Origin of the sequence: Shewanella sp. SM71 (genome assembly GCF_025653905.1) — a bacterium.
In the GTDB taxonomy this organism is placed as follows: Bacteria; Pseudomonadota; Gammaproteobacteria; order Enterobacterales; family Shewanellaceae; genus Shewanella; species Shewanella oncorhynchi.
Map to the genome: position 1 here is coordinate 57,672 of NZ_JAKKRW010000016.1, position 57,671 is coordinate 115,342.

Here is a 57,671-nt window from a genome sequence, read left to right on the forward strand (position 1 = left end):
AACCGGGTCGTAATATGAAGTTATCGGCGCGATATATGTTCTAAGCCACTCAATAGTCACTACCGCTGGAGACAGTAAAATGAAGATGACACTCGATACCGAGCTCGATGTCGCGCCAGATTTAAGCTCTGAGCAACGTCAGCTAAGTGAGCTACAGGCGCAATTGCGACAACGATTTGAACAACAAGCTGATTTAATGCCAGCACAGCTCGCCAGTGAATTAGGCATTGCCGAGCTTGAAGTGGTTGCAGCGCTGCCGCCCGAACAAGTGGTGTTTGTTCCGTTAACTCAGCTCGATACCTTACTGCAAGCCTTACCCAAATGGGGAAAGTTAACCACTATTGTGATGTTATCTGGCAGCGTATTTGAATTTAAAGGGGATTTCCCCGAGGGAAAATACGCCCACGGTTATTACAACCTCTACAGCAAGGGGGACGGTTTGCATGGTCATCTCAAATTAGATGACATGAGTGGTATCGCCTTGATCAGCAGACCTTTTAGAGGCAGCGAGAGCCATTCGATTAACTTTTTCGGCAGTGAAGGTGAGGTAGTGTTCAAAGTGTATTTAGGCCGTGATAAACAAAGAGCACTGTTTCCTGAGCAAGTTCGCCAATTTAAAGCGCTCGCGACTGCCTTTGCCTCGGTGCAATCACACCTCTGAATTGAGCATTAACAAAAGTATTAAGGAAAACAGTAAATGAAACCTGAAATTACCGAACAAGAACAACGTTTAAGAGACAAACTCTTACCCGAAATCGAAGCCTTTAAACAGCAGCGCGAGACCTTGCAACTGGCCACCATTGGCACAGATGGCCAGCCGAATGCGAGCTATGCGCCCTTTGCTCTGGCTGATGATGGTTTTTATATTTTGGTGAGTGACTTAGCCCGTCACGGTCATAATTTAAAGCACTCATCTAAGATCTCTGTGATGTTAGTTGAAGACGAAACTGCGGCCAAATCGGTTTTTGCCCGCAAGCGTTTAACCTTCGATGCGATTGCCGAGGCAGTGCCCCGCGATACGCCCGCCTTCAGCAAAGGTGTTGGTGTGTTATCGGCACGTTTTGGCGAAATGTCCGATAACCTTGCGGCGTTAACCGATTTTAACTTATATAAGCTCGCGCCCCATCAGGGTCTTTACGTCAAAGGTTTTGGCCAAGCATTTAGCCTGAGCGGCGCAGAGTTGTTAGATGTGGATTGGAAGCGCGATGGCCACCACGGCACGCCAAAAACGCCGGAAAACAAGCAAGTCGCTTAAGCCGCGTCAAGCTATTGTAATAAAACAAACCCGCACTCGCTGCGGGTTTGTTTTATGCTTTTCTTTTGAGTAAAACCACACAGCCCTTGAATTCCACTGCAAGAGGTAGCATCTCACTTATATGCTTTAAGTAATGCTGCGCGGTTAACGGCTGCAGATGATCCCATTCATGCTGATGTTATATTTGAATTGCCTTACCTACCTCAAGGATGCCACCCGTGACCGAGCCGACAGCCGAACTAGCCAAATCATCTGAACCCATTAAAGCGGGGGCTGAGCCATTGCCCGAAAAGTTAATTCCAGTCATGCCTACAACAAGCGCTGATGCATCAAAGGCTAAATGGACCTCGGCGCAGCAAAGATCGGTATTGCCTTGGATTATGGGTTTTCTTAAACCCTACAAACTGAAAGTTGTCGCGGCGATTATCTGCTTGATTATAGGGTCGCTCGCTTGGTTATCATTGGGCCAAGGTGTGCGCTTGATGGTCGATGAAGGCTTTGTAAGGGACAATGCGCAGCGGCTGAATGAAATCATACTGTTAGTGCTCGGAATTACCGCCGTCAGTGGCACAGCGGTGTTTTGCCGCTTCTATTTGATGACTTGGCTTGGTGAGCGGGTCAGCGCCGATATTCGTCTCACTGTTTACAATCAACTGCTTAAACTTTCTCCCGCCTTTTACGCTAAGGTGCGCACCGGTGAAGTGATCTCCCGTTTTACCGCCGATTCTACTTTGCTACAAACTGTGGTGGGTTCGAGTCTTTCCATGGCGCTGCGCTCTAGCGTAACTGTGCTTGGTGGTTTAGTCATGATGGGTATCACTAGCGTTAAGATGACATTGCTGGTGTTGTTGGCGGTGCCCTTAGTGTTAGGGCCGGTGATCTTTTTTGGTCGCAAAGTACGTGTGTTAGCACGGGAAAGCCAAGATAGGGTTGCGGATCTCGGCGCTTATGTTGATGAAACACTTCATGAAATTCATACGGTACAAGCCTATGGGCATGAAGATCAAGACCGTAGCTTGTTCAATCGCCGCGTCGAAGATGTGATGTCTGCGGCAAGTGGCCGTATCCGTTATCGTGCCTTGCTGATCTCGACTGTGATGTTTTTAAGTATCGCCGCCATCGCTATGGTGACTTGGGTCGGTGCCCACGATGTGATGGCGGCTAAGATGACCGGCGGTGAGTTATCTGCCTTTATGTTTTATGCTGTTATGGTCGCGGGCGCAGTAGCGACCATTAGCGAAGTGATAGGCGAAATTCAGCGGGCTTCTGGCGCCGCCGAACGTTTAATCGAACTGGCTGAAACACAAGTGGATATTCCCGTTGCAACTCATCCTGTGAGTTTGCCCGCCAAGGTCAGTGGCGAGTTAATGATTGAAGGGCTCAATTTTGCCTATCCAGAGCATGATGCCTTAGTGCTAAAACAGCTCAATATGAGCATTGCTGCGGGTGAGCGGGTCGCCTTAGTGGGGCCAAGTGGCGCAGGTAAAAGTACCTTGTTCCAGTTGTTGCAACGCTTTTATGTGCCTAGCGCTGGCAGTATTCGACTGGAAGGTATTGATATTGCCAATCTTCTGCCACAGGAGTTGCGGTCGCAGTTTGCTCTAGTGCCGCAGGACTCGGTGATTTTTGCGACTAGCGTACTTGAAAACGTGCGTTATGGTCGAGTCGATGCCACCGAACAAGAAGTGATAGATGCCTGTATTGCAGCACGTGCCCACGAGTTTATTAGCGAGTTTACTGAAGGTTATCAAACCTATTTAGGCGAGCGTGGCGTGCGGCTTTCTGGTGGACAAAAACAACGTATTGCCATTGCGCGGGCGATTTTAGCCGACAGACCGATATTGCTACTCGATGAAGCGACCAGTGCCTTAGATGCGGTGAGCGAGCAGAAAGTGAAGCAAGCGCTGGATGTATTGATGGCGGGTAAAACGACTTTGATTATTGCTCACCGTCTATCGACAGTAATCAATGCCGATAGGATTTTTGTGTTTGATAAGGGTGAGATTGTTGCCTGCGGTCGCCACCAAGAGTTGATGCAATCCAATGCGTTATATCGTGAATTTGCCAGTCTGCAATTGTTAACCGAAGAGGCCAATGCCAGCGCCTTGAATGAGACCATTTAGGTAAAATAAAACCCAGTTGCTAGCTTAAACACTTAAGCTCGGTCACTGGGTCTTTTATTGTGCTTTTGTTGCTAAGCTCTGTTACTCAGCTTTGTCTTTAAGTACGGCACTTTAAGTGCGGTCTCTAAGCTTTATCTTTTAGCTCGCGGCGCAGAATTTTGCCTACGGTACTTTTAGGTAATTGCGCCATAAATTCAATGACTTTTGGCAATTTATAGGCGGTTAACTGCTCGCGGCAATAGGTTAGAATGGCCTCTTTAGCCTGTTGATGATCTTGGCTATCATCCTTAAGCACGATAAAGGCTTTAACCGCTTCGCCTGAGTGTTCATCTTTTACTCCCACCACGGCGCATTCGATCACATTAGGGTGGCTCGCTAGGACGTTTTCCACTTCGTTGGGATAGACATTAAAACCTGAGACTATGATCATATCTTTTTTACGATCAACTATTTGGTGGAAACCTTCCGCTGTTGCTATGGCAATATCCCCAGTTTTGAAGAAGCCATCTTGAGTCATAGCATTGGCGGTTTCCTGCGGATTATTCCAATATCCCCGCATGACTTGTGGGCCGCGTGCGGCTAATTCTCCGGCCGTACCTAAGGGCACTTCAATGTCGTTTTCATCTAAGAGTTTAACCTCAGTGCCAATCACAGGTTTACCAATAGTGCCTAGTTTTTGATAACCGGGTGCATTGAGTGAAATCACCGGCGAAGTTTCAGATAGCCCATAACCTTCACTGATCATGTTGCCTGTCGTCTGTTGCCAAATGTTGGCCGCCGCGGCCGTTAGTGCTGTGCCGCCCGAGATAGTGATTTTTAAATGGCTAAAGTCGAGTGCTTTAAACTCGGGTTGATGGCATAGGGCGACAAACAGAGTATTGAGTCCCGCAAATCCAGTGAAGGGATATTTGGCGAGTGTCTTAATTAAGCCGCTAATATCCCGTGGATTTGGAATTAATACCGAGCAGCCGCCACACTCGAAATACAGCACTAAGTTCACCATAAACGCATAAATATGGTAAATCGGTAGCGGTGCAACGAAGATATCTTCCCCTTCGGTGATCACGCTCGCGATGCGGGATTTTACCTGCGCCGCATTAGCGAGCATATTGCCGTGGGTCAACATGGCACCTTTAGATAATCCAGTGGTGCCGCCCGTATATTGCAACGCCGAGAGGTCGTCGAGATTTGAGATAAATCGGCTAAAGGGGAGTTCTGCGCCTTGTTTTAAAATTTGGCAAAACTCCACATTCTTCAGGCCTGTCTTAGGCTGTACGTGCGGATCGATCAAATCTAAAGGGTGGGTTGAAATGACGTATTCTATTTTGGTGCTGTCGATGACTTTGGCTAAGGTCGGTAATAGATCGGATAACACCACGATCGCTTTGGCACCAGAATCATTGAACTGATGGATGAGCTCACGTTCGGTATATAGGGGATTAGTGTTAACTAAGATAAGCCCAGCCCTGATTGCGCCGTAGGCAGCGATGACAAATTGAGTGATATTAGGCAACTGAATGGCGATGCGATCGCCCGGTTTGAGTGTGGTCTTATTTTGTAAATAGGCGGCAAAGTAACGAGAATCGCGTTCTATCTCGTTAAAACTGCTGGTTTTACCGAGACAGGCATAGGCGGGTTTATCACCGTAACGCAGGCTGGTTTTCTCGATCAGATCGACCAGTGATGAGTAGTTTAGTTTGAGTTGAGAGTCTTGATCGTATGCCATGCTGAACTACCTCAAAGATGATGTTTATTAGTTGTTATTATTTTGGAGTTAAACAGGTGTTTAGATTAGAGGGTGTTAGCACTAGAGGTCAATGCTTATCGCGAAAAACATCTTTATACCAATAACGGTATCTTTATGTAACAAATAGTATTTTTACTCTAAAGCTGAGTGCTTAACGATAGCTTAGTTATCTTAGAATCTTAGTTATCTAATGAACCACAAAACCTAAATAAGAGTTGAAGGAAAGACAATTTAAAATTTGTAACCGTTATGTTTCTAAGGATTGAGATTGAATGTGCTCAATTTACTTTGTCTATGCGCCGTTTAACGGGGGAATTTTCAGCTTTGTAGGTGTTTAAGGTTTTATTCCGATGTATGAGACGTTAAAGATCTTGTTGTCTTTGGGGATGAATTCCTGCCTTTAACCAGCGCTTGAGTTGATTCCTCAAGCGCCGGTTGGGTAGTTAATCTGATGATGACCAATGTTACGGTAACTCATATTAAGCGCTAAAAGCTTAGTGCTAAGGACTGAAGAATCCGGTTTCTTGGCTTACTTGTTGTGTTGGCTGTTTAACATCCGTCACCGAGAATTGGATCATTTTGCGCCCCGAGGGGATAGCATCCTTATCGGCTAATACAGTGACGGGATAGTCGACTTGTTCACCCGCTGCCAAGGTAATAATAGGATCGGCAATCAAGCTAAAGGGCATTTCACTGTCGACGGCGAGTTGATATTGCTTAGTATCTTGTGTCTTGTTGCGGATCTTCAGCTGATAGGTATTTTCAACTTTATTATCCGAGGTTTCACGGTACAAGCTTTGACGATCACGGATCACGTTAAGCTGGATCTCGCTGCGGCTATTTAAGTCTAACCCTATGACGATAAACATGATAATGACCGCTGCACCGTAGCCTAAGAAACGCGGCGAGCGCCAATAGGAGTAATTCACTCCCTTAAGATCATTTTCACTCATATAGCCGATAAGATTCTGCTTGTAATCGAACTTCAACATAGTCTCATTACAGGCATCGACACAGGCGCCGCAGTTAATGCACTCATATTGCAAACCGTTACGAATATCTATCCCTGTTGGGCACACTTCGACACATAAATTACAGTCAACACAGTCACCTAAAGTATGGTCATCTTGATTGTTCTCTTGTTTACGTTTGCGAGGGCCACGGGCTTCACCGCGCTGTGCATCATAGGTCACGGTTTTAGTGTTGGCATCGAACATCACAGCTTGGAAACGTGAATAGGGGCAGCAATGTAAGCACATTTGCTCGCGCATCCAGCCCGCATTGAGATAAGTACAAATGGCGAAAAACCACACCCAGCTTGTCACCCAGAAGCTGGCATTACCCGTCAAGATGTCCACATAAAGTTCGCGGGCGGGAATAAAATAACCGATAAAACCACAGCCAGTGAGCAGAGCTGTTAGACCCCAAAGTAAGTGCTTTGCACTTCTTTTACCGATTTTACTGCTAGTCCAAGGGGCTTTGTCGAGCTGCTTACGTTTATTACTGCTGCCTTCGATGCGCGTTTCTATCCACACATAGATAAAGGTCCACGCCGTTTGTGGGCAAAGGTAACCGCACCAAACACGGCCCCAAAATACGGTAATGAAAAACAGACCGAAGGCGGCGGCGATAAAAATCCATGCCAGCAAGGTAAAGTCCTGTGGCCAGAGCGTGATACCAAAGAAAAAAAACTGTTGTTGGCTGATATCTAACAGTATTGCTTGGCGGCCATCAATAGAGATAAACGGCAGGGCGAAAAACATCACGATCAATAGGCTATTCATCATGGTTCGCAGGCGCTGAAAATCACCTTTTTGCTCACGAAAATGGATATTGCCAGAGGGGAGACGACTTTTTGCTGCGGTTTCAGTAGAGAGGTTTTTAACCGGAATGTGTAGCTCTACTGAGGCAGGTTTCGCGCCCACACTCTTATTTACACTTGGAGAATTTGGGGTAACTTCACTCTTGGGCATAAAGGGTCCTAACGGCTTAAATAAGATTCGCCTCCCTATAGCAAGCACTAGGCCAAGTTTTAATTAGCTCAACATCATGATATTTATAATTATTTTGTGATTGGAACTAGATGAAGAACACGATATATCACACATTGGCGATATATCGCGTTTTTAGTGTGCTCGTTTTGAATTAGATTTCACTCGATTGACGCTGGATCCCCAGTTTTTTCATTCGCGATCTCAGTGTACTTGCGGGCACACCGAGGACATTCGCTGCGCCGAGTGGGCCGGATATGCGCCAGTTTAAGCGCTTAAGGGTTTGTTCTATATGCAGCGCTTCCGCTTCCGCTAAGGTTTGCCCTTGGGTTTGAGCTAAGGGATTATTGCTCGGCATCGCATGGATCTGCAGAATATCTCCTTGGGATAGAATGGCTTCGCGTTCGAGGATATTTTGCAGTTCGCGCACATTGCCGGGCCAAGTATAAGCCATGAGTTTTTGTAGCCCTTTTTGGCTCACTCCACGGATTTTTTTACCTAGCTTACGATTCAAGTTGTGCAGAATATGGCTGACGAGTTCGGGAATATCTTCGATTCTTGCGCGCAGTGGTGGTACTTGAATAGGGAATACATTCAAACGGTAATAGAGATCCATCCTAAATAATCCCTGTTCGACTCGCTTGAGTAAATCGTGGTGACTGGCGGCGACTAAGCGAATATCCACTTGAATGGTTTCACTGCCACCGAGACGTTCGAAGGATTGTTCTTGGATGACTCGTAGTAGTTTTGATTGGGCTTCTAAACTGAGTTCAGCGACTTCGTCGAGGAACAGTGTGCCTTGATGAGCAAGTTCGAAGCGACCTTTACGGCGGCTTGTGGCGCCAGTAAATGCCCCCTTCTCATGACCAAAGAGTTCACTTTCTAGTAAAGATGCCGAAAACGCGGCACAGTTGACACTGATCATGGGTTTATCTTTGCGGCGACTGAGCTGATGTAAGTTACGGGCAACGAGTTCTTTTCCTGTACCATTTTCACCACAAATGAGCACAGTACTGTCGGTATTGGCCACCATGTGCAATTGTTGGATCATATGGCGGATCACTGTACTGGCTCCCGAAATATCCACATCACCCGTTTTATCTGCCAACTCTGCCTGTAGATAATGATTTTCAGAGGCGAGTCGCTCCGACAGTGCTTGTACTTGGGCTAGGGCTTGGCGTAATGACTGCTCTGTTTGTTTTTGAATACTAATGTCGCGAAATATCGCGACTACGCCAATCAGTTGATTGTCACGGTAAACAGGGGTGGAACTGTAATGAACGGGGAAGCTACTGCCATCTTTACGCCAAAATACATCGTGGGTAATTTCTCGGGTGATACCATCCTTTAAGGTGTTGTAAATTGGACAATCCTCTTGAGGATAATGACTGCCATCTGCATGGCTGTGATGATGGCAGTTATGGATGTTTTTACCGAGTAGCTCTTCATTCTTCCAACCTGTCATGCGTTCAGCCGCGGGATTGATGAACACCGCATTCCCGCTTAAATCAAATCCATAAATACCTTCACCGACAGCGTTAAGCAGTAACTGATTTTCAGGCAAGAAATGCTTATCGACTGATTTTTGATTATTGACCGAAATCTTATTTGTCATCTGCGGTACTCAAGCTTGGCTGGTATTGCCCGAGTATACCTTAAGTTGCATGTCGCGATATATCGTGTCTTTGATTGAGTTAGTGAGTATTTCCCACTTTATGGTGACTTATGGTTTTACATTTTGGCGCCCTAAAGTGCATTTTACCTAACGACACACCTTAAAAAATATTCACTTATAACAAACTGATCTAAAAGAGAAATGACTAATATTCATTCAAAAATCTGATTTAATATTGGATATTGTCTTGTTTATGTTATAAAAATGTTTTCGTTATGTAAAAAATAACTTTGTATTGACCGTGGTAGCAAGGTTTTAGGGACGATAATCACATAAAGCAGGTCAGGTATTCTAAAAATAATAAGCAGTTGGGATGAATATGATGACCTCAAAGAAGCAGAAGTTTGGATTAAGTGCAGTCAGTTTGGCGATTACACTAGCTTTGTCTGGTAGCTTCATTAGCCCGCAAGCCATGGCTGAGGAAGAAGACGCTGCGGTTAAAAATGAAGGCGTGGAAAAGATTGCAGTTGTTGGTTCACGTGCGGCACCACGCTCAATCGGTGATTCCCCCGTTCCAATTGATATTATTAGTAGTGACGACTTAAAAAAGAATGGTTCCACTGACATGATTGATATGTTGGTGACCTCAGTACCTTCGTTTAACTCGCGCGCTCAACCCATCAGTGATGCGGCAACCTTAGTACGTCCCGTTAATTTACGGGGTTTGCCATCAGACAGTACGCTAGTACTAGTCAACGGTAAGCGTCGTCACCGTGCATCTGTGATTGCGTTCCAAGGTGGTGGTATTAACGATGGCGCTCAAGGTCCTGATATCTCAGTTATTCCTGGTTCTGCATTAAAGCAAGTTGAAGTGTTGCGCGACGGCGCTGCGGCGCAGTATGGGTCGGATGCGATTGCAGGAGTCATGAACTTTGTTTTAAAAGATAATTCCGAGGGTGGTTCCATCACTGTGACCCAAGGAGAATATTACGAGGGTGATGGTGCTACGACTACGGTTGAAGGTGATGTCGGTTTACCTGTGACTGAAAATGGCTTCGTCAATTTAAGCTTCCAGTATAAAAATGCTGACTCCACTAGCCGTAGTGTGCAGCGTCCTGATGCGGCTAACTTAGCCGAGCAGGGTAATACCGCGATCAATGACCCCGCTCAAGTGTGGGGTAATCCTGAGATTAATGATGACTATTCAGTGTTCATCAACTCAGGCTTAGACATTAATGCCAACATGCACGCCTATGCCTTTGGTAATCTGTCTTCCCGTGATGCCGTGGGGGGCTTCTATTATCGTTACCCACAAAATCGTAGCAATGTGTATTCCAATGATGGTGGCCAGAATTTACTTGTGGGCGCTGTAAATGGTGATCCATCAACATGTGGACTCGTACCTATCCCTAAAAATGCTGATGGAAGTGACGGCAACGTACTCGACACAGATGCATACAAGGCGATGGTTGCCGACCCAAATTGCTTTGCTATGAACCAGATATTTCCAGGTGGCTATACGCCACAGTTCACTGGCACCATTGAAGATATGTCCTTCTTCGCAGGTGTAAAAGGCGATATCGGTGAATGGAATTATGATTTCAGTGCTGGTACGGGGGCGAACAAAGCCAGTTTTGGTCTTAAAAATTCTTTGAATCCATCACTGGGATTAGATACCCCGACGGATTTCGATACGGGAGCTTATGAGCAAGTTGAAACCACAGTTAACTTAGATTTCTCGCGTTTTATTACCTTAGGAGGTATTGAAGACATTAGTTTTGCTTCTGGTTTTGAATGGCGGAATGAGTCGTTTGAGATTTCTCAAGGTGATGAAGCCTCGTGGATTGCAGGCCCTTATGCTAGCCAAGGTTTCAACATTGGTGCGCACGGTTTTAAAGGCTTTGGCCCAGAATCTGCGGGTAAAAATTCTCGCCACAATATCGGTATTTATACTGATTTAGAAGCTTATTTAAGTGATGACTGGTTACTCGGTTTAGCACTGCGCTACGAAGACTTTTCAACCTTTGGTGATACGTTAAATTACAAATTGACGTTGCAGTATTCTGCAACGGATGAATTGTCGTTCCGCGCCTCACACAGCACCGGCTTTCGTGCACCAACGGTTGGCCAAGAAAACGTGGTGAATACCCAGACATCGATCATCGATGGTGAACTGATCCAGACCTTTATTGCGCCACCAACCGATCCGCTTGCGGCATTTTACGGTGGTGAAGTATTAAAGCCTGAAGAGTCAATAAGCTATGCGTTAGGTGCAGTATATGAATACGAAAGCTTTTTCTTAACGGTCGATTATTACAACATTGGCGTAGAGGGCCGTATTGCGCAGTCGAGTAAGATTGATGTTGAAGCTAAAGATTATGATGCGCTACGTGCAGCTGGGGTTGAGTTCCCTGAGTTGATCCAAGGCGTGAGCTATTACGCCAATGACTTTGATACTACGACTCAAGGTATCGATATCGTCGCCTCCTATGATGCGGAAATCCTATCGGGTAATGCTAAATTCAGTCTTGCCTATGGTTGGACCGATACCAGCGTTGATAAGTTTGATCTTAAAACGACCGATGCGGGTAAAGTTCGTCGATTAGAAGATGGTATCCCAGCGCACCGTGCCACCTTAACTTGGGCACAGTCATGGGACAAGGTAACCCTGTCACTACGTGGTAACTATTTTGGTGAGTACTATGCGACTCACGCTGATGATACCTCTGATTGGGGCTCTGAAATGGCTGATGCTGCGGTGACCGTCGATCTTGAAATGAGCTATCAATTACTTGATGGCTTAACGCTGGCTGTGGGGGCTAATAATCTATTTGATCAAGAAGCGCAAAAGCTGAAAGAAGGGACCTTGGGTGAACTCGGTGGCGTTTATTATGAAAGTGGGCCATTCGATTACAACGGCGGTTTCTACTATGGTCGAGTGAATTACCGTTTTTAATGAGTAAGCCAATTTATAGAAGCGATTTCTAACCCACCTTTCAAGAAATTTGGCTTTTATAAATAGAAGTGAAGTAAGCAAAAAGGCTGCAATGCAGCCTTTTTTATTCGTATTTGACTCGTCCTAAATATAGTTTAGTGCTTAGTTACGATTCGTTTGCGCGGCAACTAAACCATTTAACACATCACTCATACTGAGTTTTGACGGCAAGAGAATTCCATTGGGGGCGCTTGGACCATAAATTTTATTGTAGGGCGTGCCGGGCACTCCTTCGTGGCGCATATAGGTTTCAATCGTTTTATTCGCCTCACTCCAGTTACCTTGCATCAGAATGATATTGTCGGCCATCAAGGCATTTACAATTTGCTCCCTGTGGGTGACTTCCGCTTTATTCGTTTGGCAGATGGTGCACCAATCAGAGGTGATATCGACAAAGACGGTATAGCCTTGGGCAACCAGAGGCGCGATTTTCTCTGGGGCTAAGGTGTGCCATTGTAGTTTTTGATAGGCTTGGTAATCCTCGCTTTTGTGCACAAATCCAATAATAGCACTGAGTCCTAAGGCGAAAAATCCCAGCACAAAAATCACCGTCAGCGGTATGGTTTTACCTTTTTGTCTTTGCCAAAGCAGTAATAAGATCGCACCTATTAATAGGCAAAGAATAAAAATACTGATCAGCGTTATAGTGTTCATAAAATTTCCTGATTGAGAATCGCCTTTGTGATAATAGCGATGAAGGCTTAGGTATTAAGGTTTGGCTATAAAGACTTAGGTTAGCGCTAATCTTAGCGGTTAACGGCTTAAATCAGTGTGAATTTATGGGATTATCGCGTTTTGGGTTCTCTTAAATGACTGTTCATTTATTGAAAATGGATTTATTAGCGTTAACGCCTTGATGGCGCGATGCTAGAATGGCAAGCAAGTTTAAGGCCCAGCAGTGGGCATTTTTATTCGGCGAAAGGTGTCATCAATGAGTTGGAGTACTTGGTTAGGTTTATTGGCTATTTGTTGTTTGGGGGCCATGTCGCCGGGCCCAAGTTTGACTATGGTAGTACGTCATACTTTAGGTGGTGGGCGGGGAAAGGGTATCGTCTGTGCTTGGGCACACTCGATAGGGATTGGGATCTATGCGCTGGTGACGTTACTGGGCTTAGCCGTAGTCCTTAAAAAGGCGCCATTAGTCTTTAATGGCATTGCGATTCTCGGTGCCTTATACCTTGCTTGGATGGGAGTTCAAGCGCTGCGTTCCAATGGCGGTATGCAAGCTAAATTGGCTGCAGGGGAGGCGACAGATACCTTAACTGCAGCCCGTGATGGTATTGCTATTTCTTTATTCAACCCTAAGATAATGCTATTTTTTCTTGCGTTATTCAGCCAATTTGTGATGGTCGCCGACAGCATGACGGCTAAAGCATTAATTGTTTTTACACCGTTAGTGGTCGATGGTCTTTGGTACACCTTGATAGCCTTATTGCTATCCCACTCGAGTGTGTTGCCTAAATTGAGAGAGAAAGCGGGGTTAATTGATAAGTTGTCCGGCGTAGTATTAATATTGCTGGCGATTCGTGTGGTGTACACGCTTTAGTGATCTATCTAAAATCATTGGTTTTAAATAACAAACACGCCATCAATCGATGGCGTGTTTGTTGATGGCTATGCATTTAAATCAAGGCGTGATTAGCCTTTAAACATTTGCACAGAATTATCAGCTTCTTCTGCCACACTTTCTTGGATAATGGGTGGATTGGCAATGTGGTCGTCTAAGTTGTCACTCAGCATTTCTTTGAATTCACTGCTAAACCATTCTAATGCGCTCTCTTTTTCAGCACCGAGATCCGCTGATTTAATCGCGGCTTCGAAGGCATTAAAACGTGCTGCGGCAAAACGGAGTGCTGTGCCAACTTTACCTACATCTGCTTCTTGTTGGCTTAGCTGATTGGCTAAGGCAATAAACTGATCGGCAAGTTCGTAAATGGTGGTGCTGCTCGTGTCGGTCATGGCGTTCACTCTAAAAAAGTAACAGATTAAAGTTCGATTCTAACTTAATTGGTGTAAGAAGGAATCGTCAGGCATTAACTATTGGGATCTGTGTCGGTAATGACGACTCCTGTGTGGGAGTCATAATTAATCGACAGTTTATCGTTTGTTCGATACAAATAAGTGCACTGGCCAGGATCGGTATAACTGGCTTTATAGTCGGTTTCAGTCGCATCAATATCCAAGCGCGAGACACTCGGCTGGGCATTTTGGAATAATACTTCCCATACCGATATACAGTCTTCAACATTATCGAGTGCCGGAGAGGCCTCATTGCCATGGATATAGTGTTGTGCTGGCCAACCGAAGGCGTTGAAATCTATTTGTTCGGATTGTGCCGTACCAAATACGGGTAAATCCTCTTTTGGACCTGAGCCCACTTTTACAGCCCATACGGAACGTGCCAGATTGATGGCTGATTTAAAGCCTCCGCCTGCCGCTTTAACGGTTGCAATTTGCGCATCTTGTTGCACATTGATAAATTTTGGCAGGGCCACTACGGCTAAAATACCGAGCACTATGATGACCACCACAAGTTCAATTAAGGTGAAACCCGTTTGATGTCTTTGAATTGATTTATCAGAATGTTGGATCATCATTACGTATCAGAGTGTGCGAGAATGGGCGCACTATATCACTTAATTTCGAATGTTTTAAATTGAAAGTCTTAACGTGAGACCTAGCAGGTTTAGTGGTATTACCTAGCGGCAAGTAAGGTCTGCAAACTTGCCATACCACTACAGGACTTTTAAGCTAACCCGATTATAGAATTGAGGAAGTAAAATAGTGACTCAGGTGACATGGCAAACATTTATCGATGAGCAAAGAGCTTTGCCTTATTTTCAGCAACTAAGCGTATTTGTTGACAATGAACGCAGGGCTGGGAAAGTGGTTTATCCATCTGAGGCTGATGTTTTCAATGCTTTTAGTATGACGCCCCTTGAACAAGTCAGAGTGGTTTTGATTGGCCAGGATCCCTATCACGGCCCAGATCAAGCCCATGGTTTATGTTTTTCGGTTAAATGCGGGATAAAACCACCGCCATCTTTAGCCAATATGTACAAAGAATTAGCGACGGATATTGAAGGTTTTGTTGTGCCATCCCATGGCGATTTATCCGCATGGGCGGAGCAGGGGATATTGATGCTCAATACGGTGCTGACAGTTGAGCAAGGCAAGGCGCATTCCCATGCCAAAGCCGGGTGGGAAGTCTTTACGACTGCGGTGCTGGAATTATTAAATCAGCAGACTCTGCCGATTATCTTCGTGCTTTGGGGCAGTCATGCCATCAAAAAAGGTCAAGTGATTAACGCACCGCAACATCAAGTGCTCACAGGACCACATCCTTCACCTTTATCGGCCTATCGGGGTTTCTTTGGTTGTGGGCATTTCTCTCAAGTGAATCAATTATTGCTTGAGCGGGGCGAAACGCCGATCCTTTGGCAGGTTTGATTTTAGGATTGTGGTTAAAGCAATAAAAAAGGTCTTACTGAGTAAGACCTTTATTTTTGGGGCGAAACTACATTAGTTAGTAATCAGTGGTTTCTGTCGACCGAAATCTTAGCTAGCGTTACTAAGGCTTGCTTATAGTCGCTATCGGGTAAAGCAGATAATGCCGCGATGGCTTTCTCTGATTCTTCAATTGCTTTTTGTTGGGTGTAATTTAACGCGCCGCAATGGTGCAGTGCTGCTACGATTTTATCTATGGCCTGAGTACCATCACCTTGCTCAATTGCTTGACGTATGAGCTGTTTCTCTTCGTCTGTGCCATGGGCAATGGCATAGATGAGTGGCAGAGTCGGTTTACCTTCGGCAAGGTCATCACCGATATTCTTACCTAGCTCGTCACTGTCGGCGGTATAGTCGAGTAAGTCGTCGGTAAGCTGAAAGGCGGTGCCGAGATACTTACCATAGTTGCCTAAGGCGGTTTCTTGCTCAGGCGTTGCACCTGCTAGCACGCCCGCGAGTAGCGTCGCGGCTTCAAATAACTTGGCTGTTTTGCAATAAATGACCCGCATATAGCTTTCTTCAGTGGTGTCTGGGTCATTACAATTCATCAGCTGTAAGACTTCGCCCTCGGCCAACACGTTAGTCGTATCAGCTAACACTCTGAGCACTTTCATGTTGTCAAGTTCGGTCATCATCTGGAATGAGCGGGTATAAAGGAAATCCCCGACTAGCACACTGGCACTATTGCCAAACAGTGCATTGGCGGTTTCTCGTCCGCGGCGTAACGTCGATTCATCAACGACATCATCATGGAGCAATGAGGCTGTATGGATAAACTCAATAATCGCCGCTAGCTTAAGATGTGCTTCGCCTTCGTAGCTCACCGCACGTGCGGCTAAAACCGACAGCAGAGGACGAAGACGTTTACCACCACCATTAATAATGTAAAAACCTAATTGATTAATTAGGGCGACATCTGATTCAAGCTGTTTATATATCAGCTGATTGACTGCTTGCATATCAGTGTCAGCCAGTTGACGAATAGCGTTTAAATCCATAATAGACTCTGGTTGTGGGGTCATTACGTACCCGGCCCCTGTTTAGGCTCACGTGTTATAATGAAATGAATTTTACCTAAAATTCTGACATATGACAGCACTAGCTCAACTAATGTGAGAGTTAATCCGGTCTTTTTTTATTCTTTCCTAATTAGGGCTTGCCAGAGTTAGATTCTTCGCGTAAACTCCGCGCCCATTGTCAATAAAGTTTTTGTAGCACCCTGCCTCATCCAAGAATGAGCCCGCGTGTTAGGAATTGGAGTAAAATAGCTATGTACGCTGTTTTTCAAAGTGGTGGTAAACAACACCGTGTAGCTGAAGGCCACACAGTACGTTTAGAAAAGTTAGAAGTTGCAACTGGCGAAACTATCGAGTTCGATCAAGTTCTTTTGATCGCTGATGGCGAAACAGTGCATGTTGGTGCTCCTTTAGTAGCTGGCGGTAAAGTCGTTGCTGAAGTTGTAAGTCACGGTCGTGGCGATAAAGTTACTATCGTTAAGTTCCGTCGTCGTAAGCACCACGACAAGAAAATGGGCCACCGTCAGTGGTTCACTGAAGTTAAAATTACTGCTATCAACGCATAATAGGAGTCTAACTCATGGCACATAAAAAAGCTGGCGGTTCTACTCGTAACGGCCGCGATTCAGAAAGTAAACGTCTAGGTGTTAAGCGCTTTGGCGGTGAATCAGTTCTAGCTGGTAACATTATTGTTCGTCAACGTGGTACTAAATTCCACGCTGGTGTAAACGTAGGTATTGGTCGTGACCATACTCTGTTTGCTCTGACTGACGGTAAAGTTAAATTCGAAGTTAAAGGCGCTAATAACCGTAAGTTTATTAGCATCGAAGCTTAACTTTCGAACCTAGCTTATACTGTTAAAGCCCCGCCATTGGTGGGGCTTTCTGTTTTTTGTGCTTCTATTTACGCCGTGTAGATGCCTGAGTTGGTAAATGATTACCAAGAATGAGCATTGACAGGTAAGATTGGGAGCAAAGTATCTCGAGTTTTTTGGCGACCAATGAAGTTAGACGGTATAATTGCTTCATTCAGTGGTGCCAGGAGTAAGTATGAAGTTTGTCGATGAGGCAGTAATTAGGGTCGAAGCAGGCGACGGCGGTAGCGGTTGTGTTAGCTTTAGGCGCGAAAAGTATGTACCTGATGGTGGTCCTGATGGTGGTGATGGTGGCGACGGTGGCAGTGTTTTCCTGCAAGCTGACGAAAACTTCAACACTTTGATCGAGTTCCGTTTTGAACGTTTTCACATGGCTGAACGTGGCGAAAATGGTCGTGGCCGTGATTGTACTGGTCATAGCGGTAAAGATTTGATCTTAAAAGTTCCTGTTGGTACTCGCGCGGTCGATCATGATACTGAAGAAGTCCTTGGGGATTTAACAACCCACGGTCAAAAGCTATTGGTTGCCAAAGGTGGTTTCCATGGTTTAGGTAACACCCGTTTTAAGAGCAGTACTAACCGTGCCCCACGTCAAAAGACGTTAGGGACACCCGGTGAAGTTCGTAGCCTTAAATTAGAGTTGTTACTGCTGGCTGACGTTGGTTTGCTTGGCATGCCTAACGCGGGTAAGTCGACATTCATTCGTGCGGTTTCCCGTGCAACGCCGAAAGTGGCTGATTATCCGTTTACAACACTGGTGCCTAACTTAGGTGTGGTTAATCCACGTCCTGGGCAAAGCTTTGTGATTGCGGATATTCCTGGTCTCATCGAAGGCGCTGCCGATGGTGCGGGTTTAGGTATTCGCTTCTTAAAGCATCTTGAGCGTTGCCGTATTCTGCTGCATATCATAGATATTGAGCCGATTGACGGAACCGATCCGGTTGAGTCTGCGCGCGCTATCGTAGGTGAGCTTGAGAAATATTCTCCAAAGTTGGCGAGTAAGCCGCGTTGGTTAGTCTTTAACAAAACCGATCTGCTGCTTGAAGAAGAGCTGCAAGAGAAGGTTGATCGTATCGTTAAAGAAATGGGTTGGGAAGGCGATGTTTATACTATCTCCGCCTATAACCGCGACGGTACCAGTGAGTTGGCATTAAAACTCCTCGATTACATTGCGAGTCTTCCACCTGAAGACAATGAAGTCGACCCAGATAGTGAAGTTGAGTTCAAGTGGGATAATTATCATCAAGCAAACCTTGATTCATTGAATGAAGATTATGTTGATGAAGATGATGACGACGACTTTGATGATGACGACTACGACGTAGAAGTTATTTACCAAAGATAATAGTAATCTTTGAGTTTTGAGAGTTCTGTGTACGCTGATACTCAAAATGATATTACTCGGCAAGTTGTGCGTGCTGCACAATTGCTACTGGCCTACGGCGCGGAATCTGATTTAGTTGAAGAAATCAGCCAGCGTCTAGGTCAGGCTTTAGGTCTTGCCAGCGTAGAGCTCTCTATTTCCTCCAATTCCCTCGTGTTAACCAGTTTGGTTCATGGTCGCTGTATCACAACTACTCGTCGTATTCGTGAGCATGGCATTAACATGACAGTCGTCTGTGAATTGCAACGTATCTGTTTACTCGCGGAAAAGGGGCTGTATGGCCCAAATGAAGTGCGTAAACGCTTGGCGCGGATTGAACCTAAAACCTATCCTCCAAGCTTAGTGGTATTCATGATTGGCCTGTCGTGCGCTAGCTTCTGTCATTTATTTAATGGCGATCTCACTGCATGCGTGATTACTTTTTTTGCCGCGGCAGTAGGTATGTCGGTACGTTTAGCAATTGCTAAGCGGCATTTTAATTTATTAGTCAATTTTGCCATCACAGCTTTCGTCACCAGTATGCTGGCTCAAACGGGTTATTTGTTTGAGTTAAGTGAAACTCCTAAGGCTGCAATGGCCGCGAGTGTGCTGATGTTAGTGCCGGGTTTTCCGATGATTAATGCGATTTCCGACATGGTAAAAGGGCACATGAATGTCGGTATATCACGCTGGGGTCATGCTACTTTGCTGACCGTTTCTTCTGTGATTGGCATTACGATTGCGATGCAGATCGGTGGAATTTTCCTATGATGGAATTACTGATAACGCTGCTGCACGATGCATTTTTCTCTGCCATCCCCGCCGTAGGATTTGCTATGGTATTTAATGTTCCTAAACGATTTCTTCCTTACTGCGCTTTAGCGGGAGCCATTGGCCATAGTTCCCGTACTTTAATGTTACAGTTTGGTCTGCCAATCGAGTGGGCAACCTTCGCCGCCGCGGCATTAGTAGGGATTATTACCATAGGGTTTGGTAAGCGCCACTTAGCGCCACCTTTAATGTATGCTGTCGCCGCGATTATTCCTATGATCCCAGGCACTTATGCATTTAATACTGTGATTGCCTTAGTGCAATTGACCGCTCAATCTCAAGTCAGTCCTGAACTGACGGGGCAAGTGATTAGTAATGGCCTCAAAACCGTCTTTATTCTAGGGGCGTTAGCCGTGGGTTTGGCCATGCCGAGTTTGCTGTATTTCAGGACCCGCCCCGTCATTCAATAATTCTATTTCCATAAAACAGGAGTGAGCATGCGCATTGCTATGATAGCCGCGATGGCAAACAATCGAGTCATCGGAAAAGATAATAAAATGCCATGGCATCTTCCAGAAGATCTACGTCATTTTAAAGCGATGACCCTAGGCAAGCCTGTTGTGATGGGACGTAAGACCTTTGAGTCAATCGGTAGGCCCCTTCCTGGTCGACATAACATAGTGATTTCACGCCAAACGGATCTTGTGATTGAGGGCGTGACCTGTGTGACCTCATTTGATGCAGCCAAACAAGCTGCTGGTGAATGTGAAGAGTTAGTGGTTATAGGTGGTGGCCAGCTTTATGCCGAGTTATTGCCCTGCGCCGATATCTTATATTTGACGCAAATCAATCTTGAGGTGGAAGGCGATACATTTTTCCCCCACTGGGACGATGGGACTTGGAAGGAAACTGAATCTTTGGCGAGTATAAATGCTGCTGGTTTGGAATATCGCTTTATCAATTTGGTAAAAAAATGTTAAATTGCAGATTCTGTTGTGTACCCTGTGTGTATGGGGCGTCAGTTTATCTAACGTATTGCATCATATCGGACATTTAGTTTTCACGGAAAGAGATAGCCTATTTCGTTATCCTAGATTTCGAACGAGAGCTAAAGCCAAGAGGTCAATATCATTTAGACAATAGATGCAGCCCATACAGAATTGATAATAAAACTATAAGAAAGTATTAAGGAGTATCGGATGCGTCTTATGCCTGTGGCCTTGGCTGCGTTGATTGGATTTAGTTCTATTGCTGTACCAACCTCTGCCGTTGCGGGGGAAGATCCACTCGTAGCGAGTCTTTGTGATTATGTAAAAGCTAATGACAAAAACCGCTTACGTAAAAAGTTAAAAGAAAGCCGCGTTAAGTTACGTCAGATTTACAGTGGTATCAGTTGCGATGGTGCAAGTCTATTGCGCACCGCTTACGGTGCGAGTGCGAACGATACCGGTGAGTTTGTGGCTAAGCGTTTGTCGGCGACTGAATTGAGTGTTGCTGAAGCTGATGGGATGACTATCCAAGCTTGGGCTGAAGCAAACGGTCATGGTGCTAGCCCAATTACCGCTGCAGTGAAAGAGCGTCTTGGCGCTGCTGCGGGCGGTGAAGAAGAGTAATGCGGATTTGAACTTAGCGGCACTTTAGCTCTATTTGCTGCTACGTTATATTAAGCGTCTAATATCAAGTATCTAGCATTAAGCTAGATAAAAATGCCAAACTTAAGTTTGGCATTTTTTATGTCCTTAATTTGTGCAAAGGCCGGACAGTTCGAGTCGTCAGTAAGATAGGCAAGTGAATTCGTCTCAAAAGAAAGGGCCGCTAAGCGACCCTAGGTTTTAGTGGTGATAAACATTAGACTCTAAATTCACCGACCGAAGCTTGGAGTTCTTCGGCTAATTTGGCGACTTGATGGCTAGACTGAGCCGTTTGATCTGCACCGATAGCGGTTTCTTCTGAAATTGCTGCAATATGCTCTAGTTTTTCAGAAACTTGCTGGCTTACTAAATTCTGTTCCTGCGCTGCATGGGCGATATGGGTGCCAGAATCATAGGCCTTATGCACAGATTGGCTAATGGTTTCGAGGGCAATGTTGGCTTGCTCCGTTTTTTCAACACAGGCGTTGGCTTGAGCACGCCCCATATCCATGGCGGCAACGGCTTGCTCTGCACCTTGCTGCAACACTTCGATCATCTGTTGGATCTCTCGGGTCGACACTTGAGTGCGTGAGGCTAAACTACGCACTTCATCGGCAACTACCGCAAAACCACGACCTTGTTCACCCGCACGGGCGGCTTCAATAGCGGCGTTAAGGGCGAGTAGGTTAGTCTGTTCTGCAATACCACGGATCACATCCAAAATTGAGCCAATAGAGGCGCTGTCCGACTGCACTTTATTGATCACAACACCCGCTTTGGCCACTTCATCGGCTAAAGCCAAAATAGTCAGTTTGTTCTCTTGTGCAATGGCACGCATGTGCTGAGTTTCTTGATCAGCCTGTTTGATTTGCTCAAGGGCTTGATTGGCACTTAAAGACACCTGCTGAGCACTAGAGCTAAGTTCAGTTGTTGCAGTAGCCACTTGGTCAACTTGGCTTTTTTGTTCTTGTATGCCTGAGGTGGTTTGCGCTGTGATTGCTGATGTTTGTTCGGCTGCCGCGGCAAGTTGATTTGACCTATCTAAAATACCTATGATTAAACTGCGTAAGCTATCGACGAGACGATTACAGTTTTTTGCTAGTTCGGCAAATTCATCGTGTCCAGAGTCATCTAGTTTATGGGTAAGGTTGCCTGAGGCTAAGACGTTCAGGGCATTGTTCACTTGGCTGAGTGAGCGTTTTAACGGATTCACCACAGCAAAACTCACAATCACAGCGACAACGATTGCTATTAACACGACAATCATGGTTTGTATGCTGGCAGAGTCAATCTTGGCTATGGTGTCATTGCTCATGTTCGCGGCAACAAGTTCGATGTTATCGCTGACATCATTCATGTTGGAATTGATGACTTTCACATCATTTTCGATAATGCCTAGTTTTATCACAGCTTCTTTGGAGTGGGAGAGCTGACTCGATTTTAGCAGCAACATAGATTGCGGACCGGTGACGAGCGCTAATACTTTTTCGATATCTTTAGTGACCGAGCTTAAGGTATCCGCTTCGACAATACCTTGACCGTGACGATTCACATATTCAAGTTTGTTCTTGGTTTCGCTGATAATGTAGTCAAGTTCCTTTGAGATCAGTTCGTGCTTACTGTCTTCGTCATTCGTTACTAAATCTGCAATAGTAGTGATGATATTTCCGAGACTAGTATCAATAGCGCTGGCTGATGCAGCAAGACTCTGCTCATCGGGATTCTGACTGCTTTCTAAATCAACAATATCGAGCAGTTCTGATGAGGCATCATCGGCGGCATTTTCGAGCTTTTTCTTTAGTTCAACTAGCTGTTCTTGCTTGCTCAATGAGGCCTCACGTTCGGCGATCATGGCAATACTATTTCGCTCAAAGGTGGCAAAGCTGCCGCTTAATTGGGCAATTAAAGAAGATAGATTCTGCTGGCTCTTGACTAACTGAGTGAGGGTGGCAATTTCGTTTTTGAACTGAGTCCCGTGGTCTTCAAACACTTTACGAATATTCGGGATATTTGCCGATCTAGGGGTGTTATAGGCAATGAGGATTTGTCTTTGTTGCTCACTCAATGCTTCACTAAGGTGGTTTGTCGATTTCAGCGCGGGCAAGCTTAATTCTTGCATCATAGCAGAGCTGGCTTTTAGGCTATTGTTGGTTAAATAAGATGTAAATCCTAGCAACACGAGTAAAAGTGTGACAATACCAAATCCGCCAATCACTCTGGTGGCTACATTAAATTTCATAGGATACTCCGATTTTTATTATATTTTTCCAAATGAAAACAGGGTGATATTTAGGGTTAGGCGGCTCAGTCTGTTATCGACTTTAAGCTGTTTTAGTTTAACTCTTTTTTAACTTTTTTTGCGTAATTTTTTGGTCTTTTTCAAGATGCCATAAGGTTAAGTGCTCACCCCAGCAACAGCCTGTATCTAAAGCCTTTAATTTAGTATCGTCGACCTTGCCCATCAACGCAGCCCAATGGCCAAATACTAAGGTATGACTTTGGCGCAGCGGCGAAGCAAACTCAAACCAAGGTTTGAGTTGTGGATTAGTACAGTTTTCAGGAGGTTGTTTGCAATCAAAATCAAGTCGGCCATCGACATAAAGATAGCGCATACGTGTTAATGCATTGATGCAATAACGTAAGCGTTCTATGCCAATTGCACTTGGCTCCCATTGCTCGGCGGTATCTGAATACATTTGGCTTATTAATGTCTCAAGATAATCATCGTGCTTGAGGGCGCGACTGACGAGTGCGGATTCTTCTCTTAATACCTCCAGCGACCACTGAGGTGGTACACCCGCATGACTCATAATGAGTTGGTGTTCAGGTAATTCACGCATAAGAGGTTGTTGTCTCAGCCAGTCAATTGAGGCTGAGATATCGGGGGATTCTAGAATTTCAGTGAGATTATCGCTGGGTTTAGCGCGCTTGAGCTTACCGTGTAATGCCATTAGATGGAGATCGTGGTTACCTAAAACCGTTTTAGCGGAATCACCTAAGGAGCGAAAAAAACGTAGCGTAGCTAAGGAGTCAGGTCCGCGTGCAACAAGATCACCTACAGCCCAGAGTTCATCGCGGGAAGGATTAAAATCGACCTTAGCGAGTAATTTTTGTAACTCAGCGAAACAGCCTTGAATATCACCAACAAAATAATGCGCCACAGTACCCCTTTCCTAACGATATTAATGTAGTAAGCCTGGGGTCGCTAAACGGAAGGGACGGATTGTCGCCTGGAAACGCTCACCCGATTCGCTGACCATACCATAAGTGCCGTGCATTATGCCAAGTGGCGTATCGAGCACAGTACCACTGGTGTATTGATAGGCAGTATTCGGCGCTATGGTTGGCGTTTCACCGACAACACCGGCACCTTGGACTTCACTGGTGTTGCCATTGGCATCAGTGATTATCCAGTGACGAGTTTCAAGTTTAGCCGCTTGCTCACCTAAATTGATGATAGTGATGGTGTAACTGAAGAGGTACTTTTCATCCTCGGGCGAGGACTGCTGCTCTATATACTCAGTTTTGACTTCGACCCGAATGGAGGTGTCCAATGCGCTCATTCTTGTTCCTAGGCTCTGGTATAAGGGCACCTAAGTGCCCAGACATATTTATGCTTTTTTATCGCAAACCATGTTAGCCATAGCAACATACTGCTGCACGCTAATCTGTTCTGGGCGTTGACTTGAGTCAATCCCTAACTGCTCGAACTCATCGTCAGATAACATGTGCTTTAAGTTATTACGCAGAGTCTTACGGCGCATGTTGAATGCGGTAGTACAAAGGTGGCGTAGTACGGTCACATCTTTACAAGGGAACGGCTTTACGGCGTATGGCAATAAGCGTACGACTGCTGAGTCCACTTTAGGCGCAGGGGTAAAGCTGTGGGGCGGCACTTCGAGAACCGGAACCACTTGGCAGAAGTATTGTGCCATGACTGTTAAACGGCCATAGGCTTTACAGCTTGGGCTTGCCGATAGACGCAGGACTACTTCTTTTTGTAGCATAAAGTGCATGGTTTCAATCTGTTCGGCAAATTCGAACAGGTGGAACATCAGCGGCGTTGAAATGTTGTAAGGTAAGTTACCAAATACTTTCATCTTTTTGCCAGGCACACTCAGTTGGCCAAAATCAAACTGCAGTGCATCACCTTGGTGAATAGTCAGTTTATTTTTAAGGACTGGGTGTTGATGTAAGCGTTCAACCAGATCGCGGTCGAGTTCGACGACAGTCAGATTATCCACAGCATCGGCTACAGGTTCTGTTAAGGCACCAAGGCCAGGGCCGATCTCGACCATCACATGGTGATTATCGGGTGCAATTGCACCCACAATGCGGTCAATCACATTGCCGTCGGTAAGGAAGTTTTGTCCGAAACGCTTTCTGGCCGTGTGGCCTAAATGTACTTTGTTGCTCATTAATAATGTAATCGTTTAGTTCTTTGAGGATAACTCAATGGCTTTATTCAGAGCACAGACAAAACTGCCAATATCGGCCTTGCCTGTACCCGCGAGATCGAGCGCCGTACCGTGGTCAACCGAGGTACGAATATAAGGTAAACCTAAGGTGATGTTTACCGATTTGCCAAATCCTTGTGACTTGAGAACGGGAAGTCCTTGGTCATGGTACATGGCCAAGACGACATCGGCGTCCTGTAAATATTTAGGTTGGAATAGAGTGTCGGCAGGTAATGGGCCGACAATATTCATTTGGAACTCTTCTCGCAACTCGTTGAGTGCAGGAATAATCACGTCGATTTCTTCACGCCCTAAATGGCCGTCTTCACCTGCGTGTGGATTGAGACCACAGACATAAATTTTCGGTGAAACTATGCCAAATTTGCTGATGAGATCGGCATGTAGAATCTTGATAATATGCTGTAAGCGTTGGCGCGTTATGGCTTTTGCAACATAGGCCAGAGGAATATGGGTGGTCACGAGTGCCACTTGCAAACCTGGTGTTGCCAGCATCATCACTACATCGGGGCAATTTGCTTGATGGGCAAAAAACTCAGTATGGCCACTAAAGGAAATACCTGCTTGATTGATAATGCCTTTATGCACTGGGCCTGTCACGACAGCATCAAACTCGCCGCTCATGTTTTTCTCGCCCGCATAACGCAAGGTTTCAACTACATAAGTGCTGTTTTGCTCATCGAGCTGACCGCAAATCGATTCGCTCACCAACTTAAAGGGCGCTATGGTTAATGTGCCCGCTTCTTGTGGCTTAGGAGCTTGATTTGGCTGGTAAGGGCGGAAAGTCACTTGCAAACCGAGTCGTTTCGCGCGGCTCGCAAGTAATTCTGGATCCGCACAAACGACTAACTCAGCAGGCCAAGCCTGCTGAGCGAGTTGTACGACTAAATCGGGGCCAATACCTGCGGGTTCGCCTGGGGTAACGGCAATACGTTTAGTGCTCAATTAGAATTAACCTCGATTGGTCTCTGGCTGGAAGATTTCAATGTATGCGTCTGAACGCATTTCGTCTAGCCAGTTTTGCAGTTCTTCGTTAAATTTGCGACGGAAGATCAACTGGTGCGCACGGTTGCTATTGAACTGATCCGTGGCGTCGGTTTTTCTGCGTTCTTCTAACTGAGTGATATGCCAACCGTGAGTCGTACGGAATGGCTCACTAATTTGGTCGTTTTTCAAACTGTTGAGCGTTTGAGCAAACTCAGGTACGTAAATGCTTGGTTCTGCCCAACCTAATTCACCACCTTTTGTGGCCGAACCAGGGTCTTCTGAGTACTGACGCGCTAGGTCTTCAAACTTAGCTTCACCTGAGCGGATTTGTTTCAGGAATTGCTCAAGCATGGCTTTAGCGCGGTCTTCTGACAGGATCGGCGATGGCTTGAGCAAAATGTGGCGTGCTCTGACTTCTTCGATTTCTTTGGTTTGTAGGCCGCGAGCATCCATGATCTTAATAATATGGAAACCTGCACCACTCTTAATCGGGCCGATAATGTCACCCATTTTCGCACCGTTGATCACTTCGGCGAACAGAGTTGGCATTTCGTTGATGTTCATATAATCCCAAATACCACCTTCGAGTGCTTTAGGACCTGAAGAAGAAGCGATAGCGGTACGACGGAAATCCTCACCACTCTTCAAGCGTTCTAAGACGATATTGGCGCGTTTGCTTGATGCTTCGAGTTGATCACTGGTGGGGTTATTAGGCACGTCAATCAGGATATGGCCAATTTGGTATTCCACATCTTTCATCCCTTGTTCTTGGATGAGTTTGACTAGGCTAGTAATTTCCTGTGGTGATACTTGAATACGGCGTTGTACTTGAATACGTTGAATTTCACCTAGAGTGATTTCTTCGCGCAATTGTTCGCGGTATTGGCTGAAACTTAAACCTTCGCTTTCAATTTTTTGTTGCATCTGCGCGACAGACATTTTTTGTTCGCGCGCGATGTTTTCAATCGCTTGGTCTAGTTGTAAGTCACCAATATTCAGCCCTATACGACTGGCCATTTGCAATTGTAGGCGAGTTAAGATTAAACGCTCAATCACCTGAGTGCGCAGGGCACTGTCAGAAGGTAACGATTGGTTTGCTGCTTTGGCATTCGCTTTAACAGTGTCAATCATGTTAGTGATTTCACTTTCGAGCACTATGCCGTCGTTAATTTGGACTGCAACGCGGTCGAGCGGCTGGGGGGCGGCCAATGTAGGTTGGCTGATCGCGAGTGCAAATAAAGCAAAAATCAGATGTTTACTGGGTTTCATCCACAAAATCCTTGGCACGTTCTAAGGTCAGGTTCGACGGCTTAATTGAAATAACTTTACCATTTATATCGAAATTACAGTGAGTTGCCCTAATGTAATTTTTTGGCGACGCATTTGAGTGCAAGGTTAGACCTTAAGATCCGCTTTTATTCGCTTTAGCAAAAGGTGAACGGTAAAGCACTCATTAATCTGTTTGGACTCTTAGTCCTTGTTGAGGTTCAGCAATCTATCACAATTCTTTGCTAATTCCTCAGATAAAGCGGTTTTCTGTAGTTAAACAGGCCGTCATTGAGCATATCGGATACGCCTAATGGGCCAGAACCACCGAGTCCCTTAATGATTAAGTTCAGGTAGACACCACTATCAAACTGCTCACGAGGATCAATTGTTGCAGAACCTATATTGTCGTCATAGTTGGTTTTAATGCGGTAATGATAACTAAGTCTTACTGCGTAACAGCATGATTCATACTGGATACCTGTGTAAGTTTCAATACTGCGACTTTCGTTAAGGTCATAATACCAATTACCAACAAAGTAGAGGTCATCACTGATTGGCCAAGCGCCACGAACGCCCGCTTGGGAGATGTTCACTGTATCATTGGTATTTGAGTTCAATAAATCTGGGACATAGCGATAGCTAAATTGCAGCAATTTATTCGCTTCAGGTCTGAAATCTAAGGTGACTTCGGATTTTTTATTGTCACTGGTGTTGGTATCGTACTGAATCGCAGCCCCCATATACCAATCATGGGACAAGCGGGTATCTAACTCTGCAGCAAGTACTGAAGTTGATTGATTAGACTCAAAAATACTGTCTTCGTAACCGACTTTACTGTCTTGCAGATAAAAAATTTGTCCTAGACTGAATTTAGTGGCTTCTTGGTTGTGACTATCAAACAGGCGTGTAGTAACACCTAGAGTGACTTGATTTGCATCGGAAATCCGATCCAGACCCGAGAAGCGACGATCACGGAATAGACCAAAGTAGTCGTCCTGTAATTGAGCCGTATCATAAATGCCTATGTTGCGTTGATCTTCGTAGCCGACATAAAGATATTGAAATTGTGGCTCGAGCGTTTGGCGGTAGTTTTGATCGAAAAGCTCAGTAAAACGTTCGAAGTTGATTTGACCATTAATTCGTACCTGCGGGATGGTGCGATTCACTGTGTCGTCAACAACTATGTCTGGATCTTCGTTATGCTGCCAATAATTGGTCTGCATCAACTTAACTTGGCTGGTGAGCGAGCCTGAAGGCCCATGTATTGGCAGAGTTACACTAGGTGACATGTGCAAACGAGTCGCCGTATTAACATTGTTGTCCTGATGGGCAAAATTCGTTAGCTCTGAATTGAAACCAAAATCTAAATTGTTCCAAAAATCAGCAGCGCGATAGTTAAAGTTAACCTGAGGCATGACTTGATATGGTTTTTCATCCTCACCCAGTACTTTAATATCTTGTACTCGGGTGCTTAGATCCCAGTTACTTTCGAAGTAGCTGATTTCACCTATGCGTGATAACTGGTTATCGGTTGCACGGTTAACATCTGACTTTAAATCATTGAAATAATTGTTATCTGATACATCGGTAAAATTCGCTAATACGCGCCAATTTTTATCGATCGCCCCTTGATGCTGCCAGTTATATAGGTAGCGATTCGGGCTACCATCGATCAATTTGTCATTGCCTAGATATTCTAAATTGACTCGGCCATTTTGGGCTTCACCCGCCAGATAACCAAACTCTGTTTTAGTGAATAAACCACGGTTTGACATATAGCTAGGCGTAAATGTTAAATCGTACTCTGGGGCAATATTCCAATAATAGGGTGCAGAAATTTCGACACCATCAGTAGTGCTAGTGCTAAAACTAGGGTAGAGAAAGCCAGATTTACGTTTTTCTGAAACGGGAACTGTCATGTAGGGAATATAGAATACAGGTACACCGCCAATTCTTAGTTTGGCATTCCAAATTTCGCCCCATTCTTCTTCACTGTTGATCTTGATCTTTTCGGCCTCGAGTAGCCAAGACACATTGTCAGGAGGGCAAGTAGTGAAGTTGGTATTCGTTAAAATTAAATTGTTATTGATAGTAATTTGCAGTTTTTCGGCATCACCGTGAACTTGTTGGCCATGGATCCAATATTGTGCGCCTTTAAGGGTGGCACGGTTTGTCCGCATTTGAGCTTGTAAGGATTCGGCTGTAACGGTGAAGTTACTGTCTTGAAAGACTAAATTACCATTGGCATCAAACTGTTCAGTGGCTTGATCTAAAATCGCCTCATCGGCTGCTATATGCCTATCGCCTTGGCTAAAAACCACATCGCCACGGAAAATCGCCTGCTTCCCCATTTCGGCATTGGTGTTATCAGACGCAATACGAATTTTGTTGAGTTCAGCCGCACTCATCCCTTGGGTTTGAGATACGATACGGGGTACTGGCGGTTCGATTAAGCATTGGGATGCCGAAGCGGTTAGAGAGTCGTCTGCCAGGACTAATTGCGGTAACAGGCTCAGGGCCAGAAGGTATCGGATCTGCATCTTTAGGTCAGTAATTATGATTTCTTATTCTGGACAAGTATGGATGGGGAAAGTTGCAATTGACAAACGCAACATCGCTTAATAAATCTCTCAATTTCTTAGCTGTTTCCAAATTCTATGCCAGCTATAATAAAGCAATTTTTCTTTAAGAGCCATGAAATGACTTTATCCGATCCGAGATTTCTTTCCCTTAATCAGTGGCTGAATGCTTATTTTTCCTGTGAGGTGATGCCTGTGTTGATTTCCGGAGACGCAAGTTTTAGGCGTTACTTTCGGATTTCGATGCCTGATGCTACCTTTATCGCCGCTGATTCACCGCCTCAGTTAGTGCCTATCGCCCCCTTTATTGCACTGTCGAATGCTTATTCAGCCGTGGGACTGACAGTTCCAAAAGTAATCCACGCCGATGCCGATTTGGGTTTTATGTTGATGAGTGATTTGGGCGATACCCAACTCTTATCTGTATTGACGGTACAAAATGTGGAAGGGTTTTACCGTCAGGCGCTCGATTTATTACCGCAAGTGGCCGCTGTGATTGAGTGCAAGAATCTTGATAGCGGTTTAGTTCAGGCATTACCTAACTACGATGAAGCCTTTGTGCGCCGTGAATTACACATTTTTACTGAGTGGCTGTTAGGAACACATCTTAATTTGTCTTTGGACGCGGCAGAGTTGCAGTTGCTGAATGATACTTTTGATCGCCTCGTCGGCAATGCGCTGTCTCAACCTAGTGTGGGAATGCATAGGGATTTCCATAGCCGTAATCTTATGCTGCAAGCGGACAAGCTGTGCGTGATTGATTTTCAGGATGCTGTCGTTGGTCCTGTGACTTACGATGCGGTATCACTACTACGCGATTGTTATATTCGTTGGCCGCAGCCGTTAGTCGCAGACTTGATGCGGTATCATTATCAGCAAGCATTAGCGCTTGGTTTTATTCCCGCACAGACTCCTTTTGAGCAATATCAAACTTGGTTTGATCTCATGGGCTTACAGCGCCACATTAAGGCGGTGGGGATTTTTGCACGGTTAAACTATCGCGATAGTAAACCTGCGTATATGGCGGATATTCCACTGACATTAACGTATATTGTCGACATCTCGCTGCAGTATCCCGAACTCGTGCCATTTGCACACTGGTTAACTCGTCGTGTGTTACCTGCGTTTACTGTGAGTCAGTCTTCATCTGAGGTTAAGCAATGAAAGCCATGATCTTGGCCGCTGGACGAGGGGAAAGGTTACGGCCGTTAACGGATAGTTTGCCTAAACCTATGGTGCCAGTGTTAGGTAAGCCGCTGATTGTTTATCATATTGAAAAACTTGCCGCGATAGGCATAGTCGATATCGTCATCAACCATGCTTGGCTAGGGCATAAGTTAGTCGAAGCACTGGGCGATGGCAGCACTTTTGGGGTGCGCATTCGGTATAGCGCAGAAGAGAGTGCGCTTGAAACCGGCGGCGGCATTAAACGCGCTTTGCCTTTATTGTGTGAGGACGGAAGCGACGAACCTTTTTTAGTGATTAATGGTGATGTGTTTATTGATGCTTTACCGCCAATCACGCAACTGGCAGCGGATAGGCTCGCTCACTTATGGTTAGTGCCTAATCCTGAGCAGCATCCAAATGGCGATTTTGCTTTGAATGGTCATCAAGTGCAGGAGCGTGGCGATGTTAAGTACACGTTTTCGGGCATGGGCATTTATCACCCTGCGCTATTTCATGACACGCCGCAGGGCGCCTTTGCACTGGGTCCGTTGCTCCGATCGCAAATGGCTCAAGACAGAGTTAATGGTGCCTTGTTTAATGGATTTTGGTGTGATGTCGGTACCATTGCACGATTGCAAGCGCTTGAACTAAGGTTACAAAGTAACAAGTAAATTTCGGTGCTGGCATATCCATAGGATTAAGCTAGTGCATCAAATACATAATAGAAATCAGGAAATAAGATGCGGCTTTGGGGTAAGTTTTTTGGATTCGTCATTGGCTTTATGTTCGGCCGTATTTTTGGTGCGCTGCTAGGTTTGTGGCTCGGTCATCTTTACGATAAGCGTGCAGCATCGGGCGTGGGTTTTCGACAGATTCTAGGGCAGGCTAAGAATCGCCAAGCCATTTTCTTTAATACCACATTTGCAGTAATGGGGCATGTGGCGAAAGCATCAGGACATGTTACTGAAACCGATATTCGCATTGCGACCTTATTAATGGATCAAATGCGTTTAACGGGGGAAGCCCGTAAAGAGGCGCAACAGGCATTTCGTGAGGGTAAATCGGCGGATTTTGATCTGCGCAGCAGCTTACAAGCTTTCCGTGTTATTACGATGGGACGCAAAGAGTTAGTGCAGATGTTCATCGAAATCCAGATCCAAACGGCACTGTCTGATGGTGAATTGGATCCCGCTGAGCACGCTATCTTGATGACGATTGCTCAAGAGTTAGGTTATGGTCGAGCGCAGTTAGATGAATTACTTAAACGCTGGCAGGCGGAGTTTCGTTTCCATCAAACATCGAGTGGCAATAAAACATCGATTACTGATGCTTACAGTTTACTTGGCATTACGAACGAAGCTAGCGACCAAGAAGTTAAACGGGCTTACCGTAAATTGATGAATGAACATCATCCCGATAAGTTAGTGGCGAAAGGGTTACCACCGGAAATGATGGAGCTCGCTAATCGTAAGGCTCAGGATATTCAAGCAGCCTATGACAGAGTCAAGTCTGAGCGCGGTATGCGTTAGCCTTGATTAAATTGGTTTTTGTAAAAGATAAGGAATTCATTATGAAAAACACTTACCGTTTGTTGCTGTTGGCGAGTTTGTTACCTGTGGCTATGTCTACGCAGGCCGAGGTATTTATCGCTCCTTTTGGTGGTTATAGTCTGGGGGGCGGTCAATTTGATGTGAATCAATATGAGGTCAACACAGATCAAACGGGTGATAAGGCCGATGTGAAGGTTGAGGAGTCGAGTCATTACGGTTTGATGGTGGGTATTGGCACCAATGATCCCGGTAGTATTTATCTTTTATATAGTCATCAAGCCTCTGAACTGAAAAGTGGCGGCTTGTTTACGCCAGACTTTCTTACCTCGTTAGATTTAGATTACATCCACTTGGGTGGCACTTTATATTTCCCCCGTGGCGATATCCAGCCCTATGTCACCGCCAGCGCGGGGATCACCCGCATGCTGCCTAGCGGTTGGTCGAGCGAAACGCGCTTCTCCATGGGGATTGGTGGCGGGGTAGAGTACCAAGTGACGCCACACTTTGGCTTGTTTGCGGATATTCGGGGTTATGCGACTTTTATCAACAGTGACACTTCGCTGTTTTGCAATGAAGATGATTGCCTATGGCATATTACGTCGGATGTAATGTGGCAGGCTCAGGCTAACCTTGGACTTAAAGTCAGTTTTTAGATCTAACGCATCGTCTTAAAAGGAGATTTAGTGGCATGAAAATAGTCGTACTTGATGGTGAAACCTTAAATCCTGGCGATCTCAGCTGGCAATCCTTAAATGAATTAGGCGAGTTTGCGTGTTTTTCCCGCACAAGTGGCGCTGATATTGTCGCGCGAGCCCAAGGTGCTGAAGTCATTCTCACCAATAAAACGCCCTTGAATGCAAAGACGCTAGCACAACTTCCTAGTCTCAAATACATAGGCGTATTGGCCACGGGCACGAACGTTGTCGATATCGCGGCAGCTAAAGCGCAAGGTATAGTGGTCACTAATGTGCCCGCTTATGCGCCTGATGCCGTTGCGCAAATGGTGTTTGCCCATATTCTGCATCACACCCAAGCCGTGGCCGCCCATCATCAAGCTGTGGTCGATGGCCAGTGGGTGAACTGCCAAGATTTTTGTTTTACTTTAATGCCGTTGCAATCTTTAAAAGGCAAGACTTTAGGCTTAATAGGTTATGGCGATATCGGTCAGCAGGTGGGAACGCTTGCCCTCGCATTCGGGATGAAAGTTCTTGTCAATACTCGCTCAGTTATCAAGGATTTACCCCAAGGCGTGACGTGGGCGCAACGTGATACTGTGCTTAGCGAATCAGATATTATTTCGCTCCATTGTCCGCTTACTCCAGAAACTGAGCAATTTATCAATCAGCAAACCCTCGCCTTGATGAAGCCTAATGCGTTGCTGATTAATACGGCGCGCGGTGGATTAATTGATGAAGCCGCGCTTGCTGCTGCGCTGGCTCAAGGCAAGTTATTTGCCGGCGTGGATGTGTTATCGACTGAGCCGCCTACTGCAGATAATCCCTTACTGCATGCGCCTAATATCAGCATCAGCCCGCATAATGCGTGGGCGACGAAGGAAGCAAGGCAAAGTCTACTCAATATCGCAGTGGCGAATTTGAACGGTTATTTGAAGGGGGAAGTGATTAACTGCGTGAACAAGTAAAGCGGTATGCGTCTTTCTCTCTTTTCATCATATCGATGTTGAGAGAGAAAGACGTAAATGGTTATTTATTATTGAGTTTTTCTTCTACGCATCCACCACACACCCAATAAGCCTGTGAGGGCTAATACGCCAAATACGACGGGCTTTTTCAGCTTGTGGTACAGGGCGTTCCATTCTGCCATTTCATTCGCCTGCGCTCGTTTTACTGCACCGTCAAAATCGGGCGCTTCACATTGCAAACCAAAGTTCTCGGCCCAAGGCACAAAGGGGCCGTTGGCGACGTATTTTTTGTAGTAACGCAGGGCAAGCTCTTGATCTCGATACAAGACCCAACCAGTGGCTTGGCAGAGTAGCGCTGCATAGGCTTGGCTGTTGTGGGGTACATGATCCGATGCCTTGTTGGCTAGTTCTGCTGCCGTGTAGCGATAATGGAAGCGTTTATCGGGAATTGCTTGGCTGGCGCTGATCCGCAGTTGTTCTTTCTCAGCCAGTTTGCTCGGCTCATTCCAATCACTTAGATCGAACACACCTTGGTAAATAGTGTAATCCGGGGCTAATTCAAATCCTAAGAGTTCCATGCCTTGGTGGCGGGCAAGTTCGGCAACAGCCCAATAGGCTTTCGCGCTATCAATGCCTTTTGTTTTTTTCGCTGCATTCAGCTCTGTGCCGTAGGCAAGGGCGCTGGCATTCAGTTTAGGATTAGGGAAGTAAACCGGTGCTTCAGCTATTGCGCCTTCGCGTAATAGCCTGCGACCTAGCAAGTAGCGCAAGCGGTTGTTAATTGGCTCAATATTATCGTACCAGTCGCTGTCTTTAGGGTATTCAAAGGCGATAAATGGCACATGTTCGTCGACAAATAACTTAAGTTCAGCCGTGGTGAGCACGCGCTCCGCCACATAGGCGATGTCTTGCCAGTACTCATCACCGCTGGCGAGTAAGTGACTGAGCGCATCGACATATTCGCCACGCTCTAGTGACAACACCCCTTGCTCTGCACGAATACGACAGTAAGTGGCTGTATCTTCATCGGCATTAATGGCTTGTTGCTGAGTTTCTTTAGCGTCAACTGTGGTCGAGATCTTATTGAGTTGCTTTGGGAAGTGACGCGCTGCCTGAGCATAGGCCTTGGCAGCTTCTGCTTGATCGCCCTTTTGTAGCATTAATTTTGCGTTGAGCCACCAAGTGAGGCCGCTCGGTTTCGCTAGCGTTAATAGGCGCTCAGCACTGGCATAATCCCCTAACAGGTAATAAATCGCCGCTAATTTATCGCCATGGTTGAGCTGTAAGCCATCGGTTGGAAATACTTTAAGGAGCTCAGCAACCTTTAATCCCATTTCTGAAAGCTGGCCATTGTAGGCGAATTCATTAGTGCTGCTTTGCCAATAGGCAATCAATAACTGCTGCACGCTCGCCTGTTGCAGTAGCGGCTTAAGTTCAGCAATCTCTTTACCCATCAAAGTGCGGCTTAACATCAATAAGGAATCATAACCGCCGCTATCGCCCTGTACCGATTGCGTGGCATAGAGCTCAATAGCTTTATTCAGTGCATCAGGGGTGAGAGCCATTTGCAGCTCTGACTCAGTTTCACCTGTAGCTTGATTGGTCAATTGCAGGAGCGGCTGGCCTTGGTGTAGCAGGATATAGGCTTGTTCACCTAAGCTCGCTAAACTCAAACGCAGGGGATCGGCGGCGCCTTGTGCGACTTCGGTTTGTAATTGTGTCAGGTAAGCATTGGCACGATTAAAATGTTCAGGATCAGCCGAAGTCTTGCTTAAGATAAGCTCAATACGCGACAGCGAATAGAGTGCCCACAGGCTACGAGATGCGCGTTCACTTTGTGGTAATTTAATGATTTTGCTGAAATAGTTACTCGCCCTCTCATAATCTTTTGCTTCAAACGCTACGGCACCTAAGGTGTACCAAGTTAGCGCTTGTGGTAGATCTTTGTTTAACTTAGCGGCCATTTGCTCGGCTTCAATGGGGCCCGTTGCATCCCGCAAAGTGTTCACTAAAGCTAAATGGGCGTCACTTAACTCGCTGTTTTCAAAGGCGCGAGTTTGTGAAAGATAACGGCTATGCACTTCATCCCAGAGATATTCCTGTGCAGCGGGTGCATCTTGATACTGCCAAGGCAAAGGTTTTGCGAGGGCGGTGAGCTGCTGGCTGAAAGAGGTTTGCGGTAAATAACTGAGATTGCTCTGCCTATCCTGAGTGAGTTGCAAAGGAAAATCGGGGCCGCAGGCCAATAGCATAGGAGAAAATAAGCTTAAACAAATGAGCGTGGTCTTTTTAAGCATAAAAGCCCGATTGGGTGTTGCCATGGTAAACGATAGTTTTGGCTTATGGCGCATAAATTCCCTGTAAATATAATGACTCACAACGTGCCCAGCCTATCACTTTTTGGCCGCCAGGGTTGAGCATGTGTGTTTGAATGTCTCTGTTTGATTGCGGCATAGGCATGATTGCAGTGCGTGAAACTGTTTTGGTTGGTGTCAACGCTGCTGTATTCTCAGCTCGCCATTGCCACGTTAACAGCCCATCTTTTTGTATTACGCTATAGCCATTTTGCGCATCATACCCGCTGCAAGCTTGTCCCGCTAGCGACAAAAGAGGAGGAACTTCACCTGCAATATTACCGTGATTCATTAAGCTCAGTTGAAATAGCTGTGGCCTGTGGATTTCCAGATTTTTTGGCTTATTTTCAGCGGCGAATGTCGTTTGGGTTGTGGCCTTGTTATCGCTTGAGATCACTAATTCAATCTTGGCGGCAAGTTCACCTTGCTGTGCAACGGCGATTAAGGTGTTGAGTGGCCAAACCCTTTTATCCCCTTCCAGCGGCAGCCGAAACCAGATAATGCCTTTGAGCTTAGTATCCGTGTGGCTTTGCAGTTTTTGCACAAAAGTCTGTAACACTTGCGGATCGGCCATCAGTTCCTGTACTGCATTGGCTGATTTTAGTTGATCGCGCAGCGGTGTTTCACTTTCAACTTTATAACCTGAAACTGTACTGATGACCGCCGAACCATAGGCGGGGAGTGCAATAAGGTAAGGCACAGTGCTGATATTTGAGAGTTGCTGCACCCACTGCCAACCTTGAGTCGCATCGAATAGTCCGAGGCGTGGATCGCTTACGCTGTGAATTTGTAGCACCAGTTCATCGATACTGGTGAGTAACACGGGAAAATCGGCGCTACTGAGCCAAGCGGGCAGTGCAGTAATGCTGAGTTTGAGTTCTGTGGGTAACTGCGCTTTAAGCTTTTTAAGAAAATCCCGATAGGCTGGCAGTTTACTGTTGGCACTGTCGTGGTCGATTTCAACCCCCGCGATGTGCGTGCCTTTTGCCTGCCAATCTGCTAGTACTTTTTTGATTTTATTAATAACTTGTTCATCATTTAAATGCACGAACTGACCATCTAAGCGAATCACGGCAATTTTTGGCCTAGGATCTGCCTGCAACCAAGCATGATTGACCGCAACTTCAAACCAAATGTCCGCGCCATTGAGTTTTGGATGCGCTTGCAGCGCTAAAATACGTAATCCTTGGAATGCACCTTGGCTTTGCACTAATGCCGTTTGATTGGCGGGGCGCCATTGGCGCTGCCAGATATAGACTTGCTGCGAAAGTGGCGCTCGAAGCGTTGTTGCTTCTGCAGTGGCTTTTGCTGCGACACTGGTATTTGGGCTAGCCGTGATTTCACTGGGGTTTGATGCTGGCTGGCAGGCGCTCATGAAGAGGGCTGTGCTCAACAAAGCGCCTAACAGCCATTGATTTCGGCTCATGTTTTCAACCAGATTGCCTATGCCCATACTACTGTTATCGATTCCGTTTTGAGTGAGGTATTACTATGCCCGAAAAATGCCACTTATACATCGCGGTCAAACTTCTGATATTGCGCCCTAAGTTCGGTTTTTCCTTTGGTGTCTGGTAATCAATATTAGAAATCAGGATCGACCTGAAAGCGCATCTGTTCACGGGTGACGGGATGTTGAAGTATCAATAAATCTGCATGCAGATGCAGGCGATTGGCACGAGTGCCGTACAGATCGTCACCCAAAATGGGCATATTTAGCCCTTCTGAGTGGGCGCAGTGAACTCTGAGCTGATGGGTTCGGCCCGTTTTTGGGGATAGATATACGCGGGCTGTACGTGCCATTTCATCGATATGGCTTAATTCCCAATAGGTTTGGGCCGCTTTGCCAAACTCATGGCAAACGAGTTGTCTCGGTCTATCGTCTAAATCGCCACGTAGGGGTAAAGAGATTTGTCCCGTTGCCGGCTTATCTGCCATTGCTGTAGGGATCCCTGCTAAAAGTGCCACATAACGTTTAGTCACTGTGCGCTGGATAAACTGTTTTTGCAGTTGTTTATGGGCGTCTTTTGTCAATGCGATCACCATTAATCCCGAGGTCGACATATCGAGCCTGTGGACGATAAGTGGCCCAGTGGCATTGGGAAATGTTTGCTGCATGCGCGAATACACTGAGTCTTCAATTTCTTTGCCGGGCACTGATAAAAATTCGGCGGGTTTGTTCACAATCGCCATCGCCTCGTCTTGGTAGAGGATGTTTAAGGTTTTGCCTTCGGCAGGGTTCGTCAGCAGCGGATTATCATCGACAACAAGCCCTTCGAGCATATGCCCCAAGATAGGCTGGCATTTGCGCAGACAGGCAGGATAAAACTGCTTATGTTGGCGAATTTCTGATTTTGGCGGCGCCCCCCACCAAAATTCGGCAATCGCCAATGGTTTAAGACCATGTTTAAAGGCGTAATGTAGTAACTTAGGGGCGGCACATTCTCCCGAGCCTGCGGGCGGTGTTAACTCAACCGTCCCGTTAAATATGCCGTTAAGGCTTTTTTCTGAGCCGCGAATATTCAAAAAACGATACTGCTCAAACAGCTTTTGCTGCAGCGCCGCCGAGAGCTGTTTACGCTGTAGTCTTAACGCGTCACGCTTATCAGTGAGCAGAGTTAACGCTTGGCTGATGGCATGGATACGCTCATCCCAATAGCGTTTAATATCTCTTAACTGATTCTTTTCATTAATGCTTTCTTGGCTGAGTTTAGCTTCGATTGCAGTATTTTCACGTAAAGTCTCATCAGTTGGATTGGCAGCCCATTGCACTGCGAGTTGATTGCGCTGCGTCTTGCGGGATTGACGGCCGTCGATCATCACTTGCCTGTGGGCGGCAAGCTTGGCTTGTGCTTGAGCTTGCTCAGCGTTGAGTTCGCTCGATAGCCGAGGAATATCGGGATGATTTTCTACTGCAAGTAGCTGCTCGTTAATTTGGTTGATTTGCAGATTTTCGGCGTGGAAAAAATTGTCCTTAGCCAGCATATCAAACACAGGTGGAACGAAGCGTGGCCAATGGTTCTGCTCAGCTAACTTGCCCGAAAATGCCGACAAATAGCCCACATCTCCCTGCGGATCTTGCACTAAAAGCACACCAAACATTTTACCAATGGCACCGGTTAACTCCCCCGTGAGGCCAAAGTTATGTTGCCAATCGTTTTGAGTCTCAAGGTGGCGTTGTAATTCGTTGGCAGCGATCACGCACAGTGGGTGCGGTTCGTAATAGAAAGGAAAGGTAAAACGCTGCGGTAGGGCATAGGCATCAATGGCTTGTGTGAAAGAGGTAAAGCAAGAAGGCTGAAGATGCATATTGGGGTCTACTGTTGGTTTTACTTATCTGGGTTAATTATCAGAGTTAAGCCACAACTTAGGATTTACCTAAATGCAAGCTGAGGGCTGGCAAGAAAGGGCGCTAGTTTACTCCGCCTATTGGGGACGGTCACTTTTTATTGGTGCGGCTCTGTGTTGAAAAAGGGAAATGGTATTAAAGCGCATTTCCCTTTGATGTGTCGCTTGTGCTTAAAGCCAATTTTAAACGGTTAAACCCGCTTAAAAGATGACTTTCACTTTACTGGCGCTATCGAGTGCTTTGCTGATTGCGCTGTCGATATCGATATCACGGGCAAGCGCGACACCTAAACGGCGGCGACCATCAATATCGGGTTTGGCGAATAATCTAAGCTGAGTGTTGACCGCTTCTAATGCCGCACCAATCCCTTGATAGCGGATATTGCTTGAGGTGCCTTCGGCCAAAATCACCGCCGAGGCACTTGGACCATGCTGATGGATATTGGGAATAGGCAGGCCGAGAATCGCTCTAACATGCAGGGCAAATTCCGATAAATCTTGGCTGATGAGTGTGACTAGGCCTGTGTCGTGTGGCCTTGGTGAGACTTCAGAGAAATAGACTTCATGGCCCTTAACAAATAGCTCTACGCCAAATAATCCATAACCGCCAAGGGCTTCGACCACTTTACTGGCAATAGCTTGGGATTTTGCTAACACTTCATCGGACATGGCTTGTGGCTGCCATGACTCGCGATAATCGCCATCTTCTTGCCTGTGGCCAATAGGCGCACAAAAGTGTATGCCGTTGACTGCGCTGATGGTTAACAGGGTGATTTCATAATCGAAGGGAATAAAGCCTTCGACTATTACGCGACCGCCGCCGGCGCGTCCGCCTTCTTGGGCGTATTGCCACGCTTTATGGCTGAGGGCGATATCGCGAATAACGCTTTGGCCTTTGCCCGAGGAACTCATGACTGGCTTTACCACACAAGGCACGCCAATTTCACTAATCGCTTGATTAAATTCGGTTTCGGTATCACAGAAAAAATATGGCGAGGTTGGTAAACCTAAGGTTTCAGCGGCGAGACGACGAATACCTTCCCTGTCCATAGTGAGCTTTGTTGCCCGAGCTGTGGGGATAATATTCACCCCTTCGGCTTCCATGTCCACTAAGGTTTGGGTGGCGATGGCTTCAATCTCGGGGATGACTAAGTGCGGTTTTTCTAACTCGATAACCGCACGCAGGGCGTTGGCATCGAGCATATTGATCACATGGGAGCGATGCGCGACTTGCATGGCGGGGGCGTTGGCGTAACGGTCAACGCCAATCACTTCAACGCCTAAGCGTTGCAGTTCAATGGCCACTTCTTTGCCAAGTTCACCGCAGCCGAGCAACATGGCGCGTCGTGCGCCCTCAGTGTAGGGAGTGCCTATCATGTGTGGGTACCTTTGAGATTGTAGGGATGATGGGTTTTATGCTTGCGTTCTATGCCGCAATGATGTGGCTAGTTTAGCCTGAACAGGCTTTAGGATCATGGAGTAAATCGACAAGTGTGTCCCGGATCACTGGGGGCAAAAACGAAACAGCATATCTTTGGTTAATATTGGGGCTGAGGTTGAGAGTAAACTCAAATGTCATGTTGGTGGCATGTTTGGAGACCATCCACTAATCTTTGGGATGGAATACATATTATTAATACAAGGAGATGCAGATGTTCTTAGATTACTTTGCGTTAGGTATTTTGTTTTTTGTCATCATTATTATGTTTTATGGTGTCATTGCCATTCATGATATCCCCTATGAAATAGCCAAAAAGCGTAATCATCCCCAGCAAGATGCATTGCATATCGCCGGGTGGGTGAGTCTATTCACCCTACATGCAATTTGGCCATTTTTATGGATCTGGGCGACTTTATACCGTGAAGATCGCGGTTGGGGGTTCAATACTGTAATGAAGCGAGAATTAGTTTTAGAGGAGGATGTGAATTCATTGCGCGAGACGGTCAGAGGGCTTCAGACTCGGCTTGAACAGTTAGAGCAAATAACTCCCATGAATATAGCGCCTGCTGTGGATGCGATAAAAACAGACAAAGTTGAGGTATAACATGGATTTATTACTCATACTCACCTATGCGGCCGTGTGTATTGCTATCTTTAAAGTCTTTAAAATTCCGATGAATAAATGGACTGTTCCCACCGCAGTGCTGGGTGGGGTGTTCATTATTGGTACCTTATTACTCGTGATGAATTACAACCATCCTTATTCTCGTTTTGCCCGTGAATATTTTGTCACTATCCCTATCACCCCCGCAGTAAAAGGCTTAGTGACTTCGGTGGAAGTGCAGCCTAATATGCCTGTTAAACAAGGGGATGTGTTATTTCGTCTCGATCCTATTCCCTTCGAGGCCGTTGTTAAACGTAAACGCGCCGCTTTGATGGAAGCTGAGCTCCAAGTGCCACAACTTGCCGCGGCGTGGGAGTCGGCTAAGGCTAATGTAGAGCGCGCTAGGGCCGATAAAGACCGTAATAAATCTGCCTTCGAGCGTTATGAGTTAGGCCGCAAGAAAGGGGGCGCGAATTCGCCTTTTACTGAACTGGAACTCGATAATAGGCGTCAATTGTACTTAGCCTCAGAGGCACAACTGACCGTCGCGAATGCTGAAGAACTGCGTGTCAGGCTGGCCTATGAATCTAATATTGATGGTGTTAATACCAAAGTGGCTGGTTTGCAAGCTGATTTAGCCAGTGCACTCTACGATTTAGAACAGACCGTCGTGCGGGCACCTGCTGATGGTGTGGTGACGCAAATGGCGCTTCGTGCGGGAGCGATGGCAGTGCCTTTACCATTACGTCCCGTAATGAGCTTTATTCCCGACGAGCAACGCTACTTTGCGGGGGCATTCTGGCAAAACTCGTTAATGCGTTTGCAGGAAGGTGATGAAGCTGAAGTGATATTGGATGCCGCACCAGGACAAATCTTTAAGGGGAAAGTGGCGAAAATATTACCCGCTATGGCTGAAGGTGAAATTCAAATGGGCGGCGCGCTGCAGTCATCGGCTCGTTTATTTCAAAATGGTCGCGTGATTGTGCTGATTGACATCGAAGATGATGCTATCCGTAAACAATTTCCTGCAGGTGTTTCTGGGCAGGTTGCAATTTATACTGAACATTTCCATCATGTCGCTGTGATGCGTAAAGTATTGCTGAGGATGCAAGGTTGGCTGAATTACTTGTTTTTTGATGGACATTAACCCTTAATCGGTTAACTTTTGTCTGTTGTATCAAGTCCAGTTCGCTGGACTTTTTTGTGACACATTTTTGGGTGAATAAAAAGGAATTTGAAAGCATGCAAGATATTCACGATTTAACCTCAGTGCTGCGCTCCAATACGCCAATCGTAGTGATTGAAACCTATGAAGAATATCGCGTGGTTGAGCTGCTTAAGCGGGTAGCCAGTGTGCTCTATCAACCTGTGTTTACATGGAGCATTACCCAAGGACTAGCACGGGTCGATAAGCCCTTGGCGGCGCAAAAGTTTAATAGCGAACCCACAGATCTGCTCGGGCAAATTAAATCAACCTCGCAGCAGGGAATTTATGTGCTGTGCGACTTCCATCCCTTTGTGATTGATGCACCTAAGAATGTCCGTTTGCTTAAAGAAATCGCCCTTGAGTATGAGACGCTGCAACACACATTAGTGCTGGTGAGCCATGCCTTTGAAATTCCGCCTGAAATCAAACGTTATTGCGCTTATTTTCACTTAACTTTGCCAAGTACAGTGCAATTGCAAAATCTGATTTATCTTGAAGTTGATAAAATTCGTCACCAAGGTACGCCGCTACAGGTCGATGATGCTGCTGTGGTCAAATTAGCCGATAATCTGCGGGGCGTGACTTTAGACGATGCCCGTCGTCTCGTACGCAGAGCCATAGTCAATGACGGTGCTATTACCTTGTCAGATATCGACGCCATCAATAAAGCCAAGTTTCAGCTACTCGATCTTAATGGTGTGTTGCAATTTGAATACGACACCAGTGATTTTTCACAGGTTGCCGGACTGCATAACCTTAAAAAATGGCTCAAGCAGCGCTCGCCCATAGTGGCTGTCAGCGCCATTGACCAAGACGGTCAGCCGACTCCAGTTCAGCACGTCAAAGCGCTCGATGTGCCCAAGGGGATTTTACTGCTGGGCGTTCAGGGCAGTGGTAAGAGCCTCGCGGCTAAGGCAGTTGCGGGTGTTTGGCAACGACCTTTGCTTAGGCTCGATATGGCAGTCTTATATAACAAATACATAGGCGAAACCGAGAAGAACCTGCGTAATGCACTGGATCTGGCTGACATGATGTCGCCCTGTGTGCTTTGGATAGATGAAATTGAAAAAGGCTTAAGCGGGAGTAGTAGTGATGAGGGGACTTCGACGCGGATACTCGGCACTTTACTCAATTGGATGGTGGAGCGTAAATCTGAAGTGTTTGTGGTGGCTACCGCTAATGATATTCAAGCTCTGCCGCCAGAGTTGATGCGAAAGGGCAGGATGGATGAAATCTTTTTTGTCGATTTACCCGACGAAGCCATACGCAAAGCCATCTTCTTAATCCACTGTAAGCGCCGTGGAATCGATGTGGCGAGCTTAGATCTCGCCCAATTATCGGCTCGCAGCAAAGGATTTTCCGGCGCCGAAATCGAACAAGCGGTTATTGCTGCCATGTATACCGCAAGAAGTGTCGAGTGCAGTGTCGACCAAGTGTTATTACTTGAAGAACTTAGTAAGACACGGCCTTTATCTGTGGTCATGAGCGATAAAATCAATGCGCTACGACAATGGGCCGCAGGCCGAACCGTGAATGCCCATGAGTAAGATTTTTGCTTGGTTCCATGAGTGCTAACTAGCATTTTTAAACGCTACATTGGCTTAGTTATTTTCGACATTCCCAAGGTACCGTTATGAATGATGAGTCGTTTTACTGGATATTAGTGATACAAGGATAAGAGATTGAAAAGTATATATGAACTGATTGATATCGAAGACTCTGGCATAAAAGTAGTCAATGAAATGGTTGCTGGTGCTGAGCATTGTGTAGAGATACTACCGCCTTCAAAGGATCGGGTTGAAGTACTTGAATCCCTTCAGGTATCGACTCGTTCGGTATTAGGGGCTATTGCCTACGAAACCGGTGGGATTTTGATCGACAATGGATGGATTCGATTTTTCGGCTCTGGACATGAAAGATTGTCTAGAAACCTTACTGATTGGAATAGAAGTGCACATTATCTGTTAGTGGCGAATGACGTAGTTGGTGGATTTTTTGCTATCAACGGCGGCGGTTTAGGTGCAGATGTTGGGAATATATACTATTGGTCGCCAGACTCAATTCATTGGGAAGGGTTAGAAATCGGGTTCACAGATTTTTTTCAATGGTCAGCTACAAAGAGAATCAATGAGTTTTATGCGAGTTTAGGTAAAGAGCGCTTTCAAAAAACCTATTCACAGATAGCTACAGATAAATGCTTGAGCTTTTATCCATTTTTATGGGCGAAAGAAGGTTCTATTGAAATAAGCAGCGTGAAAGTGGTGTCAGTTGATGAAATGTATAGGCTGAAATTGGAATTATTAACCTCGGTTAGTTAATTCGTTTACCCGCTGATTTTATGAGTACTTCTGCAACAATTATTTATTATAAACATCTAATATATTGATTGTTAGATGTAAATCTGCTTATCAGCTCTATTGATTCAACATGGATGGGCTGTATATGCCATCCATGATTAATTATTTCTTCGGAGGGGACAGCGCCAAGATCTAGCTGACGTTTTTGGAGGTATCTTGGGCTTTCTCGTTACCGCTTGCATCAAAAATCAAAGCTGTCGCTATCACCAAAAGTTGTCGCGGCAATGCCTAATGAGTGCTTCAGTATTTGGCGTGACAATATCTTTCTAAATGGTTTGAATCTTAGCGGTATCCACTCCCTGTGGTACCGCTAATGCTGCTTATTCCTATCATGATGACATTAGATATCAAAGGCGAGACTGCCCGGAGTCAGGAATGGCCAACTTAGACGCGTCGGTGAACTCTCACCCTGCGCACCAAAGAAGTAAGCTGTTCTTGGGGTAGCGTAAACTACACTGCCTTTTTGCAACCCGAGTTCCTGCAGATTATGGTGGGTAAATTTGGCTTCCCACAGTTCTTCGCTATGCCAGCCATGTGGGGCTAATTCCAATCTAACTTCGGCGCCGATTGGGGTCATGGCGACAATATTGAACGGCAAATTGGCCTGACTATTGGGCTTATTTGACAGCGCTAATTCGTGACTGCGTACATAGAGAACACCATCTTGCTGCAGGGTTTGCTGTTCTGGAGGTGTTAAAAATGCTTGACCATTTTCCCAACGTTTTTGTTGCCAACTGGCTTCAAAGACATTGACGTTACCAAGAAAATCAAACACAAAGCGACTATTGGGGTGTGAGTATAGCTCAGCAGGTGTATTAATCTGCTCTATATGACCATTGCTCATCACTACCACTCTATCTGAGAGCTCAAGCGCCTCATCCTGATCGTGGGTCACAAACACGCTGGTGAATTTCAATTCATCATGCAGGCTGCGTAGCCAGCGGCGTAGTTCTTTACGCACTTTAGCATCTAAGGCGCCAAAGGGTTCATCCAGTAGCAAGACTTCTGGTTGGGTCGCCAGTGCGCGGGCCAATGCAATGCGCTGTTTTTGTCCTCCCGAGAGTTGTTCTGGATAGCGCTGTGCGAGGTGGCCTAGTTGTACTGTTTCTAGCAGTTGTGTCACTCGCTTATGAATTTCTGCCGCCGAAGGCCTTTGTTTTTTCGGCATGACTTCGAGTCCAAAGGCGACGTTATCGGCGACCGTCATATGGCGAAACAGCGCGTAGTTTTGAAACACAAAACCCACGCGTCTTTCACGCACATGCACTTGGGTGACATCTCGATTGCCGAATTGAATTTGGCCGCTATCGGCTCCTTCAAGACCGGCAATAATCCGCAGCAGTGTGGTTTTACCTGAACCTGATGGTCCCAGCAGACCAATCATTTCCCCTTCTTGAATATCGAGATTAAGTGGGGAAAGCGCCTGAAATTGGCCAAATTTCTTGGAAATATTAGTAAGACGAATACTCATAGTTGGCTCTGCTCTTTATTGTCATTGGCGGTTAAACTGCGTTGTTGCCGCCATTCCACTACGGCTTTTAACATTAGGGTAAATAGGGCGATCAGGGCCAGTAATGACGCGCTCGCGAAGGCGGCTTCGGCCTGATAATCTTCATACAATAATTGCACATGTAAAGGTAAGGTATTGGTTTCGCCGCGAATGTTGCCAGACACGACAGCAACGGCACCAAATTCTCCTACGGCTCTGGCATTGGTGAGGATCACACCGTAAATCAGTGCCCATTTGATGTTGGGCAGGGTCACGCGGCGAAAGAGTTGCCACCATGACGCTCCGAGGATCACTGCAGCTTCTTCTTCCGATGCGCCCTGTTGTTGCATCAATGGGATCAGTTCTCTGGCTACAAAGGGGCAAGTGACAAAAATGGTCACTAATAGTATTCCCGGCCAAGCAAACATGATCTGCAGATCGTGCTCATATAGCCATTCGCCCAGCCAGCCACTGTTGCCATAGAGCAGCAAATAGAGCAAACCTGCGACGACAGGGGAGACCGCAAATGGAATATCAATTAGCGTGATCAGTAACTTGCGACCGGGGAATTCAAAGCGAGTCACGCTCCAGGCCAGCATGATTCCGAACACTAAATTGATCGGTACTGTGAGTGCTGCCACCATCAGCGTTAAACCAATCGCATGCAGCGAATCCGGTTGAGTTAAGTGTCCAATATAACGCTCCCAACCTCCGACAAACGCTTGCTGAAAAATACTCACCAGCGGCAATAGTAACAATAGCAAGCCCAAGAGCACGGCGAGGGTAATAAGGCTCCATTTGATCAGGGGCGCTTCACCGACTCTTAAGGGTTTAAATGAGTTCATATTCGCTCCTTATCGTCCATGAATGCGGCGCAGATAACGCGCCTGCCACAGGTTTATCAGCAGTAATAGCAGTAACGAGGTCATCAGAACCACTGAGGCAATGGCGCTGGCACCTGCAAAATCAAATTCTTGTAGGCGGACAAAGATCATTAACGAAGTGATTTCACTGATATAAGGCATATTGCCAGCGATAAAGATCACTGCACCAAACTCACCCAGACTGCGGGTAAAAGATAGTGCCGTTCCAATCATTAATGCTGGCCAAAGGGAGGGCAAAATAACCCGCCAGAATACCGAACGATCCGAGGCGCCAAGGGTCATTCCCGCTTCTTCTTCCTCGTGGGATAACTCTTCGAGAACGGGTTGTACCGTACGAACCACAAAGGGAATACTGGTGAAAATCATCGCGACCACTATGCCTAGCGGTGTGTAGGCAACTTTAATGCCCCATTCTGCTAATAGACTACCGATTTGGCCGTTTTCCGCATAAAGGGTGGCTAAGGTGATACCGGCAACGGCGGTCGGCAAGGCAAAGGGTAAATCTACCAAGGCATCTAAAATGCGCTTGCCGGGAAATTCATAACGCACGAGTACCCATGCGAGTAATAACCCGAAAAGGCAGTTAAATAATGATGCTGCGAGCGCCGATAGCATAGTGACTCGGTAACTGGCAACCACTCTGGGATCGGCAATCACGCCCCAGTATTCGGACCAGCTCATTGAACTGGTCTGCATGATTAGGCCTGTGGTCGGCAATAATAGGATTAGGCTGACAAATAGTAGTGACACACCTAAGCTGATGGTAAAACCGGGAAGAACCCGCTTATGGCGTAAACGCCCGTTATTAAAAATCACAGAATAATCACCCGATCAGGTTAATTGCGTTAAACCAATACTATTTATAAGGTTCGCTCGTTGTTGGCTCAAGCCATTTGTAGGATGCAATCTTTACGGCTAACACTGATTGATAAATGCCAATTAGCGATAAACCCGAGACTTTGCTCGGGTTCAATGTTGATATCTTACTACATTAAAGGTGATATCAGCGCTTTAATAGCTCATCGAGTTTTGCACCGTTAGCAAACTGGGTTTTCATGGCATTATCCCAACTACCGATGATTTGCTCAACGGTTAAAAGGTCAACCGTAGGGAACTGCTTAGCAAACTCAGTTTTAACCTTTTCGTTGTGTACCCGATAGTTGAATCCTGCCAGTAGGCGCTGCGCTTCTTCACTATAGAGATAGCTCAAATACTCAGTTGCTAGCTCTAATGTACCGTTACGCTTAGCATTTTTCTCAACCACAGCGACGGGAAACTCAGCCAGAATCGATGTTTTTGGCACTATGACTTGGTAATCGTCTGCACCATACTGTTGGCGAATATTGTTCACTTCCGATTCAAAGGTAATCAGCACATCACCGATACCACGTTCTACAAAGGAGGTGGTCGCACCGCGGCCGCCAGTATCAAATACTGCGACATTGCCGAGGAATTTTTTCAGGAATTTATCCAGTTCAGCCTGATTATCCTTACCATAGCTTTTTTGGGCATAACCTAATGCGGCTAAATAAGTGTAGCGGGCATTACCAGAGGTTTTTGGGTTAGGAAAGACCAGTTTAACGTCATCTCTCGCTAAATCGCCCCAGTCGCTGATCTGCTTTGGGTTACCTTTGCGTACCAAAAATGCAATGGTGGAATAGTAAGGTGAACTGGCGTTAGGCAGTAATTGTTGCCAATTTTCTGGGATCAATTTACCGCGATCGTGCAGAACTTGTACGTCTGTCACTTGATTAAAGGTCACCACATCTGCGGGTAATCCCTGCAGAATAGAGCGTGCCTGTGCAGATGAGCCTGCATGGGATTGTTTAATTTCGACGGTTTTACCTGTTTTCTCTTCCCAATGTTTGGCAAAAACGGGGTTGTAGGCATTGAATAATTCCCGTGCGATATCATAAGAGGAATTAAGCAGGGTTTGATCTGCGGCAGTCACATTGAGTGAGGTTCCCAGAATGAGGGTTCCTAGCAGGGCCTTTATCAATTTTACGGACATTTTTAACTCCTTAATCTGGCAATTTTGTCAGCGTTATGGCACCTAGAGTAATAGAATTAATTGTTTATAAAAAGCCAGTTGAATAGAACTTTTTTGAATAACTATGAGCGATTTATTTTATGTTATAAGCAGTATTCACCGTGTTTGTCAGTGGTAACCGACTTAGAATAGGCTATCGCTTAGTTGTTTTTATCAAGTAAAGGATAATCCTAGTGTCTGACTTTCCGACAATTGAAGCCTGCATCGGGCAAACTCCGCTGGTTCGCTTGCAGCGGCTTAACTGTGGTACTTCCACTGTACTATTAAAATTGGAAGGCAATAACCCCGCGGGTTCAGTAAAAGATCGTCCTGCACTCAATATGATTATTCAGGCCGAACTTCGCCAAGAAATAAGCCCTGGTGATACGCTTATTGAGGCAACGAGTGGCAATACTGGGATTGCGCTGGCGATGGCGGCGGCAATCAAAGGATACAAGATGATCCTGATTATGCCGAATAATTCGACTCAAGAGCGTAAGGATGCGATGCAAGCCTATGGCGCAGAGCTCATGCTAGTGGATAACATGGAGACTGCGCGGGATTTGGCGCTGCAGTTACAAAGCGAAGGCAAAGGTAAGGTGCTGGATCAATTTAATAACCAAGATAACGCTAATGCCCATTTCCTCACGACAGGCCCTGAGATCTGGCAACAGAGTCTAGGCAAAATTACCCACTTTGTGTCAAGTATGGGGACGACAGGTACCATAATGGGTGTGTCCAAATACCTTAAAACTTGTAATCCCGACATCACTATCGTCGGTCTTCAGCCCGCCGATGGCAGTGCTATTCCAGGGATTCGGCGTTGGCCGCAGGCATATTTGCCTGGTATTTTTGATGCTTCTTGGGTTGATTTAGTTATGGATATTGAAGAGCAAGATGCAAAAGCCATGGCGAGAACCTTAGCGCGAGAGGAAGGGATTTGTGCTGGAGTCAGTTCGGGCGGTGCCGTGTTTGCTGCGCTGGAGATTGCTAAACAATATCCGGGTTCTGTGGTCGTGGCGATTGTCTGTGATAGGGGCGATCGTTACCTTTCGTCAGGGCTTTTTTCCTGAGTCCTAGATTTTTACTCTAAGCATATTGAGCGATATGAATGTTTGATGGGTGAAAATGGGCGAGACGCGCCCATTTTTACCCTTTAAAACGTGATCATTTTTTCGGTGGGAATTGCGCCAAAATTCGGTTGACGGCTTTGGCGGTATCTTGGGCTTTCTCGTTACCGCCTGCATCGAAATCATAGCTGTCGCTGCCACGCCAAATAAGAGCTTTGGTCTTAGGATCGACAATATCTATCTGAATGGTTTGAATTTTAGCGGTATCACTCCCCAGCGGCACGCCAACACTGGTGCCTATTCCAATCCCGCCCGAATTTCCGAATGTGCCTGTGCCTAATCCAATGGATAGCCCTGAATCTTTGGGCTTATCTTGGGTGAGTAAGGCGTAGGCGACGTTAAAGTCGGGCGACGCTGTATTTTCTACAAACCCTTTTTGAGTCAATTGGTTGTTAATTTCTACTTGAATACGCTGGGCGCTTAACGGGTCATCCGTCGGCTGTGGTGTTAACTGGGTAAAGCTGCGTAGTGCGGTGAAGTCGTAATTGAGATCATAATCGTTTTTCGGTTTACTGCTGCAAGCGCTTAATAAGGCAACAGCGACGAGCAGACTGGCAAAGTGACGGTATCCCATGATAGTGCTCCAAGTTGTACAAACTCTGTTCAATGTGCCTTGATTAAGGTTGTTTCTGCAAGTACTTTAGATAAGTGTGTTGTATTTGAATCGCTTTGAATGCAATCCACACGCTTTGTTTTTTAGCACGGATCGTTTTGAGTATGGTTTATTTTTAGATAGGAATAGCGGCGGGTTATGGAACAGTTAGCTTTTTTTGATATCCCGAGTCCTTGTGTCGGTGTGTGTGTTACCGATGCGCGCGGTTACTGTAATGGTTGCCTGCGAAGCCGTGACGAAAGATTCAATTGGTTAACGTTTTCAGATGCGCAAAAGTATGATGTCATTCGCCTGTGTACTCAACGTAAACGTCGTCGCCAGTTAGCGATGATGAAAGCAAGGCAAGCACAAATAGAGCAAGAAAGGGCAGCGTTAAACCCACAGTTGAATTTTGAGCCTAAGCCCGAAGCCGATCTGGATTTTGGTGGCTTCGAGCTAGACTAATAGGTTGAATTGACTTGTTTAACTCGCTTTTTGCATTCGCGAGTGGGATTCATGACTGACTTGCAATAGTCTCATCTCGCTTCCTATTACAGCTTACGTTTTTTCGGCCAGATTAAACTAAATCGAGTATGTTGTGCATCACTTGTAACACTCACATTCCCTTGATGTCGTTGCATAATCCGTTTGATGATCGCAAGGCCTAAACCATGTCCTTTATTGCCATTCTGTACCGATTGGCTGCGATAAAATGGCTCGAACACTTTCGGTAAATCCACCGCAGGGATAGGTTCGCCGTCGTTACTCACACTTAAATTGACCCTATGCTGGGTCTGCTTAACCTCAATGATGATTTCAGTGCGGGCAAAGCGTTGTGCATTGGTCAGTAAATTCTGTAGCGCCCGTTCGATTAATGCGGGTTCTCCGAATAAGGGCAGTTTTTCGACTTCGGCCTTGAGCGTTATAGGCGTTGGACTTAAGGTTTCTAGGCGCTTAATACTTTGATTGATGAGATTAATTAAATCGTACTCATCCAACTGGATACCTTCTCGCTGTGACTCTAAGCTGGCGTAGGTCAGCAGTTCTTGAAGTAAGTCTTCCATTTCTTTGATGTCGAGCTGCATTTCATCGAGAAAGTCTTGTCGCTTCTGTTCGTCCGAATCTGGCTGACAATACATAGGCATAAGTGCAAGAGCAAATTTGAGCCTCGCCAGTGGCGTGCGGATTTCATGGGATACCGCATTAGATAAGTGTTTCTGGTTCTCAATCAAGGCGCTGATATGTCGCGCCATTTCGTTAAACGTATTGGCTAAGGGCTTAACTTGGGAGCGATTTGACAGGGTAATCCGCGTGTCCCATTTGGCTTCGCCAAATTCTTTGGTGGCCTTACGCAGTATGCTCAAATCCCGTGAAAGCGGGCCGACCCAAATTAGCGCAACGAGGGCGAGCGATAAATAAAAGAACAGGGTGAACAGGCTGCGAAGGTTGGCTCTGGGATCTATGTCCAGCGGCCCTGCCATTAAGACTTGATCGTCTACTCGAATAAATTGCAGCAAGCTATCATCATTGGCCGTGGTGGTGAACACCTTGCTTGTGCTTAACGCTTGATTATCTGCCAGCGCGACTTGATCTGCATTGAGTAATTGCAGTGGCATCACAGGGTTCGCAGGGATCGCCTCCAGATACCGTTGGCGGGCATCGGGAGGTAATTCCGCTAATAATTGCGCCAATGCCACTAACGGCGCATCGAGGGCATTATTGTCATCAACATTCTTCTGCCACAGGCTGTCGAGTGTCCAGCCAATCCCAAGCACGCTGAGACTGAGTAGCAGATATAAACTGATAAAGAGACGTTTCACTGTATTTGTGCTTAGTTATTCCAAGCTTCAGGAGCAAAGAGATAACCTTGTCCCCAAACGGTTTTAATTCTGAAAGGTGTCTCAATATTATCGTTGAGTTTTTTACGTAATCTAGAGATCCGCACGTCAATTTTTCGATCTTTACCATCGAAATCAATATTGAGTAACAACTGATAAATATACTGACGGCTGAGCACTTGGCCCGCTTGCGAGGCCAGTAACCACAGCAATTCGAATTCATGGCTGGTGAGATCAATTTCAGTTTCATTAAGACGAATCGCATGGGTATGCGGGTCGATACTCAATTTACCGAAGGTTAGACAGTGTGATTCTGCCTGTGGTGGCTGATTCTGACGGCGAAGTAAGTTGTTGATCCGCGCAACTAACAGAGCAGGATCGACGGGCTTGACCACGTAGTCATCGGCACCGAGTTCTAGTCCTTTGATTTGATCTTCACTTGAGCCAAGTGCGCTCATCAATAGGATTGGACCTGCGAAATAATCGGGCAGTTTCTCACACAGAGTGAGACCATCCATGCCGGGTAGCATAATGTCTAACAGTATGATATCTGGCTTGTAATTGATTAATCGTGTTAGCACTGTATCGCCACGGCGTTCAACTTCAACATGCATACCATGGGATTTTAGGTAATCTACAATCAAGTTTGCTAGGCGAACGTCGTCTTCAACCAATAATACTCTGTGGTTCGATTGTGGGCTTGTCATTAAAATAAACTCCAAGGGTTGCGGTAACGTCTGCGAACCTGAGGTTGTGATGCAGAAGTGATTTTAAGTTTGGCACCAGCCAAAGTTTGGTTACTGTCTTTACTCACCATGACAAATTGAATATCTGTCATAGTGTGGATTTTCATGCTTAACGTATGGGTTGAAACTGAATCACTGCACCATTTGGGATAGGCGGCGTTGTCGGACAAGATACAGATAAGCTCATCTTTAGCGAGTTCCCACTGTAATTCTATATAGACGTCACAGGCTTCAGTTTCTGAACTTGTGATGCAAATTTCGGGTGTGAGTTTGAGTGCCGAGTCGCGAGTTTTGGCTTGTGCAGAACTTTGGCCCATCAAGCCGAGGCTTAGACCTATAAAGCAAAGCAAGCTTAACTGAGGCAGTGTCACTAACGTTAGAACCTATAGGCTGCGCCGATAAAGTAGGTGCTGCTATAGTCTTGGTCTAACAAGGGACTGGCGGCAATCTCATCGGCAATTAGAGTGTAACGAACTGCCAACAGTAGATCCCAATTGTCAGTTAATATGTAACGGGCCGTCATTTCCGCACCTTTATCCCAACCTGATTTTGCTTGATATCTTTCGCTCCAATAGGCGTTTTCACTGGGTCTAACGCTGTAATAATAATCCACTACGGCTTGGCTTTTCCAATCAAATACCAACGCAAACTCAAAAATGAAACGATCGTAATCCCAGCCATAGGTCCATTTTATTTGTGCTTCTGAACCTTGATGAACATTAAACATATCATGGGTGTACGCCAATCTAATAATACCGAGCCGCGTATAGATGAATGCTTCGGCACCGCCAAGTAAGGTGAAGTTCCGAGTCTCTAAGGAATTAAACTCAGGCTCTGGCTCAGTCGACAAAGCCATACTATTTATGGCTTTGGCTTCAACTTGAGTGCCACGATTCAAAAAGATATTCGATGGGTCCCATTGATAGAAGTAGGCCCTATCTAAGCTATAACTTGTTACTAAGTTAATTGTAAAGCTTTCTTGCTCGGCTAAGGTATAACCTAAATTACCATTGTCGAAGAACCAGTGTTCGCCGTAATAGGCCACAGTTGGAATAAAGAACAATGGAATATCGTCAAAATCCCTGAGTGGATTGCTTTTTTGTCCCCAGCCTATGGCGATGCCTAGATCCCAGTTGTTCATCTCAATACATTGATTTTCTGGTGCACAGGCTTCTTTCGCCATTCCGATTGCAGGCAAAATACTTAAACTTGTAATGAGGACAAAAAGAATACGATACATGATTTAACGATTAAGGGCTGAGGTTAACAATACAGGAAAACAGATTAGCATTTTATGCTCAATTCAACAGTGGTTTCATTCACGCAGATGCAAAATGATACAGCTATCAATTAAATAATAAATTTATGGATTGCACAATATGTTGATAGTCATGCTAAAAGCTTATCTTGGCAGCTTTCGTACGGTTAATTGTAAATGTTAAATTTTGTGTTTTATAAGTTTCGAGTGTAACATCATAATGTTAATTATGATGTAAAAGCTGTGTTGCTTGGAAATAATAATGCCATTCGCAAGTGTGAATGGCACAGACTGAAGCCGAATAACCTACTTTGCGGTAATAACACAGAGATTAGAATGAAGATTAATTGACCTCAGTAACTGACTTGTAGCCCATTTCTGTCAATTGATCGTTTACACAATCAAGCACATATTGTTTTAGCTCAGCATTTTCGACTTGATCTTCAGAAGCCATCTGCTGGCACACTTCTTTTAGCTGAGCGAGATCTGCTGCTGGTGCAGGCGGTAAAGAGGAGTCGTCAGCAAAGGAAGTGAAACTTACTAATGCCAATAGAGTAAAAACAGCTGATAACTTATTCATTTTATTTCCTTTAGTTATGTATTGTTAACCACAGATTAAGAAGCATTCTCTTAATACCACTGTGCCAACATCAGCAATTTATCACTGCTATTCTGTTTTAGATATAAATAATTTTTACCTTTCTTGATTAAGATTTTTTACCTTGTTTTCCCTTGATTCGCTTCAAGTAAATGGGCTGACTAAGTGTACTTTATTTGCTCTAGTTTGATTCATTCTCAGCATCTTTTGCTGCTTGAGTTAGGCTCACTGCATGCTCTGAACTCATGCGTGCTAAGTTGGCTCTTCTGAACTTGTGTTTGAAATTTATTGATGAAACTCTGCACTAAACTTATGCGCTTAATTGTGTGTACAGTAGAACTTGGATTTCTTTCAAAAGTGCCGCTTACATCACTTTAACGGCTTATTTGCGATAAAGTGCATTATTATCACTGTTTATGGTCGATTTTTAATGAAGGTTTAATCGCCGCTGTTAACTGAATTATGCGGTAGTTATAAGAAGTCATATAAAATGAGATATGACGCATGTTGCAGGCCATTTTTTTCTAGAATATTGAATTAAAAAGAATTAATTTTTATGTGTTTTTTTAGTTTAAATTTTATTTTACGGTTTATTATTTTAACTTTATGTTTTTATTGTTTATTTTTATGTGTTCGTTTGTTTTTGATGATTACATTGCTAAGATTATAGCTATCCTCTAGAATGCGCCGCTCTCGCAGGTGCGCGTGCATAAGATTAATGGCAAATGCTATTGATTTTTATTGAATTGTTGATTTTTCTCTAGGGGAACTCTGTGTCTACAAAACTGGCTAATCCAGCGCCATTAGGTTTAATGGGCTTTGGTATGACAACAATTTTGTTAAACATTCATAATGCGGGATATTTCCCTATTGATTCTATGATCTTAGCCATGGGGATTTTTTACGGTGGCATTGGTCAAGTGATTGTGGGGATTATGTGTTTCATGCGCGGCGATACTTTCGGTACGACGGCATTTACCTCATACGGTTTGTTTTGGTTAACGCTAGTGGGCCTCATTTTAATGCCTAATGCTGGCATTGCGGCGAGTCCAACGTATTTTATGGGCTGGTATTTAACGCTTTGGGGCATATTCACGGCATTTATGTTTGTGGGTTCTTTGCGTTATCCAAGAGCCAAACAGTTTGTGTTTGCTTCTTTAACTATCTTATTTTTTCTGCTGGCGGCGCGTGATTTTACGGGTAGCGCCTTGATTGGCACTATTGCGGGCTTTGAAGGGATAC

The 57,671-nt window shown here is 45.6% G+C and carries 54 protein-coding genes (2 of these 54 cut by a window edge); 26 read left to right on the top strand and 28 right to left on the bottom strand.

What is annotated here, in order from left to right; translation table 11 throughout:
• The 4 genes from L5L97_RS15755 to L5L97_RS15770 all read left to right on the top strand — a co-directional run.
• Positions 1–44, top strand: partial view of a TonB-dependent hemoglobin/transferrin/lactoferrin family receptor gene (locus tag L5L97_RS15755; protein ID WP_263182770.1) — the 3' end only. The gene continues 2,047 nt to the left of window position 1, outside the view; the window shows 44 of its 2,091 coding nt (coding positions 2,048–2,091); its start codon lies off the left edge, out of view; it ends in the stop codon at positions 42–44.
• Between the two features lie 35 nt (positions 45–79).
• Positions 80–661, top strand: coding sequence for a heme utilization cystosolic carrier protein HutX (hutX, locus tag L5L97_RS15760; protein WP_263164217.1), 582 nt, complete (start codon positions 80–82; stop codon positions 659–661).
• A gap of 36 nt (positions 662–697) precedes the next feature.
• Entirely contained in the window at positions 698–1,255 is a 558-nt protein-coding gene (gene hutZ, locus L5L97_RS15765) for a heme utilization protein HutZ (protein ID WP_263164215.1), read from the top strand.
• 218 nt (positions 1,256–1,473) lie between these two features.
• A complete protein-coding gene (locus tag L5L97_RS15770) occupies positions 1,474–3,378 on the top strand; it encodes an ABC transporter transmembrane domain-containing protein (RefSeq protein WP_263182771.1) in 1,905 nt (634 codons plus the stop codon).
• A 124-nt stretch (positions 3,379–3,502) separates the two neighbouring features.
• Here the strand turns inward: L5L97_RS15770 and L5L97_RS15775 are convergent, their stop codons facing one another.
• From L5L97_RS15775 to L5L97_RS15785, 3 genes are all read right to left on the bottom strand, one after another.
• Positions 3,503–5,104 carry an AMP-binding protein gene (locus L5L97_RS15775; RefSeq protein ID WP_263148345.1) on the bottom strand — a complete coding sequence of 534 codons (1,602 nt, stop codon included), beginning with the start codon at positions 5,102–5,104 and terminating at the stop codon, positions 3,503–3,505.
• A gap of 521 nt (positions 5,105–5,625) precedes the next feature.
• Positions 5,626–7,098: a cytochrome c oxidase accessory protein CcoG gene (ccoG, locus tag L5L97_RS15780; protein WP_263141619.1), complete on the bottom strand. Its 1,473-nt coding sequence runs from the start codon at positions 7,096–7,098 to the stop codon at positions 5,626–5,628.
• A 172-nt stretch (positions 7,099–7,270) separates the two neighbouring features.
• Positions 7,271–8,731 (bottom strand): sigma-54 interaction domain-containing protein, encoded by a 1,461-nt coding sequence (locus L5L97_RS15785; protein WP_263182772.1) that lies wholly within the window; start codon positions 8,729–8,731, stop codon positions 7,271–7,273.
• A 379-nt stretch (positions 8,732–9,110) separates the two neighbouring features.
• Between L5L97_RS15785 and L5L97_RS15790 the strand changes: the two genes are divergently transcribed.
• Positions 9,111–11,687, top strand: a complete 2,577-nt coding sequence (locus L5L97_RS15790) for a TonB-dependent receptor plug domain-containing protein (RefSeq protein ID WP_263182820.1) — start codon at positions 9,111–9,113, stop codon at positions 11,685–11,687.
• A gap of 141 nt (positions 11,688–11,828) precedes the next feature.
• Here L5L97_RS15790 and L5L97_RS15795 read toward each other — a convergent pair whose 3' ends face one another.
• Positions 11,829–12,380, bottom strand: coding sequence for a thioredoxin family protein (locus tag L5L97_RS15795; RefSeq protein WP_113939891.1), 552 nt, complete (start codon positions 12,378–12,380; stop codon positions 11,829–11,831).
• A gap of 277 nt (positions 12,381–12,657) precedes the next feature.
• On the opposite strand from L5L97_RS15795, the gene L5L97_RS15800 reads away from it, so the two are divergent.
• Positions 12,658–13,272 (top strand): LysE family translocator, encoded by a 615-nt coding sequence (locus L5L97_RS15800; protein ID WP_105250002.1) that lies wholly within the window; start codon positions 12,658–12,660, stop codon positions 13,270–13,272.
• Between the two features lie 92 nt (positions 13,273–13,364).
• Here the strand turns inward: L5L97_RS15800 and L5L97_RS15805 are convergent, their stop codons facing one another.
• Both L5L97_RS15805 and L5L97_RS15810 read right to left on the bottom strand, forming a co-directional pair.
• Complete coding sequence (locus L5L97_RS15805; protein ID WP_105250001.1) at positions 13,365–13,685, bottom strand: DUF3144 domain-containing protein; 321 nt, start codon at positions 13,683–13,685, stop codon at positions 13,365–13,367.
• A 74-nt stretch (positions 13,686–13,759) separates the two neighbouring features.
• Positions 13,760–14,323, bottom strand: a complete 564-nt coding sequence (locus L5L97_RS15810) for a Tfp pilus assembly protein FimT/FimU (protein ID WP_263182774.1) — start codon at positions 14,321–14,323, stop codon at positions 13,760–13,762.
• Between the two features lie 187 nt (positions 14,324–14,510).
• On the opposite strand from L5L97_RS15810, the gene ung reads away from it, so the two are divergent.
• Positions 14,511–15,176 carry a uracil-DNA glycosylase gene (gene ung, locus L5L97_RS15815; protein ID WP_263182777.1) on the top strand — a complete coding sequence of 222 codons (666 nt, stop codon included), beginning with the start codon at positions 14,511–14,513 and terminating at the stop codon, positions 15,174–15,176.
• An 83-nt stretch (positions 15,177–15,259) separates the two neighbouring features.
• Here the strand turns inward: ung and ispB are convergent, their stop codons facing one another.
• Positions 15,260–16,231 (bottom strand): octaprenyl diphosphate synthase, encoded by a 972-nt coding sequence (ispB, locus tag L5L97_RS15820; protein ID WP_049821790.1) that lies wholly within the window; start codon positions 16,229–16,231, stop codon positions 15,260–15,262.
• A gap of 272 nt (positions 16,232–16,503) precedes the next feature.
• On the opposite strand from ispB, the gene rplU reads away from it, so the two are divergent.
• The 7 genes from rplU (at position 16,504) to L5L97_RS15855 (ending at position 20,870) form a co-directional block, all read left to right on the top strand.
• Entirely contained in the window at positions 16,504–16,815 is a 312-nt protein-coding gene (gene rplU, locus L5L97_RS15825) for a 50S ribosomal protein L21 (protein WP_006080526.1), read from the top strand.
• Between the two features lie 14 nt (positions 16,816–16,829).
• Positions 16,830–17,084 carry a 50S ribosomal protein L27 gene (gene rpmA / locus L5L97_RS15830; protein ID WP_006080527.1) on the top strand — a complete coding sequence of 85 codons (255 nt, stop codon included), beginning with the start codon at positions 16,830–16,832 and terminating at the stop codon, positions 17,082–17,084.
• 214 nt (positions 17,085–17,298) lie between these two features.
• The gene (gene cgtA / locus L5L97_RS15835) at positions 17,299–18,468 is read left to right on the top strand and encodes an Obg family GTPase CgtA (protein WP_105250000.1); all 1,170 of its coding nucleotides are present in this window, start codon (positions 17,299–17,301) and stop codon (positions 18,466–18,468) included.
• 27 nt (positions 18,469–18,495) lie between these two features.
• On the top strand, positions 18,496–19,257 hold the full coding sequence (locus L5L97_RS15840) for a threonine/serine exporter family protein (RefSeq protein ID WP_113939893.1): 762 nt from the start codon (positions 18,496–18,498) through the stop codon (positions 19,255–19,257).
• Complete coding sequence (locus tag L5L97_RS15845) at positions 19,254–19,727, top strand: threonine/serine exporter family protein (protein WP_113939894.1); 474 nt, start codon at positions 19,254–19,256, stop codon at positions 19,725–19,727. Before L5L97_RS15840 ends, L5L97_RS15845 begins: the two co-directional genes overlap by 4 nt.
• A 27-nt stretch (positions 19,728–19,754) precedes the next feature.
• Positions 19,755–20,237, top strand: a complete 483-nt coding sequence (folA, locus tag L5L97_RS15850) for a type 3 dihydrofolate reductase (RefSeq protein ID WP_028761532.1) — start codon at positions 19,755–19,757, stop codon at positions 20,235–20,237.
• 219 nt (positions 20,238–20,456) lie between these two features.
• The gene (locus tag L5L97_RS15855; protein WP_105249997.1) at positions 20,457–20,870 is read left to right on the top strand and encodes a DUF3718 domain-containing protein; all 414 of its coding nucleotides are present in this window, start codon (positions 20,457–20,459) and stop codon (positions 20,868–20,870) included.
• 235 nt (positions 20,871–21,105) lie between these two features.
• Here L5L97_RS15855 and L5L97_RS15860 read toward each other — a convergent pair whose 3' ends face one another.
• The 7 genes from L5L97_RS15860 to lptD form a co-directional block, all read right to left on the bottom strand.
• Positions 21,106–23,127: a methyl-accepting chemotaxis protein gene (locus tag L5L97_RS15860; RefSeq protein WP_263182779.1), complete on the bottom strand. Its 2,022-nt coding sequence runs from the start codon at positions 23,125–23,127 to the stop codon at positions 21,106–21,108.
• A gap of 97 nt (positions 23,128–23,224) precedes the next feature.
• On the bottom strand, positions 23,225–24,049 hold the full coding sequence (locus tag L5L97_RS15865; RefSeq protein ID WP_263182782.1) for a symmetrical bis(5'-nucleosyl)-tetraphosphatase: 825 nt from the start codon (positions 24,047–24,049) through the stop codon (positions 23,225–23,227).
• Between the two features lie 21 nt (positions 24,050–24,070).
• Positions 24,071–24,451, bottom strand: a complete 381-nt coding sequence (apaG, locus tag L5L97_RS15870) for a Co2+/Mg2+ efflux protein ApaG (RefSeq protein ID WP_028761528.1) — start codon at positions 24,449–24,451, stop codon at positions 24,071–24,073.
• A 48-nt stretch (positions 24,452–24,499) separates the two neighbouring features.
• Positions 24,500–25,306 (bottom strand): 16S rRNA (adenine(1518)-N(6)/adenine(1519)-N(6))-dimethyltransferase RsmA, encoded by an 807-nt coding sequence (gene rsmA, locus L5L97_RS15875; RefSeq protein WP_263182784.1) that lies wholly within the window; start codon positions 25,304–25,306, stop codon positions 24,500–24,502.
• Between the two features lie 15 nt (positions 25,307–25,321).
• Positions 25,322–26,308, bottom strand: coding sequence for a 4-hydroxythreonine-4-phosphate dehydrogenase PdxA (pdxA, locus tag L5L97_RS15880; RefSeq protein WP_105249994.1), 987 nt, complete (start codon positions 26,306–26,308; stop codon positions 25,322–25,324).
• A gap of 6 nt (positions 26,309–26,314) precedes the next feature.
• Positions 26,315–27,619: a peptidylprolyl isomerase SurA gene (gene surA, locus L5L97_RS15885; RefSeq protein ID WP_263182786.1), complete on the bottom strand. Its 1,305-nt coding sequence runs from the start codon at positions 27,617–27,619 to the stop codon at positions 26,315–26,317.
• A 242-nt stretch (positions 27,620–27,861) separates the two neighbouring features.
• A complete protein-coding gene (gene lptD / locus L5L97_RS15890; RefSeq protein WP_263182793.1) occupies positions 27,862–30,159 on the bottom strand; it encodes an LPS assembly protein LptD in 2,298 nt (765 codons plus the stop codon).
• Between the two features lie 117 nt (positions 30,160–30,276).
• On the opposite strand from lptD, the gene L5L97_RS15895 reads away from it, so the two are divergent.
• From L5L97_RS15895 to L5L97_RS15915, 5 genes are all read left to right on the top strand, one after another.
• Complete coding sequence (locus L5L97_RS15895) at positions 30,277–31,362, top strand: aminoglycoside phosphotransferase family protein (RefSeq protein ID WP_263182795.1); 1,086 nt, start codon at positions 30,277–30,279, stop codon at positions 31,360–31,362.
• Positions 31,359–32,036, top strand: coding sequence for an N-acetylmuramate alpha-1-phosphate uridylyltransferase MurU (gene murU, locus L5L97_RS15900; protein ID WP_263182797.1), 678 nt, complete (start codon positions 31,359–31,361; stop codon positions 32,034–32,036). Before L5L97_RS15895 ends, murU begins: the two co-directional genes overlap by 4 nt.
• A gap of 69 nt (positions 32,037–32,105) precedes the next feature.
• On the top strand, positions 32,106–32,894 hold the full coding sequence (gene djlA / locus L5L97_RS15905) for a co-chaperone DjlA (RefSeq protein ID WP_113939902.1): 789 nt from the start codon (positions 32,106–32,108) through the stop codon (positions 32,892–32,894).
• Positions 32,895–32,935: 41 nt separating this feature from the next.
• Positions 32,936–33,568, top strand: coding sequence for a porin family protein (locus tag L5L97_RS15910; protein ID WP_263182798.1), 633 nt, complete (start codon positions 32,936–32,938; stop codon positions 33,566–33,568).
• Between the two features lie 35 nt (positions 33,569–33,603).
• A complete protein-coding gene (locus L5L97_RS15915) occupies positions 33,604–34,557 on the top strand; it encodes a D-2-hydroxyacid dehydrogenase (protein WP_263182799.1) in 954 nt (317 codons plus the stop codon).
• Between the two features lie 68 nt (positions 34,558–34,625).
• Here L5L97_RS15915 and L5L97_RS15920 read toward each other — a convergent pair whose 3' ends face one another.
• The 4 genes from L5L97_RS15920 to purT form a co-directional block, all read right to left on the bottom strand.
• Positions 34,626–36,908: a hypothetical protein gene (locus L5L97_RS15920; protein ID WP_263182801.1), complete on the bottom strand. Its 2,283-nt coding sequence runs from the start codon at positions 36,906–36,908 to the stop codon at positions 34,626–34,628.
• Positions 36,898–38,364: a DUF3142 domain-containing protein gene (locus tag L5L97_RS15925; protein WP_263182802.1), complete on the bottom strand. Its 1,467-nt coding sequence runs from the start codon at positions 38,362–38,364 to the stop codon at positions 36,898–36,900. The genes L5L97_RS15920 and L5L97_RS15925 overlap by 11 nt, the downstream gene beginning before the upstream one ends.
• Positions 38,365–38,492: 128 nt before the next feature.
• Positions 38,493–40,217, bottom strand: a complete 1,725-nt coding sequence (locus L5L97_RS15930) for an RluA family pseudouridine synthase (RefSeq protein ID WP_263182804.1) — start codon at positions 40,215–40,217, stop codon at positions 38,493–38,495.
• Positions 40,218–40,457: 240 nt separating this feature from the next.
• Positions 40,458–41,633: a formate-dependent phosphoribosylglycinamide formyltransferase gene (purT, locus tag L5L97_RS15935; protein WP_263182805.1), complete on the bottom strand. Its 1,176-nt coding sequence runs from the start codon at positions 41,631–41,633 to the stop codon at positions 40,458–40,460.
• Between the two features lie 275 nt (positions 41,634–41,908).
• On the opposite strand from purT, the gene L5L97_RS15940 reads away from it, so the two are divergent.
• The 4 genes from L5L97_RS15940 (at position 41,909) to L5L97_RS15955 (ending at position 45,826) form a co-directional block, all read left to right on the top strand.
• Positions 41,909–42,301, top strand: coding sequence for a DUF3302 domain-containing protein (locus L5L97_RS15940; RefSeq protein ID WP_028759246.1), 393 nt, complete (start codon positions 41,909–41,911; stop codon positions 42,299–42,301).
• Position 42,302: 1 nt separating this feature from the next.
• Positions 42,303–43,448, top strand: coding sequence for an HlyD family secretion protein (locus L5L97_RS15945; RefSeq protein WP_263182806.1), 1,146 nt, complete (start codon positions 42,303–42,305; stop codon positions 43,446–43,448).
• A 95-nt stretch (positions 43,449–43,543) separates the two neighbouring features.
• Entirely contained in the window at positions 43,544–45,055 is a 1,512-nt protein-coding gene (locus L5L97_RS15950; protein ID WP_263182807.1) for an AAA family ATPase, read from the top strand.
• A gap of 135 nt (positions 45,056–45,190) precedes the next feature.
• Positions 45,191–45,826, top strand: coding sequence for a DUF2625 family protein (locus tag L5L97_RS15955; protein ID WP_113939910.1), 636 nt, complete (start codon positions 45,191–45,193; stop codon positions 45,824–45,826).
• Between the two features lie 379 nt (positions 45,827–46,205).
• Here L5L97_RS15955 and L5L97_RS15960 read toward each other — a convergent pair whose 3' ends face one another.
• The 4 genes from L5L97_RS15960 to cysP all read right to left on the bottom strand — a co-directional run bounded on the left by L5L97_RS15960 (position 46,206) and on the right by cysP (position 50,249).
• Complete coding sequence (locus L5L97_RS15960) at positions 46,206–47,336, bottom strand: sulfate/molybdate ABC transporter ATP-binding protein (RefSeq protein ID WP_131523841.1); 1,131 nt, start codon at positions 47,334–47,336, stop codon at positions 46,206–46,208.
• Entirely contained in the window at positions 47,333–48,199 is an 867-nt protein-coding gene (cysW, locus tag L5L97_RS15965; protein ID WP_028759251.1) for a sulfate ABC transporter permease subunit CysW, read from the bottom strand. The genes L5L97_RS15960 and cysW overlap by 4 nt, the downstream gene beginning before the upstream one ends.
• A gap of 9 nt (positions 48,200–48,208) precedes the next feature.
• Positions 48,209–49,054, bottom strand: coding sequence for a sulfate/thiosulfate ABC transporter permease CysT (cysT, locus tag L5L97_RS15970; RefSeq protein ID WP_263182808.1), 846 nt, complete (start codon positions 49,052–49,054; stop codon positions 48,209–48,211).
• Positions 49,055–49,241: 187 nt separating this feature from the next.
• Positions 49,242–50,249: a thiosulfate ABC transporter substrate-binding protein CysP gene (cysP, locus tag L5L97_RS15975; RefSeq protein WP_263182809.1), complete on the bottom strand. Its 1,008-nt coding sequence runs from the start codon at positions 50,247–50,249 to the stop codon at positions 49,242–49,244.
• Positions 50,250–50,461: 212 nt separating this feature from the next.
• Between cysP and cysM the strand changes: the two genes are divergently transcribed.
• On the top strand, positions 50,462–51,340 hold the full coding sequence (cysM, locus tag L5L97_RS15980; RefSeq protein WP_263164178.1) for a cysteine synthase CysM: 879 nt from the start codon (positions 50,462–50,464) through the stop codon (positions 51,338–51,340).
• Between the two features lie 94 nt (positions 51,341–51,434).
• On the opposite strand, the gene L5L97_RS15985 is transcribed toward cysM, so the two are convergent.
• On the bottom strand, positions 51,435–51,971 hold the full coding sequence (locus tag L5L97_RS15985; RefSeq protein ID WP_219250280.1) for a DUF4136 domain-containing protein: 537 nt from the start codon (positions 51,969–51,971) through the stop codon (positions 51,435–51,437).
• 177 nt (positions 51,972–52,148) lie between these two features.
• Here L5L97_RS15985 and L5L97_RS15990 point away from each other — a divergent pair, with 177 nt between their 5' ends.
• Positions 52,149–52,454, top strand: a complete 306-nt coding sequence (locus L5L97_RS15990; RefSeq protein WP_263182810.1) for a DUF1289 domain-containing protein — start codon at positions 52,149–52,151, stop codon at positions 52,452–52,454.
• A gap of 86 nt (positions 52,455–52,540) precedes the next feature.
• Here the strand turns inward: L5L97_RS15990 and L5L97_RS15995 are convergent, their stop codons facing one another.
• The 5 genes from L5L97_RS15995 to L5L97_RS16015 all read right to left on the bottom strand — a co-directional run bounded on the left by L5L97_RS15995 (position 52,541) and on the right by L5L97_RS16015 (position 56,411).
• Positions 52,541–53,809, bottom strand: a complete 1,269-nt coding sequence (locus tag L5L97_RS15995; RefSeq protein ID WP_168825043.1) for an ATP-binding protein — start codon at positions 53,807–53,809, stop codon at positions 52,541–52,543.
• A gap of 11 nt (positions 53,810–53,820) precedes the next feature.
• Positions 53,821–54,534, bottom strand: coding sequence for a response regulator (locus L5L97_RS16000; protein ID WP_006080570.1), 714 nt, complete (start codon positions 54,532–54,534; stop codon positions 53,821–53,823).
• Positions 54,534–54,944: a DUF3019 domain-containing protein gene (locus tag L5L97_RS16005; protein WP_028759258.1), complete on the bottom strand. Its 411-nt coding sequence runs from the start codon at positions 54,942–54,944 to the stop codon at positions 54,534–54,536. Before L5L97_RS16005 ends, L5L97_RS16000 begins: the two co-directional genes overlap by 1 nt.
• A gap of 5 nt (positions 54,945–54,949) precedes the next feature.
• The gene (locus tag L5L97_RS16010) at positions 54,950–55,813 is read right to left on the bottom strand and encodes a MipA/OmpV family protein (protein ID WP_219250276.1); all 864 of its coding nucleotides are present in this window, start codon (positions 55,811–55,813) and stop codon (positions 54,950–54,952) included.
• A 361-nt stretch (positions 55,814–56,174) separates the two neighbouring features.
• On the bottom strand, positions 56,175–56,411 hold the full coding sequence (locus L5L97_RS16015) for a hypothetical protein (protein ID WP_028759260.1): 237 nt from the start codon (positions 56,409–56,411) through the stop codon (positions 56,175–56,177).
• 791 nt (positions 56,412–57,202) lie between these two features.
• On the opposite strand from L5L97_RS16015, the gene L5L97_RS16020 reads away from it, so the two are divergent.
• A protein-coding gene (locus L5L97_RS16020) for an acetate uptake transporter (protein WP_113939919.1) crosses the window boundary here: on the top strand, positions 57,203–57,671 show its 5' portion. 95 nt of this gene lie beyond the right edge of the window; only the first 469 of its 564 coding nucleotides appear in the window; it begins with the start codon at positions 57,203–57,205; its stop codon lies beyond the right edge, outside the window.

Excerpts from the sequence above, each read along its gene's own strand:
- hutX (WP_263164217.1), top strand. The coding sequence starts at position 80 with ATGAAGATGACACTCGATACCGAGCTCGATGTCGCGCCAGATTTAAGC.
- hutZ (WP_263164215.1), top strand. The coding sequence starts at position 698 with ATGAAACCTGAAATTACCGAACAAGAACAACGTTTAAGAGACAAACTC.
- L5L97_RS15775 (WP_263148345.1), bottom strand. The coding sequence starts at position 5,104 with ATGGCATACGATCAAGACTCTCAACTCAAACTAAACTACTCATCACTG.
- ccoG (WP_263141619.1), bottom strand. The coding sequence starts at position 7,098 with ATGCCCAAGAGTGAAGTTACCCCAAATTCTCCAAGTGTAAATAAGAGT.
- L5L97_RS15785 (WP_263182772.1), bottom strand. The coding sequence starts at position 8,731 with ATGACAAATAAGATTTCGGTCAATAATCAAAAATCAGTCGATAAGCAT.
- L5L97_RS15790 (WP_263182820.1), top strand. The coding sequence starts at position 9,111 with ATGATGACCTCAAAGAAGCAGAAGTTTGGATTAAGTGCAGTCAGTTTG.
- L5L97_RS15795 (WP_113939891.1), bottom strand. The coding sequence starts at position 12,380 with ATGAACACTATAACGCTGATCAGTATTTTTATTCTTTGCCTATTAATA.
- L5L97_RS15800 (WP_105250002.1), top strand. The coding sequence starts at position 12,658 with ATGAGTTGGAGTACTTGGTTAGGTTTATTGGCTATTTGTTGTTTGGGG.
- L5L97_RS15805 (WP_105250001.1), bottom strand. The coding sequence starts at position 13,685 with ATGACCGACACGAGCAGCACCACCATTTACGAACTTGCCGATCAGTTT.
- L5L97_RS15810 (WP_263182774.1), bottom strand. The coding sequence starts at position 14,323 with ATGATGATCCAACATTCTGATAAATCAATTCAAAGACATCAAACGGGT.
- ispB (WP_049821790.1), bottom strand. The coding sequence starts at position 16,231 with ATGGATTTAAACGCTATTCGTCAACTGGCTGACACTGATATGCAAGCA.
- rplU (WP_006080526.1), top strand. The coding sequence starts at position 16,504 with ATGTACGCTGTTTTTCAAAGTGGTGGTAAACAACACCGTGTAGCTGAA.
- rpmA (WP_006080527.1), top strand. The coding sequence starts at position 16,830 with ATGGCACATAAAAAAGCTGGCGGTTCTACTCGTAACGGCCGCGATTCA.
- cgtA (WP_105250000.1), top strand. The coding sequence starts at position 17,299 with ATGAAGTTTGTCGATGAGGCAGTAATTAGGGTCGAAGCAGGCGACGGC.
- L5L97_RS15845 (WP_113939894.1), top strand. The coding sequence starts at position 19,254 with ATGATGGAATTACTGATAACGCTGCTGCACGATGCATTTTTCTCTGCC.
- folA (WP_028761532.1), top strand. The coding sequence starts at position 19,755 with ATGCGCATTGCTATGATAGCCGCGATGGCAAACAATCGAGTCATCGGA.
- L5L97_RS15855 (WP_105249997.1), top strand. The coding sequence starts at position 20,457 with ATGCGTCTTATGCCTGTGGCCTTGGCTGCGTTGATTGGATTTAGTTCT.
- L5L97_RS15860 (WP_263182779.1), bottom strand. The coding sequence starts at position 23,127 with ATGAAATTTAATGTAGCCACCAGAGTGATTGGCGGATTTGGTATTGTC.
- apaG (WP_028761528.1), bottom strand. The coding sequence starts at position 24,451 with ATGAGCGCATTGGACACCTCCATTCGGGTCGAAGTCAAAACTGAGTAT.
- rsmA (WP_263182784.1), bottom strand. The coding sequence starts at position 25,306 with ATGAGCAACAAAGTACATTTAGGCCACACGGCCAGAAAGCGTTTCGGA.
- surA (WP_263182786.1), bottom strand. The coding sequence starts at position 27,619 with ATGAAACCCAGTAAACATCTGATTTTTGCTTTATTTGCACTCGCGATC.
- lptD (WP_263182793.1), bottom strand. The coding sequence starts at position 30,159 with ATGCAGATCCGATACCTTCTGGCCCTGAGCCTGTTACCGCAATTAGTC.
- L5L97_RS15895 (WP_263182795.1), top strand. The coding sequence starts at position 30,277 with ATGCCAGCTATAATAAAGCAATTTTTCTTTAAGAGCCATGAAATGACT.
- murU (WP_263182797.1), top strand. The coding sequence starts at position 31,359 with ATGAAAGCCATGATCTTGGCCGCTGGACGAGGGGAAAGGTTACGGCCG.
- djlA (WP_113939902.1), top strand. The coding sequence starts at position 32,106 with ATGCGGCTTTGGGGTAAGTTTTTTGGATTCGTCATTGGCTTTATGTTC.
- L5L97_RS15910 (WP_263182798.1), top strand. The coding sequence starts at position 32,936 with ATGAAAAACACTTACCGTTTGTTGCTGTTGGCGAGTTTGTTACCTGTG.
- L5L97_RS15915 (WP_263182799.1), top strand. The coding sequence starts at position 33,604 with ATGAAAATAGTCGTACTTGATGGTGAAACCTTAAATCCTGGCGATCTC.
- L5L97_RS15920 (WP_263182801.1), bottom strand. The coding sequence starts at position 36,908 with ATGCGCCATAAGCCAAAACTATCGTTTACCATGGCAACACCCAATCGG.
- L5L97_RS15925 (WP_263182802.1), bottom strand. The coding sequence starts at position 38,364 with ATGGGCATAGGCAATCTGGTTGAAAACATGAGCCGAAATCAATGGCTG.
- L5L97_RS15930 (WP_263182804.1), bottom strand. The coding sequence starts at position 40,217 with ATGCATCTTCAGCCTTCTTGCTTTACCTCTTTCACACAAGCCATTGAT.
- purT (WP_263182805.1), bottom strand. The coding sequence starts at position 41,633 with ATGATAGGCACTCCCTACACTGAGGGCGCACGACGCGCCATGTTGCTC.
- L5L97_RS15940 (WP_028759246.1), top strand. The coding sequence starts at position 41,909 with ATGTTCTTAGATTACTTTGCGTTAGGTATTTTGTTTTTTGTCATCATT.
- L5L97_RS15945 (WP_263182806.1), top strand. The coding sequence starts at position 42,303 with ATGGATTTATTACTCATACTCACCTATGCGGCCGTGTGTATTGCTATC.
- L5L97_RS15950 (WP_263182807.1), top strand. The coding sequence starts at position 43,544 with ATGCAAGATATTCACGATTTAACCTCAGTGCTGCGCTCCAATACGCCA.
- L5L97_RS15960 (WP_131523841.1), bottom strand. The coding sequence starts at position 47,336 with ATGAGTATTCGTCTTACTAATATTTCCAAGAAATTTGGCCAATTTCAG.
- cysW (WP_028759251.1), bottom strand. The coding sequence starts at position 48,199 with ATGAACTCATTTAAACCCTTAAGAGTCGGTGAAGCGCCCCTGATCAAA.
- cysP (WP_263182809.1), bottom strand. The coding sequence starts at position 50,249 with ATGTCCGTAAAATTGATAAAGGCCCTGCTAGGAACCCTCATTCTGGGA.
- L5L97_RS15985 (WP_219250280.1), bottom strand. The coding sequence starts at position 51,971 with ATGGGATACCGTCACTTTGCCAGTCTGCTCGTCGCTGTTGCCTTATTA.
- L5L97_RS15990 (WP_263182810.1), top strand. The coding sequence starts at position 52,149 with ATGGAACAGTTAGCTTTTTTTGATATCCCGAGTCCTTGTGTCGGTGTG.
- L5L97_RS16000 (WP_006080570.1), bottom strand. The coding sequence starts at position 54,534 with ATGACAAGCCCACAATCGAACCACAGAGTATTATTGGTTGAAGACGAC.
- L5L97_RS16010 (WP_219250276.1), bottom strand. The coding sequence starts at position 55,813 with ATGTATCGTATTCTTTTTGTCCTCATTACAAGTTTAAGTATTTTGCCT.
- L5L97_RS16015 (WP_028759260.1), bottom strand. The coding sequence starts at position 56,411 with ATGAATAAGTTATCAGCTGTTTTTACTCTATTGGCATTAGTAAGTTTC.